Origin of the sequence: Pseudomonas sp. AK181 (assembly GCF_051122975.1) — a bacterium.
GTDB classification, from domain to species: domain Bacteria; phylum Pseudomonadota; class Gammaproteobacteria; order Pseudomonadales; family Pseudomonadaceae; genus Aquipseudomonas; species Aquipseudomonas lactis.
On sequence record NZ_CP146348.1, the window covers coordinates 5659339 to 5717009 of the forward strand.

Sequence of the window (57671 nt, forward strand, 5' to 3'; positions counted from 1 at the left end):
AATGAAGAATCGATCAGCGCGATGTTCCGTTAAGGGTCAAACCAACGGATCACCTCACTGACGAAAAGCGCCCCGCCCCAGCATTCCGCTGGGGCGGGGCTTTTTTGCCCATATCGAGTTCGGCGCTGGTCGCAAACGCCCCTCGATGATGGCTATTTTGGAGATACAACATGAACGAATTTACTCTGAACGCCCAAGCGCGTACTGACCTGGGGAAAGGTGCGAGCCGCCGCCTGCGTCACGCCGCCAACATCCCAGCCGTTGTCTACGGTGGTAACAAGCCTGCTGAATCCGTGACCATCCTGGCCAAGGAAATCGCCAAGCTGTTCGAAAACGAAGCTGCCTACAGCCACGTTATCGAGCTGAACGTCGACGGCGCCAAGCAGAACGTCATCGTTAAAGCGATGCAGCGTCACCCTTCCAAGCAGTTCATCATGCACGCTGACTTCGTTCGCGTTGTAGCTGGCCAGAAACTGACCGCCATCGTGCCTGTGCACTTTGTGGGTGAAGAAGCTCCGGTCAAGAAAGGCGGCGAGATCTCTCACGTCCTGAACGAAATCGAAGTGACCTGCCTGCCGAAAGACCTGCCTGAGTTCATCGAAGTCGACCTGTCGGCTCTGGAAATCGGCGCCATCGTTCACCTGTCCGACCTCAAGGCTCCTAAAGGCGTTGAGTTTGTTGCACTGGCTCACGGTGATGACAAAGCTGTTGCCAACGTTCACGCTCCACGCGTTGCTCCAGAAGAAGCTGAAGAAGGCGCTGCAGAGTAATTCACTCTGTATTGCCGGAGCTTGAGGAAACATCGCGGACCGAAACGTAGCGAGAAAGCGGGATAACGCGGCGTTTACTCTTGAGTAAATGATGTAGTGTCGTCCACTTTCGCCGCACACGGGTACGGCGATGTTATCCACAACTCCAAAGGAAGGGCCCCTGTCGTGACTGCCATTAAACTGATCGTTGGCCTGGGAAATCCAGGCGCCGAATACGAACAGACCCGGCATAACGCGGGGGCCCTTTTTGTTGAGCGTATCGCCCACGCCCAAGGCATCAACCTGGTGGCCGATCGCAAATATTTTGGCCTGACCGGGCGCTTCTCGCACCAGGGTCAGGATGTTCGTCTACTGATTCCCACCACCTACATGAACCGCAGCGGCCAGGCTGTCGCGGCGCTTGCGGGCTTCTTCCGGATCAAACCCGAAGAAATCCTGGTGGCCCATGACGAACTGGACCTGCCACCCGGCGTAGCCAAGCTCAAGCTCGGCGGCGGGCATGGTGGGCACAATGGCCTGCGCGACATCATCGCGCAGTTGGGCAATCAGAATAATTTTTACCGTCTGCGGCTCGGCATTGGCCACCCAGGCGTTGCCAGTATGGTTTCAAATTTCGTCCTGGGTCGTGCGCCACGCGCCGAACAGGAAAAACTCGATGCCAGCATCGATTTTGCCCTCGGCGTGCTGCCGGATATCTTCGCCGGTGAATGGAACCGTGCGATGAAAAACCTGCACAGCCAGAAGGCCTGACTCTTACCGAGGGGAAACACCATGGGATTCAATTGCGGCATCGTCGGCCTGCCCAACGTCGGCAAATCCACCCTGTTCAACGCCCTGACCAAGTCCGGTATTGCGGCGGAGAACTTCCCCTTCTGCACCATCGAACCCAACAGCGGTATTGTGCCGATGCCGGACCCGCGTCTTGACGCACTGTCGGCCATCGTCAATCCCAAGCGCATCCTGCCGACCACCATGGAGTTCGTCGACATCGCGGGCCTCGTCGCCGGCGCCTCGAAAGGTGAAGGCCTGGGCAACAAGTTCCTGGCCAACATCCGCGAAACCGATGCCATCGCCCACGTGGTCCGCTGCTTCGAAGACGAAAACGTGATTCACGTCTCCAACAGCGTCGACCCCAAGCGCGACATCGAGATCATCGACCTGGAACTGATCTTCGCCGACCTCGACAGCTGCGAAAAGCAACTGCAGAAAGTCGCGCGTAACGCCAAGGGCGGCGACAAGGATGCAGTGGTCCAAAAGGGCCTGCTGGAGCAACTGATCGCGCACTTCACCGAAGGCAAGCCAGCGCGCAGCCTGATGAAGAACATGGGCGCAGACGAGAAGGCCGTGATCAAGGGCTTCCACCTGCTGACCACCAAGCCTGTGATGTACATCGCCAACGTTGCCGAAGACGGCTTCGAGAACAACCCGCTGCTCGACGTGGTCAAGGCCATTGCCGACGAAGAAGGCGCCATCGTTGTTCCGGTGTGCAACAAGATCGAAGCGGAAATCGCCGAGCTCGATGACGGCGAAGAAAAGGACATGTTCCTCGAGGCCCTGGGCCTGGAAGAGCCTGGCCTGAACCGCGTGATCCGCGCCGGCTACGAAATGCTCAACCTGCAGACCTACTTCACCGCCGGTGTCGAAGAAGTCCGCGCCTGGACCGTCAAGGTCGGTGCCACTGCGCCACAGGCCGCCGGCGTGATCCACACCGACTTCGAAAAAGGCTTCATCCGCGCCGAAGTGATCGCCTACAACGACTTCATCCAGTTCAAGGGTGAAGCCGGTGCCAAGGAAGCCGGTAAATGGCGCCTGGAAGGCAAGGACTACATTGTCAAAGATGGCGATGTGATGCACTTCCGCTTCAATGTATAAGCGTTAACTGAACACCCTGCCCGATACAAGAAACCGACGCATTGCGTCGGTTTTTTGTTGCCTCCTATTTCTATCTACCACGCAACTAAAGACCCTCTACATAGAAAACTTAATCATCCAGATGCGGCGATCCATTTGAACGATGAATCCCTCAACTCTTAAGTCTTCTCCTACACCAAACACTCAATAACCAACACTCAAGCACTTGAATAATACAGCGCGCTGACATAGTTAATATTTCACACATTCTCCTGCAGCATTTTCATACTCACAGCCACGATGACATTTTTGATTATTTGCGTTCTACTGGCCGTACGCCAACAGCGTTCTATCAACAGTGAAGTGATAGCGATAGTGGAGTACCCGGACTATGTCAGCCTCTTACAAAATAACAAATGAGACATACCTCCCCTCTGTTGAAGCCTTGGACATCGAGCGTACGCTCAAGAGTACTGCGGCGCTCGATATCGACATTCTATTATTAGGAGAGACGGGGACGGGCAAGGATACCTTGGCCCAACGGATCCATCGTTTGTCGGGGCGACGAGGTCATTTTGTTGCCGTGAACTGCGCCGCCATCCCGGAAAGCCTCGCAGAGAGCCAACTGTTCGGCGTCAACAGCGGCGCCTATACCGGAGCAGTGCAATCACGTGCGGGTTTTATCGAAGCCGCTCACCTGGGTACCTTGTATCTGGATGAAATCGACAGTATGCCGCTCTCCATGCAAGCCAAACTGCTACGGGTACTGGAATCAAGGGGTGTGGAACGGCTGGGCTCAACCCGGTTTATCCCGGTAGACATGCGAGTCATCGCCTCTGCGCAGCAATCCCTGCATGAGATGGTCGAGCAGGGAAGGTTCAGGCGCGACCTGTATTTCCGCCTTAACGTCGTAAATATCAATCTGCCTCCGCTGCGCAATCGCCGTGACCGAATCGTCCCGTTGTTCCTGAATATGATTCAAGAGGAAGCCGAGCACTATAAGTGTCTCGCCCCAAACCTGTGCAGCGAGTTGGTCCAACAGTTGCTGTGCCACCCATGGCTGGGGAATGTGCGTGAGCTGCGCTCCACTGCCAAACGTTTCGTGCTGGGTCTGGCGCCGTTATCAAGCTCCCCCTCGAACATTACAAACGAGCCAATCAACCTGAAAGAACGCCTGCAACAAATCGAGAAAGCTCTGATTGAAGAGTCGTTGCGTCGTCATACCTACTGTGTGGACGAGGTGGCTGTAGAGTTGGGGATGGCGAAGAGAACGCTTTACTATCGCATGAAACAACTAGACATACAGTAGCCCACTGCGCAGGCCACAGGCACCGAAGAAATCTCCAGATACACCCTTCAAGTAAAAGCTGGAACCATATTCGCCCCGGAACCACACAAGGATGAGCCTGATATATTTAGTGCCTATTGGAAGCAACAATATTGCAACTACATATCAAGACTCAAACATCATTTCTTAGATATTGGAGTATCACTATGAGTGTTTCTGGCATTAACCCGCAAACCTATCAAGTCCCTGTCCAAAGCTCCGGCGGCGGCGAAAACGAAGACCTTAAAGCAGAAAGGAAAGCAGCGGTTCGCGAATCCCTGAAGGAAAGTATTGAAGCCTTCAAGATTTCTGAGAAGAAAAAGAACATCGACGCGATGCGCTAAATAGCATTACCGCCCTTTGTCCCCAAAGGGCGGTTTCCCCAAGAGGTCTATATGCAGATAAAAGAAGTCGATGTATTACGCGAATATCAAAACGGCCTCACAGCTCGCAGGCCCCCTACCCAACCTACACACCACGGCGAAGACGTGAGTTTTTTCAGCTCGCTATTGGAACCGTCGATGCAACGGGCTACCGCCACGTCATCATCGAATGCCCTGACCGACGCTTTGCAGCATTTGGACAAGGCGAGAAGTGGCATGAGTCGAGGCCTGAAAGACTTCAACAATGAGTTCAAAGAGAACAATCGGCTTAATTATGCCTCCCATCTTTCAGACTCCGTACTGCTGACCCAAACCCTGGTGAAGTGCGTCGGCAAGGGCGCGCAATGCCTAGAAAAAGTCAGCAACCTGCAGTAGGAAAAAATGATTCGTTTTCTATCCATCGGATTAGTTTTCTCGCTGACGCTGATACTGGGCGGCTGCGGCGAAAGTGTCGAACTGCATCGCCAACTCTCCGAGCAGGATGCCAATGAGGTCATCGCGGAACTGGCTGACAAACACATACGCGCACAAAAAGTGCCTGCCAAGGACGGCGTCGTGGTGCGTGTCAATGCAGCCGATATCAGCCGCGCCGTTCGCACACTCGAAGCGGTCGGATTGCCGAAGGTCGCCCGTGCCACACTGGGCGACACCTTCCGCAAGGAGGGCGTCATCTCTACCCCACTGGAAGAGCGTGCCCGGTATATCTATGCACTGTCTCAGGAGTTGGAGGCGACACTGTCAAACATCGATGGCGTCATCGTCGCTCGCGTGCACGTGGTCTTGCCCGAACGCGTGGCTCCCGGTGAGCCCGTCCAACCCGCCTCCGCCTCGGTGTTCATCAAGCATGACCCGCGACTGGAGCCCGACAGCATCCGGGCGCGCGTACGCAGGATGGTATCCAGTAGTATTCCCGGCATGACCACTGCATTGGATAACGCGCAGAAGCTCACGGTGGTTTTTGTGCCGGCAGCGGCTTACCAAGAGCAACAACGCCTGAGCTATTTCGGTCCGTTCCTGGTTCCCGAGGAAGACATCGGTTTTTGGCGGACCACTGTCAGCTTGTTGGTTATCGGCGCGATACTGACGCTCGTCGCTGCGCTGTTCTGGCGCATACGAGGCCAACGATCAAGGCAGGATCCTGTCAGTCCCAGCGCATCTACCGAATGAGTGATCATCTGGCCTGGGCCCAATGGTGGGCCAGTCCGTGGCGGTTTTCGCACCCGGATGCGACCAGCGCCCAGGCCTACCACGCATTACCCGCCCTGTGTCGCAGCCAACCCGCACTGGCGTGTGCAGCGTTGGGCATCGAGCCGTGCCTACCTCCCCCTCCCCGTGCAACGGTGCTTGGTTTGGCCCTGGCTTCACGAGAGCAGTTCGATCTGGCGATAGCGCTACTGGAGCTTACGTGCCATCCCAACGTCGACAGCCCCTTGTACGATGAACACCGCAAGTGGTGTGAGCGCCTTGCCAAGGCCCTGCACCCTGACGCCCTGTTGCAGCCGGAGAATGATCCACTGCAATTGCTGAGAGCGTGGGTTGAGCCTGCTGTCTGGCAACGTCTTCGGCTGCGCTTGCCCCCTGACCGGGTGCAGGCGCTTGAAACCACTCACCTGCCAATCGACGACGCGCATGGCCGGCTCAATACGCTGTGGCAGGCGATTGTCTGGCGTATCGAAGCAACGGGCAGCGAAACAAATCGTCGTTAACTGCAACACGCCAGAGCATTGTCTATGTTGACCCTACGCAAAATCGAATTGCACAACGGCGCTTGCGGGCAGCCAAAAGTATTGATTACCCGGGAGATGCTCGCCGATTGCGTTCAGTCCGCGCAGTTGCTGGGTAGCGCACAGACCCAAGCTGAAGAGTTGCTGCGCCAGGCGGCTGAGCATCGCGAAGAAATGCTCGAGCAGGCCCGCCTCGACTTCTGGTCACGTGCCCACGCGCAACTCAGCGCGTGGGAGCGCCAACGCCAGTCAATGTGTGACAGCCTCGAACACTACGCAACATCCATTGCCAACCGAGCCTTCCACTGCCTGTTAGAAGAAGTGCCTCCCCCAAAGCGTCTTTCGGCATTGGTCAAACAGTTGGTAGCGACGCAAATTCCACCTATCAAGGCAACCTTGGTTTGCCACCCGCACGAGCATGAGCAGATAGCCCAAGCCTTGGCCCGGTTGGGCTCTACCCCCTGGAAGCTTCGCCCCGATGACCAGATCAAACCTCAATCACTGCTACTGGAAACAGATGAAGGCGATTTTCGTATCGACTGGGCCTCGATGCGAGAAATATTGTTTACAGGCGAGTAGGACAGAGCGGTAGAGGCAGGCGATATCTTTAAAAAAATGTCTGCCGATGGAACTGGTGGCAAACAACCCGCCACACAGTTCAGACACATCTGGAGTAAAAATCATGGACTTTCACGGAAACCTGAAAAACCATCTATTGAAGCAAGTTCAGGCTGATATCAAGCGAGTGAATACAGCCTATAAAGATCCGGTTGCGCTCGATGCAGATATCGAATATTTCAGCGACCTCGTGAAACAACAGAAGCTCTCTCTTATCGCGTTCAACGAACACACGCGCTCCAGGCATACGCTGCTCAAAACAGCGCTGGACGGCGTGCAATAAGTTGCAAGCACTCCTTGCCGGTTGGCTGAATGGCCACGAAGGGCAGCTGACTTTGTTTGAGAACGACGACGAAATCATCTTTCAACGCGTTTCGAACAGACTGCTGGTAAAGGTCCAGTTGACCAAAGCGGACGAACACAAAGCCCAGCTGCGCACCTGGATGCGTCTGGGAGGCCCCAGCCTCAGCTATTTTCACGGCGCAGTTGCATTGGCGCCGACCACCGGTGCGCTTTGGCTTATTCAATGTGTGGAGATGGGGCACGGCGAGCAGCTGGCGAAGTGTCTCGAATCCCTTCTCAACCAACGCGACACCTGGCGCGCCATTGTCGCGCGCCAGGCGCGGCCTGTACGCACATTCATACCCACGTCGCTGCGCTCGATATCGCACTAATCAGAGACTTTCCCATGCCTGACAAAAACGACAAGCACAAACGCTTGCGCCCTCACGTACCTGCTTCGACCCACCGCGCCGCCTGGTGTTGGCTCATCATGCTGCCTGGGTGGCTGCTGCCACTGGATAGCGCGCTGGCCGCAATCCCGCCCGAATGGAAAAACACGGCCTACGCTTATGAAGCCCAGCACAAACCGGTGCGCGAAGTACTGGAAGATTTTGCCCAGACATTTGGTACTCAGCTCCAGGTCGAGGGCCTGCTCGAAGGTAACGTCAACGGCAAGATACGCGCTAATACGCCACAGTCATTGCTCGACCGGCTGGGGGTCGAACACCGTTTCCAATGGTACATGTACAACAACACCCTTTATATCAGCACCCTGGACCAGCAAGAATCGGCACGCCTGGAAGTCTCTTCCGAGACCATCGCGGACCTCAAGCAAGCGTTGACCGATATAGGCTTGCTCGACAGTCGTTTTGGCTGGGGCGAGTTGCCGGAAGACGGTGTTGTGCTGGTCTCCGGCCCGAAAGTTTATATCGAACAAATCAAGCGTTTCAGCAGCCAGCGCCGTTCCGCGGATGAAAAACAGAGCGTGTTGAGCTACCCACTGAAATTCGCCAGCGCGGCGGACCGCCAAATGGAATACCGCAACGAAAAAATCACCATCCCCGGTGTAGCCACCATGCTACGAGGGCTTCTGGAACCGCGCTCAACCTCAACCTCGACCTCTTCGGCACAGGCTCAACGCTCCATCACCCAGCCCGCGTTCATTACGCCCGTGGTTCCACGCTTGAGCAACCCGTTGCTGGGGCAAATGCTCGGCTCCACCGCGACAACCGGGCTGAACGGCTCTAACGATACAGGCATGTCAATCACCCCGCGTGCCCCGGTCAGCCCAGCCCGTATCCGCGTCGAAGCCGACTTGCGCAATAACGCCATCCTGATTTATGACGTGCCGGAACGGCAGGCGATGTATCGCGAACTGATCACTCAACTCGACGTGGCACGCAAACTGGTGGAAATCGATGCAATCATCCTCGACATCGAGCGCACGCAACTGCGCGAATTCGGGGTGAAATGGGGCTTTCAGAACAGTCGCTTCAGTGGCACATCCAACCTGATTTCCGGCAACGCTCAACTGACAATTGAAAACCGTGGTCGTTTCGACGCGGAGATACGCGCGCTGGAAGCCAAGGGCCTGGCAACCATGGTGTCCAATCCGTCAGTGCTGACACTCGAAAACCAGCCGGCGGTGATTGATTTCAACCGAACCCAATACCTGACCAGCGGTCGGCAGAACGCTACGATTCTGCCGATCACCGTGGGCACCGGCTTCCAGGTCGTGCCGCGCGTCATCACGAGCCGTGGCGGTCATCAGATCCAGCTGTTGGTAGATATCGAGGACGGTAACTTCGAAGATGCCAACCCTACTCCCGGCAGCTTCGATGTACGCCGAGGCAAAGTCAGCACCCAAGCCATCATGGCCGAAAAACGCTCGCTCGTGATCGGCGGTTTCCACGTCACCGAAAGCATCGACAAGCACAGCAAGGTGCCCCTGTTGGGTGATATTCCTCTATTGGGCAAGGCGTTGTTTTCCTCGACTGAACGACAGAACAATCGGCGCGAACGTCTGTTTATCCTCACGCCACGCGTCATCGGCGACCAGGCCGACCCGTCACGTTACCTGCCCCAGGCAGACCAGGCCCAATTGCAGGCCGCTCTCACGCCCCTGGTCAGGCGCTATGACCCTCACCAACCGGAGATCAAGCGCAGTGACATTATCAGTACCCTGGCGCATCTGGTCACAGGGCAAGTGCCCAAAGCTTTCAAGGTAGCGCCGATGCCCCTGGGGTTGAACACCTTGTGCAGCACCCGCAACTTGCTGGCGCTGAACACCGAGCGCAGCCAATGGTACGCCGGCCCGCAGTACAACGTAGCCGTGGTGGTGCTGCGCAATCAGTTCAACCGCAATGTGCGTATCGACGAAAAGGAATGCAGTACGTCGCAAACCCTGGCCGTGAGTGTATGGCCGCGCGCCTGGCTCAAGCCTGGCGAGGAAGCAGAAGTGTTTATCGCCATGCGTCCGGTGGTCAAGGATGAACACGTCAGCGTGCCCCGTCCCTCCCTGATCACTCCAACCCAAAAGGCCAAGCCATGAAACATCGCTTGCTGTACGTCACCCTGATCGGCGCGGCGCTGCTTGTCGCCGGCTGTACGCCCACCTGCAAGGGCGACTCCTGCTCACGTCCGCAATCGACCCAGGATAAGCTGGTGATCTGGTGGCCTCCACAAATGCGCGTCGAACCCGGCCCTGCCGGAGAGCGTGCGGACTATCAGACAGTGTCGCTGGAACGATGAGCGCCCAAGGAACCCCGGCCGATGAACGCCAGGTATTCCTCGACAGCCTGGTGGGCGGCTCTGCCGCTCACCTGACACTTGGCCCGGGGGTAACGGCCAGCAGCCTGCAAGCCGGAACCCGTCAGGGCCTGGCCCTGCACGTGGCTCGCGAGGCACTGCAAGCTTCACAATTGCAGAACGTGCTGGAGCGGCGTTTCGAGCAAGCCGTGGCATTCGATGGCTGCTTTATCTACATTGACGCACAGGACGCCCTGGTGATCTGGCATGCACTGCCCCCACAGCGCAACCTGCTCAACAGGCTCCTCAGCCGAATGTTGTCGTTGGCCAACCTTGAAACCCTGGATGCGCGTACCCGGCGCTGATCAACGCAGATCAAGCTCCGGCAATTCCAGGGTTTCACGCTTGGCCTCATCATCAAGCTCGCGCAGGGTGCGGTAGATCAATGCCACGGCCTGCAGGGTTTCACGAGGAATGGTCTCCCCCAGCTTGTTCGTATACAGCGTACGGGCCAACCACACGCACTGGATCACCGGTACATCGGCCGCTTTGGCACGTGCGATCAACGCACGGGCGTCATCATCAGTCCCTTTGCTCACCAGCAGGGGCAGCGGCGTTTCACCGGGGCGGTAATACAAGGCCACGGCAAAGTGCGTCGGGTTGACCACCAACATATCGGACTCCTCCAGCTTGGGCAGCTTGACCTTCGGCTCCTCCTGGGCCAATTGCTGCGCCAGGGCGCGGCGCTGCCCCTTCACGTGGGGATCGCCCTCCATGTCCTTGTACTCTTTCACGACCTCGACCTGGGTCATGCGCATGCGCTTGGCAAAGAAGTACTTCTGCATCGCCAGGTCGATAAGCGCCAGCACCAGCAATAACCCAAGACAGGCATGCAGCAGATAGCGGAACAGGGCGATCAATCCCAGGATGTAGCTTTGCAGATCGCTGCTGGCCATATTGATCAACACCCCCAGGGAAGGCCAGATCACCACGTACAGGATCAGGCCCAGCAGTGTTGCCTTGACGATGCTCATCAACAGGTTCATTACCGACTGGACAGAGAACATTTGCTTGAGTTGGCTGAGCGGGTTCAGACGATTGAAGTCGAGCTTCAAGGAGTCCGGTGCGAACAGAATCCCGAACTGCATCCAGCTGCTGACCAGCTTGGTGATAATCGCCACCGCGGCCATCAGCAGGGCGAAGGAGAAAAACACCATCAAGCCTTCGACCATCACTTCTTCCAGCGCCTGAGGGAAAGGCAAGGACAGGCGCGAGATCGGCAGCAGCATCAACTGCTGGAAACGTTGCAGGCTGCTCTCGGCGGTGAACAAGGCAATTTCGCTGATGGCTGTCAGCACCAGTAGCTTACCCACATCCTGGCTTTGGGCGACTTGGCCTTTCTTACGCTGATCGCGCAGCTTCTTGGCTGACGCGGGGTGCTTCTTCTCTCCCGAATCACTCATGACAGCGAGACCTCGAAAAACACGCCCAGGGAGTGCTTGAGGTCTTTAAGCAAGCCCATGCGTCCGACGATCAGGTCCTGCAGCAACGCAAAATACAACAACAGCACTCCGATGCCCGCCAGGCTCTTGAGGGGCGGCGCCAACGTACTCACTTGCAATTGCTGACTGTAGACCCCCAGCAGGGCAATGCCGAACTCCAGCAACAGCAGCACTGCAATAAAGGGCGCGGCGTAGAGCATCATGTGCGTGAAGGTATCGCCCAGCAGGCCGACAAATACATCGAAGCCATCGGCAGCGGGCAGTGGGAACCACACCGTCGGTGGCCAGAGCAGATAGCTGTCCCAGATCACCTGCGTCAACGCCCCAAGGCCCATGCTGGCCATCAGCAAAAAAATCGCCAATTGCTTGAACAAGTGCCCGGCTGGCGTCGCGTCTGGCCCTAGCGAGGGGTTGAGCTGACCACCGGCCAAGGCGCCACGCTGGTTGTCCAGCAACGCCCCAACCGACTCGAACAGCCAGAACGGCATGGACAGCAACACGCCCAGCAATAATCCCAGGGCTAACTCTTTGAAGACCAGCCCACCGAGCATCAGCGCCGAGTATTCCTGGTCCGCCAGCATGACGTGAATGGCAGGTGCAGGCAGCAGTGCCATGACCATCACAATGGTGTGCCGCAGCATGCCGCGTATATGTTGAAAACAGAATGCCGCCACGAGGAAGGCACAGGGGTAGATACGCGCCATGGCGACCAGCAGGCTGGGCAAATACTCAAGATATAGCAGCACAGGCAAGACCTCAGTGCAGGGCCGAGCGACCGATCATGTCAAAGGTCACGTTCATCAACTGGATCAACTCCACACCGATCCAGCGGCCGGTCATGATCAGGGTGATCCCCACTGCCACCAGCTTGATACCAAAGGGTAACGTCTGGTCCTGTACCTGCATCAGCGCCTGCACCAGGGAGGTCATGACCCCCACCACCACCGCCACAATCAGCGGCGGCGCCGTCAGCATCACTACCAGCAACATGCCCTGCTTGAATAATACGATGGGTTCCATAGGTCACTCAGAGGTAGGAAAGGAACAGGCTGTCGAGCAACCGCGACCACCCGGAGACCATCACGAACAAGAGCAATTTGAGCGGCAGGGAAATGGTCATGGGCGAGACCATTTGCATCCCCAGCGCCAACAAGAGATTGGAGACAATCAGGTCAATCACGATGAAAGGGATATAGATCAGGAAGCCGATTTCGAACCCCGCCTGCAACTGTGACAGCACAAAGGCCGGCGCCAGCAGGATCAGGTCCTCACGTTGGACCTCCTGCGCCATCTGTGCCGGCCACATGCGCATGGCATTTTCCAACAGGTGGGTAAGGATATCCGGGTCACTGTTGCGCAGCATGAAGGTGCGCAATGGTTTGATCGCCTCCATTCCCGTCTGCTGAAGTGCGCCCACGCTGGTCAGGTCCAGGGGCGACACCTTGACGATCTCGGCCATCTCATAGCCTACAGGCGCCATGATGAACAGGGTGGCCGCCAGGGCAATACCATTGATGGCCATGCCCGGAGGCACCTGCTGCACACCGATGGCATTGCGGGTGATCATCAGCACAATCACGATCTTCAGGAACGCCGTGCAGACGACCAACAGCATGGGCATCAACGACAATGCCCCCAGAAATATTGCCAGGACGACCGGATCTATTCCCTGGAAACTACTCATCGAGAAAAGATCACGCGAGTCATCTGCAGCCCCAGCCGCCCGTCCACTTCAACCAACTGGCCCTGGCCGAGGGGCCGGTCGCCGTAGTAGAGCCCCGCAGTGCCAGGGGCATAGCCGGCGACTCCCAGCACCGCGCCGGGCGCGAGGTTGCGCAGTTCGCCGAGGGTCAGGTTCAGCGTACCGCACCGTACGTTGAGCGCCATACTCAGCTCGTCGAAGGGTTCATGCCCGAACACATCCATCACCGCTGTTTCATCCTCATGCCCTGAGTAAGGCTGTGTTGCAAAATCCTCGTCCACAAACATATCCTCGATAGAAGTAAGGGTAAGACGCGTCGGCCCGGATCCAGCGTCGATCCAGCCCACCAGACGCTGTTTGCCGACCTGCACATGGCCGGTTCCCGACGCACTGAAAAAGGCTCGTTCAAGCACCAGCACGTCACCGGCACGCAAGCTGCGCAGCTGGTGCATGGATAACCGCAGGCGCCCGAGCGTTACGTCCACCGCCAGCTGAAACTGCGCCGGCATTGGCTCCGCCTTGAGCCGCCACGGCCCCGCCTTGCATAGCGCCAGAAAGCTCTCGACAGACAGCCACAGATAGCCCGTGACGCGAGAGGCGCCGAGCGTCACGCAGAGTCGACAACCAAAGTTCAAGGGCCGGGTGCCGGGCAGCAAACGCAGGTAACCAAACAGCGCTTGCACCTGAGGGCTCAGATGATGCTGAAACAACTTCCAGAACCAGGCGTCGGGATCGTTGCCGGCCTGTGCGAACGTCACCGGGCATTCACCCATCAGGCTTAACTGCGGTCCTGGCTCGCTGAAGGCCAATACTCCACAGGCGGTTTCGAAGCAAAGCGGCTGGATACCCACCGGAGCAGTACCAGGCTCCATTCTCAACTCGCCTCTCGACCCGGCGACCTCGAACGGCATACACAACCCTTGCCCCAACCGCTGCCGGGCAACCGCAATATCGGCTTTGAATGTGGGAAATATCAGAGGTGGCAACATCATGCCTGCGCCGATTTTGCCAGATACACATTGACGGGCTGGCGCAGGCTCGCCGCCAGCCGTTGCTCACATTGTTGGCGTACGCCACTGAGCCAGCGCGCCGTGTTGTCTTGCTCCGCGTCCAGCTCGACATTCCAGCTCCCCTGCTCCCGGCGGATACTGGCGTTGATCCGTCCCAGGCGGCCCAGGTGAAAAACCGCCATCATCGGCCATTGCGAACCGACGAGCATTCGCGGCGCCAACTGCTCGGTCAACGCCTCGATCATGGCGACATCGCCCGAGGCTTTGGTTGCGTTCAGAGACGCTCCATATCCCCCGCCGTCCTGGCCCCCATCGTTAAACAACCGGGCGAACAATCGTCCTTGCTCCCAAGGCACCAGGGCGCCGAATTCAGGCGCACGGTCATCGCGAAACTCACGCGGACGCGGACGTTCAGGCGGACTAACTGAAACCTGTTTCATATCGGCTCCTGCGTCAGTAACTTAGATAGCTCTTGGATTTTTTCCACCTGGCGCAAGCACAAGGTGACGTGTTTCTGCGCGTGGCCGACCTGTGCAGCCTGCTCTTGCTGCCGCTGTTTGAGTTGCAACAACTGGCCTTCTTCACGCCGGGTACCCGCCGATAATTGCCGCTCCTTGGCATTCCAGTTTTTCAGCGCCTTGAACGTCACCACCTGCCCCTGGTGCAGACTCAACAGCTCGGCGCATTGCCGGGCCTCTTCCAGGCGGGTTTGTTCGAGGACTTCTTGCGCCTCCCGGATGTGCGCGACCAGCGCTTGCTGCGCCCGTTTCGCCTCACGCAGCGCACGCTCGGCGCGGTCAGCACGGTGTCGACGCAAACGTCGCAGAGTGTCGATTTCACCCGGTAACACTTCAGAATGGGACATGGGCGGTCAGCTCAGCCAATTGATCCATGGTGGCGGCAAGCGGCGAAGGTTCGCGCAAGTCCTGGCGCAGAAAGCCATCCACCGCCTGCCGACTGTCAACTGCCAGGTCGGTAAGCGCATCGTTGCCGGGCTGATATTCCCCTAGCTTGAGCATCAGCTCGATCTGCTGGTAAGCCGACAGCAAGCGTCGTAACGCCGTACCGGCACGGATATGCACGGGCTCGGCGACATTGCTCAGAATCCGCGAAAGGCTGGCCAGTACATCGACCGCCGGGTAGTGGCCGCGCTCGGCCAGCTTGCGCGACAGGACGATATGACCGTCGAGCAGAGAGCGCACCTCATCCGCCACCGGATCGTTCATGGAGTCCTGTTCGATCAGCACTGTATAGATGGCCGTGATCACGCCTTCACGGGTCAAGCCGGCACGCTCCACCAAGCGTGGCAACAAACTGTAGACCGACGGCGGCAGACCACCGCGCCCCAAGGGTTCACCGGCAGCCAGGCCGATTTCACGCTGGGCCCTGGCAAAACGGGTCAGAGAGTCGATCAGCAACAGCACCCGCTGGCCCTTACGCCGGAAACCTTCGGCCAGCGCGGTTGCCGTGAACGCGGCACGCGCGCGCTCCATGCTTGAGCGGTCGGAGGTTGCGCACACCAACACGGCCTTGGCACGCAACTGCTCGTCCAGTTCGTGATCAAGAAACTCGCGCAACTCCCGGCCCCGCTCCCCGATGAGACCGAATACGATCACATCGCACTCCACGTTACGGGCGATCTCGGCCAACAAGGTGGTCTTGCCACAACCGGCACCGGCAAACAGCCCCACACGCTGCCCCTCCCCCAGAGTCATCAGGCCATCAATCGAGCGCACACCCGTGGCCAGTGCACGGTTGATCCGCGGCCGTTCGGTAGGAAGAGGCGCCTCACATAACACGGTGGTCGCCCCAGGTGTGTCCGCTTCCACGAACGCGCCCACACCATCGCCCGCAATCGGGCGACCAAAACCATCCAGCACCTGTCCCAACAGCTCATCACCGACCCGAACCTGATGCGGAACCCCCAACCGCGCAACGCTGGCCCCTACACGCACACCTTCCAGATTGCCCAGGGCACTGAGCACCGCATCGCGCTGATCGAACCCGATGATCTCGGCGAGCATGTAGTCGCCCGGTGCTTTTTCGACTTGGCATAGGTCGCCAATACGGGCCTGCGGCAATCGGCATTGCAACAGCATGCCGTTCACGCGCTGAATACGACCGAGCATCGTCACCGGTGCGAAGCTGCTCAACGCCTGTGACTGGTTCAGTTGCCAGGCCTCCAGACGCTCCTGCAGCGAACCCTTCACCAGCCCACCTCATAACGTTGCTCGCCGTCGAAAACCACTTTGCTGTTATCGATCAAAACCAGGCGCAGACCATCCACTTCATCACCCACGAATAAGCGGGTTCCTTCTTCCAGCACCACGTGGCCATTCGGACCGCCCACTATCTGCAAGATCTTGAACGGTAACCTGCCATCGCGTACCCGTACGCGACTGATCACCGGCACCACCGTGTCGAATTGCTCGGCAAAACGGTCGAGCATGCGCGCAATCAGTTCCACTTCATCCTGGGAAACAACACCATTGAGGGCAATCTGACCATTGACGATCTGCAAGCTGACACGCTGGAGCAATTCGCGCTCGTTGAGCATCCTCATGAGTTGCTGGCGCACCTCAACGGGTGAGTCCAACCCAGGTTTCTGAATGACCGCCGGCATCAGCGATGCCTGGGCTTCGCGCTCACCGCTGAAGATAATGCCAACCGCAGCGATGATCACGGCGCATAGCAGCACCAGGCTGACCAGGCGTTTTTGCTGCAACGTGGAAATGGAAGACAGCGTCAGCGGCAATGGCGCCGGGGGCAAGGGTTCCGTTGCCGGCTGGGGCGGCTTGAGCACCGATGCCTGGCGCCAAGGATGATCGGCAGGGCTGACACACAAGCTGACGGAGCCAATCACAAACGGCGTGTTGAGTGCCAGATCGCCGATCTGCGCCAACATTTGCCCATCGCTGTTTTTCAGCAACCCCGCTTCAGCCTGCACTGACCAGCGCCCTTCGAGCAATAACAGGCGTGCGTGGTGCTCGGCGACACCTGGGTCATCCAGCAAGAGGTCGGCGCCCGCGTTGGCGCCAAGGCTCCATTGCTCGCCAAACAGAGGCAGCGCGGCCCCTTGATGCGAACCATCCAACACTCGGAGTTCGAACATCAGTACGTCCCCCCGTACTCTGCAAGTAGCGATGTGTTCATGCCAATGTCCCGTGCATCAACTCATCCTGGCCAAGGTCAAAACGCCCCAGCACCTTGACCTTGGAATTGCTCCCCAGCTCGGCGAAAGACAACACCGGTACATGGTTGAACTCCTCAAGCAACAAGGTTCGCAAGGGGCTGCGCAAATCCTGCGCCACCAACAACACGCTTTTAATTTTTGCGCGTGCACTGAAGGCCTGGTTGAGCAGGTTGATCAGCGCAGCGCTATTGTCGCCGTCGAGTGCAAAGAACACCCCGGTCTGGGTCTGACGCAGTGCCTCGCGCAACACGTTTTCGGTCTGCGGTGACAACAGCCAGGCATGCAGCCCATCGGCCTCGCTGTACTGGTGGTAGATCTGCGACTTGAGGGCAATGCGCGCATAGTCAGCCAGTGCTTCGGGCTCACGTTCGTGCTGGCCGTATTCGATCAGCGATTCGACAATCAACCTCACGGCGCGCAACGGAACCCCTTCGCTGGCCAGGCGTTGCAGCACCGCCGAAAAGCGCGAGATTGGCATGATGCGCTGCAGCTCCTGCACCAGTTCGGGTTGATTGTTCTCCAGCCAACTGAGGATCGCCTTGCTCTCCTGAATCCCCAGGAACTGCGGCCCGCTGAGCATCATCGCCTTCTTCATGCGCTCGACGATCAGGCTCGTCGCATTGAAGCGCTCCAACTGCGCGTCATTGAGCAGTGGGTCGTCAGGTGGCAGCCAGAGCCAATCCTGCTCGTTACGCTCGGCCAATCCCGGTATGCCATGCTCAGGCTCAACCGTCAGGGCGCTGCGCTCTACGGCAACGCGCTGGACCACCGACGCCTTGACCATTGGCACTTCATGAACGCAGAAGCGCATTTCATCATCGGCCAGCGAGTCATCGATCTCGACCTCAAACGGCGGCAATGTCAGGCCGATATTGGCAACCAGGGAATTTCGAACCTGGCGGATGCCGTGAATAAGATCGGTCACCTCAGGCGTGCCGCGCAGGGCCGAGGGAAACTGCAATAGATAAGGCCGGGACGGATCAAACCCGCGCAGGTCCTCTTTGCCATTTTCTTCAGGCCGCATGGCTTCGACGGCTTCGGCTTCTGGCTGCGCTTCACGTCGGCGCCGACGGTCGAGGTAATAACCCAAGGCACCGGTCATCATCGCCAGCAGGATAAACACCAGGGTCGGCATGCCAGGCACGATCGCAAACACCAGCATGGCCACCGAGGCGATCATCCAGCTCTTGGGCTCACTGGTCATCTGGCGTGCGATCTCGGCGCCCATGTTCGTGATGCCCTTGCGCCCTTCCGGTGCCACGCGGGTAATGATCATACCGGCGGTCAGAGAGATCAGCAGCGCGGGAATTTGCGCAATCAGGCCATCACCGATGGTCAGCACAGAATACAGCGCCATCGAATCGGCAGCGCTCAAACCGTGCTGAAACATCCCCGTGGAAAACCCACCCAGCAGGTTGACCACCACAATGATCAAGCCAGCGATGGCATCGCCTTTGACGAACTTCATCGCGCCATCCATGGCGCCGAACAGCTGGCTCTCGCGGGACAGCTGTTCACGCTTGTCGCGCGCTTGCGCACCGTCAATCAAACCGGCACGCAAGTCACTGTCGATGGACATCTGCTTGCCCGGCATTGCGTCCAGGCTGAAGCGCGCCGCCACTTCGGCAACCCGCTCAGAGCCCTTGGTGATCACCAGAAAGTTGACCAGGGTGAGGATCAGGAAGATCACCATCCCGACAGCCAGGTTGCCGCCCACTACGAAGTTGCCGAAGGCCTCAACGATATCGCCGGCGTCCTGTTCGAGCAGAATCAAGCGCGTCGTAGCGATCGACAATGCCAGGCGAAACATGGTGGTCAGCAACAAAATCGACGGGAAGGAAGAGAACGCCAAAGGCCCGGGCAAGTACAGCGCCAGCATGATCAACAGGCAGGAAATACAGATATTCAGCGCAATCAGAATGTCCACCAGCCAGGTAGGCAGCGGCACGATGAAGATGAACACAATGGCCATGATCACCACGGCGCCCAAGACCTCGGCGCGCTGCGCTACCTTGAGCAGTATGCCGTTGACGGTGGACAGCACGTTCACGCCAGGATACTCGAATTGGGAAAGCCAGGGCTTATGCCTTCGAGGCGGGCAAGCTCGTCCATCACCAGTAGAAAGTTATGCAGCGCCTCTTGGCGTGACTGGCTATCCGGCCACAAAGCCAGGGGCAATTTCAGAAACAGCGGATAAAGCGCATTGAGCGCCACGAGTGTTGACGTGCCGGCCCCCATATCTTCGGCCAGGCGCATGACTTCATTTGTCACGATGCCGGTACTTGTATAACCCAGCAGGCGTTGCAGCAGGCTTACCGCATGCAGTTCGGTTGCAAGGTTCTGGACCAGCTCACGACAGCTGCACAACACCCCGCTCAATGCACCGCAGCTGCGCAGCCCTACCAGCAAGGTGCGCAACATTGCCGTAGGCACGGAGGACACATGGGCGGCGATGTCGGCCGTCAGGGCGCTGGACATCACATTCAAGCCATGTGCAAAACGGTCGTCACCGTAGACGCCCAGCAGCGCCTGCATCATGGTGGCCAGGGATTGCCGTGTCACCACACTGGCGTAATACAGCGCGCGCAGCGCCTGGCGCTCTTGTGGATCGCCACCCGCCGTCTGCAAGGCCATGGCGATATTCAGGCCCGCCTGGATCTGCCCTTTGAAACGGACCTCCAGCTTGGCAATAGCATCCCGCGCCAGGTCGGCTTCGGAGCTGCGCACGTCGGCCTCGGCCTGCTCGCACACCGCCTTGAGTACCACGAAGGTGCGCGCCGGATCACCGCCAGTGGCCTCCAGCAACTTATCGATGCTGGGTTGCATCAGCAATTGCAGCCTGATTCGACGCGCTACCGCGGCAAAGCTTTCCTGGGCCGGATGCCCCAACTGCTCATAGAGCTGCGCGAGCGCCTGGACAGGAGGCACACGTACGCCAATTTTGCGTTTGTCCAACGTGCGGCTGCTGGATTCAACCTCCTGACTGAAGTGTAGGAAAAGATCATCGATACCTTGGCCTGGCTCAGGCTTGGCGGCCGGGCTAACGGTGGGGAGTTCCACACGCGGGGTCATTGGCACTTCGGGGGTAGATTCGACTTTCATGGGCAGGCCAGTACAGGAAGAGAGTGTCAATGTGTGGTTAGGCCCGTCCAGATGGTTCCATTGAAACTCGCTCTTCCAACAAGGTGAAAAAACCCGCACAAGCCCCTGGTGCCTTTTGCAAATTACTGCACAAAAGCGCCACGAAATTGAAGTATTTATATATATAAATCATTGGGTTATGTGAAGATTCTCCTTTGGCACAGGCAGTGCAAAAGAGGTAAACGCCGAAATTATTTCGACTGCGTCTACCTTAAGGAAAAATCATGAATATCCCTATTGAAGCCTTAGTTCACCTTGGTGGCAGTTCGCCTCAATTCATGCTCCATCTGACAGACGACCAACAGAAAAAACTCCGACGTTTCATTCACAAACGGGTACTCAACCCGGAAGACGCGGATGATCTTTTGCAACTGACATACTTGGAAGCCTGGCGCAATCGCGAGCGTTTCAGTGGTACCGCGACGCTGAGTACCTGGATGTGCGGTATCGCGCAAAACCTGATCCGCAACCACTTTCGACGCCTATATGCCAAGCCTGCACATTGCGAATTCGATGAGTCGCTGTGGCACGGACAGGAAGAAAGCCACAGCCTGGACTGGGAATTCGAGGTCAACCGGAGACTGGAAAATACCCTGAGCGCGATCGATCACTTGCCCACAGAAATGCGTAGGACGTTGTATGCCTCGCTGGAAACCGACGGCAGCTACCAGGACACCGCCGACGTACTGGACATTCCTATCGGCACCGTGCGCTCGCGCCTGTCACGGGCACGCGAACAGCTCAAGCGCGTCACCCACAGCCCACTGCACCCGTAAGTTGAATTAGCCGGTCAAGCGTTGGGCGACAGGGATATCTGCCCAACACTGCCGGACTTGGCCCGCGAGTAAACCTTCAAAGACACCGAGCGTCTTCTACTCCCCCTCATCCACGGTGCATTCGCCACCGCCCGTCGCCAAAATCAGCGCTTTGGCTTAAACAGTTGAAAGCGTAGAAAAATTTTCAACAAAAACGCTTGACGCATTGCCGTTCCAAGCGAATAATGCGCGCCACTTGGCTACATAGCTCAGTTGGTTAGAGCATAGCATTCATAATGCTGGGGTCCGGGGTTCAAGTCCCTGTGTAGCCACCAAGTACCGATTTATAGAGATCCAAGGATGTCTATAAATTACCTCAAGAAGCCCGCCTCGTGCGGGCTTTCTTGTATCTGGACGTCCAAGCTGGTCCACCTACATCCTTCACATCTTGTATGCCTCCATGTATGCTTCAATAAAAATTGAACTGGAGGCATACACGAGTGAAACGCAGCGATATTAAACGCCGTCCTCTCTCCGATACCGCACTAGTCAATCTCGCTCCCGAAGCGGGGGCCTACCGTGAGCTAGACAGCTCGGGGCTGTATTTCAGAGTAAAGCCTAACGGGCAGAAGTCGTGGGAGTTGCGCTATAAGAAGCCCGACGGCAAATGGTCGTGGCTCGGGCTTGGCGGTTACCCAGAAGTCAGCGGCGCCCTTGCTCGGCAAAAAGCTGCTGAATTGAGATCGGATGCAGCAGAAGGCAAAAATCCGATAGCCTCCAAGAAAGCTAGAAAAGCTGCGGAGATAGCAGCAACAAACGAAACCTTTGAAGTCTTGGCTCGTGAATGGCATACGTCTCGCTTGGCTGGCTGGGATGTCGGCACAGCAAAAAGAGTCCTTGGAGCCTTGGAACGCCACGTGTTCCCTCTTGTCGGAAAACGTCCTTATGTCTCCATCATGTCGATGGAATGGATGGAGCTTTTGAGAGGGCTCGAACGTCAGGGAATCCTCGAGCAGATGAGTCGCGTGAGGGCTTACTGCAAAGACATCTACGACCTGGCTCGCGTAACCGGCAGGGCGATGAACAACCCCTTAGAGGGGGTTCATAAATTTCTGTCATCGGGAAAGGCCGAGAACTACGCCCATGTCTCCCTGGAAGAACTTCCCGCACTGCTCAGAGCAATACGATCATACCCACACGCCAGGGATATCCAGCTTGGCCTCCAACTGCTTACTCTCATGGCTGTCCGCCCCAGCGAGCTTCGAGAGGCATACTGGGCTGAGTTCGACTTTGACAAACGGCTTTGGACCATCCCCGTTGAACGCAAAGGCCGTAAAAAAGGGCGTGAACACCTTGTACCACTCTGCAAGCAGGCACTAAGCGCTCTTACTGAACTAAGGAAAATCACGGGAGCGTACCCATTGCTGTTCCCTGGTCGAAGTGATCGAACCAAGCCTCGCAGCGATACCGTTTTTCTGATGGCGCTAAGGCGCCTTGGTTACGAAGGACGACAGACCGGACATGGCTTCCGTCATATTGCAAGCACCGTACTCAACGAGCACGGTTTTCCAGCGGACCACATTGAAGCCCAGCTCAGTCACAAGCCGTCAGGTGTCCGAGGGATCTATAACAAGGCTCAGTACCTGGAGCAACGTACGACAATGATGCAGTGGTACGCCGATTATCTTGACGGGCTTGAACAGGAAATATCAGAGCCGTATAAAACTACGGCCTCTTAGCTTCTTGCCCAGTGAAGAGAGTCCGCAGAGCGTCCTGATAGGCTTAGCTTGAAGTCGACCATTTAGGTTGCGGGATGCCACAGCTTGGTGAGCATTTATCCAAATTGAGCTGACTGTCAGCTTTAATACTTTCACACCGCCTACGAATTAGCGCTGTTGTTAACTCGTAATAGTAGACGGTAGCTGGAGCTGAGCATCGCAGGTAGTGCTTCAGAAACCATCTCACGTGCTTTTCTCTCCAGGACCAGGGCGTCGCGCAACCCCAACGCTCACGAATCGCCTCGTGCATCCTTTCTGCTTGCCTGATGTGCCGCTGCCGCGTGGCATGCGCACCTTTAAGCAGAGGGCTCAAAAACAACTCCATATCGAACTCGGACTTCATCGATGACCTCCGATGTAGGCACTCACAACGTCGATGCGGTTATGCCCCAACTCGTGGCTGATCTGCTGGCGTGCACACTGATCGAGTGCTCGATCCTCTCGATGACAACGACCGCCATTGATGGGCGCGGAGAAGCCGGTCAGTTGCTCATAGCGCTCACAGGCGTAAGCCGCCCGCAGCTCATGAAAACCTTTCAATCCATGCTCATGCAGAATGTCCCGTGCCGGTCGCACAACTACCTGCATAAAGTCTTTGTAGCTTTCGTCGGGCGCCAACAAATTCCGGCTGCCATTGGGTGAGTTCGCGCTGGCCCAATCCAGGGCATCGCGAACTTGATCCGTTACCGTAATCCAGCGCGGTGCCGATGCGCCTGATCGACCGCCTTTGGTGCCATCCTGGATGTTGATCTTGCCCAGTTGCCGACCCTCACGTTGCAGTCGGGGCAGATCGGCCAGGATCGCTTCGCGCAGGCGCATACCAGTCTCACGGGCGAGGAGCACAATGGCACTCACCCTCGATTGCTGACGATCTGACAGAGTCCGCGCGATCAACTCGACCTGCGCACGGTCTTGGCCTTGCGGAGCCTCACTACGCACGCTTGAGCGCTGCAAGCCAAGCGCCTTACTCGGACTCGGGATTTTGACGTACTGATCACCGCGCAGCGCGGCCATCGTTCGGTTCACGCTGGACAGTCGGTTCTGCGCGGTGGCAATGCCGACGTTGCCCTGATCAACCTGCTCCCGCACGTGGACGGCGTACCGCATGAGGATCTCGCGGTCTATCTGGCGCGCGTCGTTGACCCTCGGCCCTTCATCGGATCGACACCAATGCACGAACGCCTGCCAGCGATCACTATGGGCTTTGACGGTAGCAAAATGGCCGTCGCCAAACAGGTCTTTCAGTGCTTGCGGTCCAGCATAGCTAAGCTGGCGACCGAAGCCGAAATTGCGCCCCGCTCGCTTACCGACCCGAGCCATTTTTCTGTTCCTGATCGACTGCCGCGAGATCATGCAAAAGGGCTCGCCAGTGCGCACTTACAATCGCGAACTGAGCCCAATCAGTCGGGCGAAAACACAGCGTGTTGTCAGTGACGTAGAGATGCACGCCCTGCTCTTTCAACAACTGAATGATGGCTGTCGTCGAGGTGATAGTTTTACGGGTGGTGGCGACACCGGCGACAGCGGCGACATCCCTTGCCCTGCTTGGCTTTGAGCGTGGCGACAAAGTGGCGACAGTAGCGGCGACAAATTGCGCTTTCGGCTCCTTTTCGCGCTGAGCCAGATGGTTGCGCAGCGCTTCATCAAGATTGAACATGGCGCACCTCGAAGGTGTGGCCGTCGGTGATGAGCCACTGATGATCAATCAACTCGACCAGCAGCTTGGCGGCATGACGACTGCTCTTGCGGGCAAAGCGGGGACCGTTGCGATTCAATTCACGAATACTGAAACGCTTCCAATCTTTGACCTGTAGCCATCGCAGCAGCCGGTCTGCCTCCTCTTTTACTCGACACACTGGCTCCTGCTCAGTCAGGCGCTGGATCTCGGTGAGGTAGTAGCCGACTAAAGCGGAGGCACGCTGGATATGGTCGACCTCCACGGCGCTGCTCTCCTCCACAACTGCAAGAATGCCGGCGACGCGCAGCAGGTTATCGGCGGCCTTTGATCCGCTGGGCCGTACGCTGGCCAGCTCGCCAAACTCCCCCAGCTGAGCTTCGATAGCATCATGCAAATCAATCCAGCGACGGCGGGCCAACGGACTGAGGGTCAGCGGTGACAGCTGCAGAGCACCGTCAGCGGAAAGTGACCAAGGCTTATGAAACAGGGCCGAAAGGCGGTGGTGATATCGCTTTAGGACGGCGTCTTTCGACAAGTCGACAGCCTGATAGCTACGTTGTCCAGCCAGGCTGGTGGGCCAGGTCATCAGGCAGCGTCCGAGGATGCCTTGCCCCTGGAGCAACGGATCACTTAGTAACTGTATGGCCAAGTACGGTTGCAACATCAGGTGCAGGCTCACGCGTCGGTCATAGGCTCGCAGGCTTTCACCTGCCATGGAGCGCGCGCGATCTATCGGACTGCCATCCCAGAGTGACGACAAGGTTGTTACCGCTTTCAAGCGGTTATCCCGACTCATGGTGCTGCTACCGAGGAATTGTCCACCCTCATCACAGAACAGCCCCATGCTAGGCAGGTCATGACAAAGCCCCTTCACTAGGGCCTCGATAGTCGGGTCCGTGGTGATCAGCCGAGGGGCTGAGGGCTCCGCTTCGAGTGACATTCCGTTCGCGGACTCAGGATCGGCAGGCTTGATACGCTGCGCCTGTCGCTGTGCGGCACGGTACCGGGTAAGTTGTTCGCGATAGCGCTGCCACTGCTCACGCTCCCATTGCCGTGCTGGCAGCAATGCACATCGATCTGCCGCCGTTTTACGATCCCCTGACGCGGCCACCGTGATCAGGTACAGCGACAGCGGATAACTGCGCCCGTCGAGCTGTAAGCCCGCATGACCTTGAGTGGCCAGAGCCGAGGCAGCCAACATCGATTGTGCGGCCAGTGCTTGGGGCACGCCGATGACCTCGGCCATGCGCTCTACCGCAGGCCCAAGAATTCCACCCAGTGCCTGCACCGGATAAGCCTGGGCGACGGGATTCGACTCAATCAGCGGTCGAGGTCGTCGTGGTTGTTCAAGCTTCGGATCTAACTGCTGCATGGGCCCTCTCCTCGTTCATTGCTGGTTGCCCTCACGTAGTCCCGCCACGGATGTTGAGTGTTATCAGGGATCAAGGCCCCTGCGGCCTGTGAGGTGTTCACTGACGCGGAACGCACGGCTCCTTACGACCGGGAGCGAGGGCATAAACCCATGAATCTGGCCTCCTTAGACGCATCCGAAGATGCGGGCGGGTGGAGGCTGTGCCGACTGACGAGTTCGGCACCTAGAGATCCTGGGTGAGAGAAGGCAACAACATCGACATCTGGCGCATGCCTGACTGTCAGTCAGGTGCAGCCTTTCCATAGGTTGCGGCACCAGTGGCTGTGTCGTTGTGGATGGCGACGAATCGGATTTGTCAGGCCGATTGTCACGAGGAGAGTTGCGGCAATGCCTTGTACGACGTGGCTTGCAGCAGTGGTACGAGCGCCCGTCTCTTTCCAGGAGAAAGAGACGGGCGCAGTCTGGCGCAGCGAGGTGTGCAGAGAGGTGAGGTTGCTGCAGCGCAGCGAGGTAGGTCCATCGTCTGCCGCAGTGGACAGATCAGTCGAGTAGGCATCCATCACTCTTGGGGAGTGACCGTGCGAACCGCCGGACGCTAATCGCACTTGGGGAAGAACCATCACGCAAGTGGCGTAGCCTTGAAGGTTCTGGCTACCTGGGCAGGTGCTGTCAACGACAGCGATCCATGCGCCAATTTTTATACCCACTCGAAAAGACGGTCAAGCGTCACGGCCAAAGCGTGCAAAAAGTGGCGACTGTCGCCACTTTTGTCGCCACGCTGCAGGGCATGTCCGACGTGGGTTGTCGCCGGTGTCGCCGGTGTCGCCACTGCTCTAGCCATGACCACGGCAAGATCCGTTCTTACAATGTGGCGGCACTCGAAAAGTGATTACTGATGGGTAACGAAGGCTTGATGCTTATTGAAATTCAAAATGAGATTGTGGAACGAAGTGGCTCGAAAAAAACGGCTGAACCCTCCAACCGGCGCGATCAAAGATCGCTGGATCGGAGGGTTTGGCGGGAAAAGCAAAATCTCAAACGTCAAATACAGCCTCAAGCATCAAGCTAGTTGATTGGGAAGTGGCGGCTTCACGCCCCATGACCAGCGGCTGCTGCAAGCATGCAGTATCAATAAGATATACATCCGAATGAGGCTGCCAGCCAATCGACTATTTTTCTTCAATTCAGTTAAGCTCGGTACCGTAGTTTTTTTCGACGATGCACTTCAACAGGAGAGTCAATGCACAAGGTTTTGCTTGCCGTCAGAGCCATCCAGAAAGGTGATGTGTTCGGCTATTACAGCCATCAACTCACCCTTCCCTTCGCACCGTTCCCAGGCCTTCGTTTTGAGCAAGGAACCAGTTGCACGTTGTGGGAAACGATGACTGGCTCGGAGCTTGCTCCATCTGTTGAGCAGGTCATCTACGACTTGGATGAGGAACAATTCGTCTGCCTATTTGATGTGGACATCCCATTGAAGGCATCTTTTTGGACTGATGATGTAGGTCTGAAGCCCGGATCTGTCAGCGCTATCGGCGAATACTTCCGTAACATGCCCATTCATAGGTAGCTAAGAGCCCAGTACGCCAGCCTTTTCATAAGGAATTATTACGATGAGCGAAACCATGACTGCCGACGAACTCAATCTACTTCTGGACAACATTCGCCTAGAGATTGGTTACCAAGGGGAGGTTACGACCCTCACCTTGAAGCCGCGTCAGGCAGAAGAAATTGATGCTATCAAGAACGGCCTTTACGTTGAGGGGCGTACCTTTCAGTTCAACTCAGCGACCAACAAGCTCACTGTTGACTCGACGAATTGCCCCGTCCACGAGTGATATGTACTAAGGCTGACCCACCGAGCTTTTTCACACATACGCAAGGATGCGAGCAATGCCCGTGCTCAAGAAAAGTCTTTCGAAAAGCCTCATAGCCGTAATCGCCTCAGTTGGTGGCGCCTGCCTTGAAGCCACTACCGACATAATCAAGAAAAACCTCGAGCCCGCGTTGATCAGCGTACGAAACAGCTTTGAGGATCGACTCTCGCCCCTTCCAGAACACGCGTTGATCGGACTAAGTTTGGACTTCTACATGCCTTCGACCCTGGGCAGTGAAACCAGCGCTGAAGGCGTCTCAGCGTCCATCCCAGGAAGAAGCTGTCGCAAGTCTGGTGGACATGACATCGTTCGCGTATTTGACGAGTCAGCAAACGCTCATCGCACGAACGCCGTAATGATCATTCATTGCAGTCCCTCGGGGCGTGTTTCGGTAAGCCTTGCTCCACAAAACGGCCAGATCGTTCCAATTTATGAAGGCCACTTCAAAGACGGTGAGAAAGCTGGCTTCCCGGGAGTACCCGGCAGTTATTACGCCGGCGTTCTGACAATACATCGCCTTGACGCAGTAGAGCCAAAGGGTCCTTGGGTACCGGCCAATAAATGTCAGGTAGACAACAGCTGTAACCCTGAAGATTTTTCGATCAACTAAGGCCCTGTGTACCCGCTACTACCCTAGCCATGCCTAGGCTATCGGAGACCAACTTGTCAGAAACCTCTCTCACTTTCAAATGCCTAGGCCACACCATGCGTGAGGACGGCTTGATTGGGCGCTACCACCTAAAGGTGACCGATATCAGGAGTGGCAGTACCGCGACAATCTCTGTGGAGCCCAGGCACCTTGCCTCCGCCCGAAGCATGAAAAGGATCCTTCTAGCTCGGTGCATGTTCTACAGGGCAACACGCGCATCGCACGACAATATGCTACTCGACATTCTTGATCCGCAATCTGGAGGAACTCAAGATTAGCCTGGCCTGTCTGGCTTTTCGAGCATCATCAGTTTTCTTTTCGCAAGTTCCATCACCGAATCAAAGAACCTATATGGTGTCTAGCCAGAATGACCATGGAACTGAACAGAGCGTTGAGTGTTCGGCAGATGACATCAGTGCGTATATAAAGATGCGAGTTGCAGTAGTCAGCGTCCTGGCTTTATGGCCGCCCAATGTTATCCAGGAGGCCCTAATTAAGCTTCTCCTGTGGGACGAGCAAATTTCTTTAGGAAATAGAAAAACACTTGCAAGGGCTAGGCGAGTCGGTGGAAATCTTCATGTCCGTCAACCCTGACGAATACGATGACGTCAGCTGGAGCACGTTTTGGCCTGCGCCCCAACACTTGCAATCATGTGATAAAGCTATTGCGAAGCAGCGCAATCGCTGCGCCTACTGCTGGCGCCTGCAAGCGGTTTCTGTGGGAAAATCATTCCCCCTCACGCTACCATCGCTCACAAACGAACAAGGCTGTTTATGAGTGTTGGCGCTCTGGAGAATTATGCACATTTCCAAAATGACTTTGGTCAACTACCGAAACTTCAGCAATACAACGCTGAAGTTTCAGCGGGGCGTCAACACCATCATCGGCGAGAATGGCGCAGGTAAGTCCAATATCCTACGCGCAATCCGTCTACTACTGGATGACACCATGGTGCGTGCCGCCTATCGACTGGAGGAATCGGACTTCTGCCGATCGCTCGGCGAATGGCGAGGCCACTGGATCATCATCAGTGTTGAGTTCGAAGAGATCAGCGCTGACGAAGCCGTGCAGGCGCTATTCCTTCATGGCACGGCTGCGCTCGAAGGCGGACCGCTGGCGAAGGCCACCTATAACCTCATCTTCCGTCCGAAAAAGGAGATCCGGCTCAAGCTGGCTGCTCTCGATGTTTTTGATGATGAAGAGCTTACGAGAATACGTAATGCCATCACGATTGACGACTACGAAACTGTGTTCACAGGAAGAAGCGGTGCCGATTTCAGTGACCCCTCCGTCTACCAATCGATCGTGGGCGATTTCGATACGTGTATTTTCAGTGCCGAGACTGAATTTCCTGAGATAGGGGCTAAAGTCCCCGGATTTCTCTCGGTTACGAAAGAAGTGTCACTGACCTTCATCCAGGCCCTTCGGGATGTCGTGGCCGAGTTTCACAACAACCGAACGAACCCGTTGTTTACGCTTCTTAAAAGCAAGAGCGGCGAGATCGATCCAGTGTCGATGCTTCCCATAACCGAGATGGTCAGGAACCTGAATGCCTCTATCGAAGGCCTCGAAGACGTGCAGTCGGTTCGTAACCACATTCGGGAAACCATCAAGGATGCGGCCGGAGAAACCTATTCGCCTGCTTCGCTTTCGATCAAATCTGACCTACCAGACGAAGCAGAAAAATTATTTCAGTCGCTGCGCCTCTTCGTCGGCGAGACCGATGACGGGTATGAGGGTGGTATCCATGAGCTGAGCTTGGGCGGAGCGAACCTTATCTACCTGACGCTGAAACTCCTTGAGTTCAAGTATCAGCGCGAGAAGCTTGCCATTGCCAATTTTCTGCTAATAGAGGAGCCCGAAGCGCACATCCACACCCACATCCAGAAAACTCTGTTCGACCGTATTTCCTACAGCGATGCCCAGATCATCTACACGACGCATTCGGCCCACATCTCCGAAGTGAGCAATGTGAGTAACGTCAACATTCTGGGACGGCAAGGCTCATATTGCGAGGCTTATCAACCCGCTACGGGGCTCGAGCCATCAGAGGTGAGAAGCATCCAGAGATATCTGGATGCCGTTCGTAGCAATTTGCTGTTCGCTAAAAGCGTGCTGCTCGTTGAAGGCGATGCGGAGGAGATACTGATCCCAGTCTTGGTGAAGAAGCTGCTAGGGCTGAGCGTTGATGAGTTGGGTATTAGCGTCATCAACATACGCAGCACGGGGTTCAAAAACGTCGCGGTCCTTTTTCACGACCTCCGAATCCGCAAGCGCTGTGCGATAGTCACTGACCTTGATACCACCTTCTTTGATGTGACGCCGCAGCCAACTGACCTTGAATTTCTGGCAAGCAAGAAGCGCAAGGCGATAGGTTCCCAAAAAGCTGGCGCCGAACGCAAGGTTGGCCTCGATGCCTTTGTCGCTGGAAACCCTTGGATCTCGGTCTACTATGCACCACACACCTTTGAAGTTGACCTCGTGTCAGCGGGCAACGAGGAAGCGTTTGTTCGAGCAGTGAGTAAGATCTATAAAGCGCCGCACACTATCAATGAAGCGGTGGAGGCCCTTCGATCAGGTCAGCCTCATCTGGTAGGTTTTCGTGCACTGTTGATGGCTGAGCATGAAGGGAAAGGCTGGTTTGCAATCATGCTCGCCGAAGAACTGGACCATCAGGTAGCGATCCCTCCCTACATCCTGCAGGCCATTCACTTCGCACATGGGCACATATCCCCTCTGCTGCTCACCAGAATCCTACACTATCGAGTTGCCCGCCAAATCCATGCCGATCCCTCAGGGCAACCACGACTAGCACTCCTCGGGGGGCAGGTTGAGCGCTTCCAACGCGGCGAAATCGATCTGATGTTCCTAAAAGCTGCGGTCGCCCTTGCGTTACCAGGCGATGCCATTAATTCGTTCATGGCGGGCATTGCCTAATGTTTGCCTGGGATCCCCGTGAATTGAACGCGGAGCAGTCAGCCGCAGTGGAAGAACCTTCGAGCGTATTCCTCATCGCATGTCCTGGTAGCGGAAAAACTCGGACTTTGACCTATAAGATCGCTTATGAGCTTTCGCGGAGCATGGACAAGCGGATTGTCGTGGCGATTACTTATACGCACCGCGCTGCAGATGAAATCCAGGAGCGCATAGAAGATCTCGGCGTTGACACGTCAAAGCTGTGGATCGGGACCATTCACTCATTTTGCCTCGAGTGGATCATTAAGCCATATGGCATCTACCTTCCAGAACTTTCCCGCGGCTATCGAGTTTTAGACAAGCACGACCGCGAACTCATGCTTGATCGGCTATGCGCGCCCTACGCAAAGATCACCCACTGGGATTGCGATTACTACTTCAGCGAAACGGGCTATCACCTAGGCTGCAAAGATGTTTGGAAGCATGAGACACTCCATAAAATTCTTGGCGAGTATTTTCGCGAACTCACGGACGCGCGTCAGATCGATTTCGAGCTGATCCTTTGGTATGCGCAGATACTAATGCGCGATCAAAAGCAAATTGCATCGATTCTCGCTTCGGTCTTCTCATATGTTCTGGTAGACGAGTATCAGGACACGAAGCAAATTCAGTATGGTCTTCTTACTGCTATTTTGCGTGCCGGAGCAGGGCGAACGAAGACCTTCATCGTCGGCGATCCGAACCAAGCTATCTACGGCTCGCTCGGTGGCTACGCAATTCCGGTGGCTGATTTTCGTGCTAAAGCTGGCATCCCGATAAGAGAAATGGCACTTACCCGAAATTACCGTTCGAGCAAGAGGATCATTTCCCATTTCTTGAATTTCAACGTTTATCCGACATCAATCGAGAGCGCAGGATCGAATGCGTCGTTTCCGAGCAAGGTTTCGTACAACCAGCACGTAACACTCCCCGATTTGCATGACGAGCTAGTACGACTGATCCAGGCAAGCCTCGCTGCAGGGTATCCACCTGAGGAGATCTGCGTGCTAGCCCCATGGTGGATTTTATTGGCATCGACGACGCGTCAATTAGTACGGATGCTTCCGGATCAACAGTTTGACGGCCCTGGTTTAGTCCCCTTTAGCAACGATATAGACAATTTCTGGTTCAAAGTTTCGAAAATCATCCTGACTGAGTCATCGCCGAAGATGCTTGTTCGCCGCATGCGATGGGCAAGAGATGTGATCAGCGACTTGGTTGATCTTGGCGTTGATACATCGCGTCTGACGCAGCGGCTCCTGTTGAGGGAATGCAACGCAATTTCAATCTCCGAGATGGATGGGATTGCCTACCTTGACCAAGCCTTCACCGCACTGCTTGAACGACTCGGTGTAGCCTTGAATAGTTTCCCCGCATTGGTGGAGCATCGCGATGCGTTCTTTCGCAGCTCACAATCTCGGATCGACAGGCTCCAAAAGGACGGAGCCCCGTACATCAACGACATCTCTTTCTTCAGGAAGGTATTTCGCGAGCGGACAGGTATCACCGTTTCGACGATCCACGGTGTAAAAGGTGCCGAGTACGATGTGGTCATCGCGTTCGGCCTTCTTGAGGGGATGGTGCCTCATTTCACTGAGGCAGCAAGCTTGGATTCCGCTAACAAACTGCTCTACGTCGTAGGTTCCCGTGCCCGCAAACATCTACACCTGATTTCTGAGAGCGGACGTCCCCAAGGTCGCTATGGGAACTATGCGGCTACAGAGGCCCTATTCGCATGTGCCTTTGACTACGACGCAGCCGAGTAGCATCCCGCCTGATTTTTGCCATCTGAAGTACGCCTCGTCCGTGCACATTGTTGGTCGCGGTAGGGACGGCAGTTACCTGCCGCCCCCCGCACAGATCCGTACATGCGGAACTACCGCATACGGCTCCTGCCTCGGGTAGGTTCCTTCCTCGTTTCTGAATCAACGGGTCATTCAGTTCTAAACCAACGCAGACGCCTTTACAGCGCAAAGCATGAAGGCCGGCAGCGTAGTAATTCAATCGCTTTCAGCGTTGATATGCATCGGGCGGGGGGAGGGGCTCGGGAGGGGGCGACATTGCAGGGACTTCTTTCCCTACGCGGCGAGCCATTATTAGGCCATCCCCGTGTAGAATGAGCCGAAACAGCCATTCGTGCAAATCGTTGATGTGCTCGGGGCCGACAACCTTCCATGATGGAATGCGAGATGCAGCAAGCAAATTTTCAGGTTGACTCCCGACTGGCAACGTTGCTCAGCCAAGATTACTCGACGACAGAAAAAGCTCTTAAAGAGTTGGTTGATAACGCATGGGATGCGGATGCAGAAGAGGTGGTTATCGAACTACCTGAGCCATTGACCAATGGCCCTATTGTTATACGCGACGATGGTAACGGGATGACTCGCCGGGAGCTTGAGTCTCATTATTTGAAAATTGCATCTGATCGACGGATGCGGACTAATGTGCGTATTTCGCTCATCGTGACCGGTCATTTCGCTAACAACGTGACCGGTTTCTCCACCCGATTGCGCGGGGTCTAAATTCTAACCGCATCGGTCACGATGCCGCTTCTTCTTCCGTCTTTTTACGTCGCAGCGACTCACCCTTCATCACGATTCGATACGCGCTGTGCACCAGCCGATCCAGCAAGGCGTCGGCCACTGTCGGGTCGTTGATCCAGCCGTGCCAGTGATCAACCGGCAGTTGGCTGGTCAGTACCGTCGACCGCAAGCCGGCGCGGTCGTCGATTACTTCCAGCAGGTCGTGCCGGGCGTTTTCTTCCAGCGGTGCCAGCGCCCAGTCGTCCAGGATCAGCACGTCGACCTTCGCCAGTTGCTGCAACGTGCGGCCGAAGCTGCCGTCGCCATGAGCGATCCGCAGTTGTTCCAGCAGGCGTGGCGTGCGCAGGTATAGCGTGCTGTAGCCTTGGCGGCAGGCCTGGTTGCCCAGAGCGCAGGCGAGCCAGGTTTTGCCGACGCCGGTTGGGCCGGTCAGCAACAGGTTGTGCTGTTGGCGGATCCAGTCACCGCTGGCCAGGGTTGCGAGCTGGCGTTCGTCCAGGCCTCTGCCCGGACGGCGGTCGAGGTCTTCCAGGCAGGCACCGGCGTATTTGAGCTTGGCTTGTTTGCGCAGCCGTTCCAGGCGTTTGTTGTCGCGCCAGGCCAGTTCGCGGTCAAGCAGCAGACCGAGCCGATCATCGAAGCTCAAGCTGTGGCAGGCCGGCAGTGTCCATTGCTCTTCCAGCGCAGTGGCCATGCCGCTGAGGCGCAGGTGGTGCAACTGGTTAAGCGTGTGTTGCGTCATCATTGAACAGCTCCTTTTGGGTGTAATAGTCAGCACCGCGCACGTTCTCGTGACGGGCGGGTTGAGCGGCGGCGGTGGTCTTGGGCAGCGGTTGCTGGTCGAGCCCTTGCTTGAGCAGGTTGCGCACGGTGCGGCTGTTGAGTGCACGCAGTTGCACCGCGCGGCTGGCTGCCGCCTCCAGGCGCTCGTTGCCATAGTGGCGAGCCAGCGAGAGCAGACCCAAGCAGGAGCGGTAGCCCATCTCCGGATGGGGTTTGTGGGTCAGTTGATGTTCGACGATCTGCCGGACGTGCGGGCCGATCCGCTCGCCCCAGTCGAGCAGGCGCTGGGGTGTCCAGTCACGATGGGCCTTGTGCGAGGCCGGCATGTGTTCGCTCTGGGTGCTGTAGGCGCCGCGCCGTTGCAGCAGCAGGTGGCTGGCGACTCGCCGGTGTCCATGCAGGATTTCGACGGTATGGGCGCTCACTCGGGCGTCGACGCTTTGCCGGGCCAAGGCCGAGGGCACGCTGTAAAAGCCGCCATTCACCTCGATGTGGTAGTCGATGTTGACCTTGCAGCGTTTGAAGGTCACCACCTCATAAGGATGCGCCGGCAGCGGTTTCAGCGCCGGCTGGTCGAGCTGCTCGAACCAGTCCCGCCGGCATCCGTCGAGCTTTTTGAACGGGCGTCGGTTCAAGTCCTCCAGCAAGACGGCAATGGCCTGATTGAGGGCATGCAGGCTGAAGAACTGCTGATGCCGTAACCGCGCCATGATCCAGCGCTCGACCACCTGCACCGCCACCTCTGCCTTGGCTTTGTCCTGCGGCTTGCGCGGGCGCGCCGGGAGCATGATGGCGCCGTAGTGCTGGGCGCACTCCAGTGCCGCACGGTTCAGACCCGGCTCGTAACGGTCAGGACGGGCCACCAGGGCACGCGGGTTGTCCGGGACGATCATTTCGGGGACGCCACCGAAGTAGCCGAGGGCCTGGCTCAACGCCGTCAGCCAGTCCACTTGCGTTTCGCCCGGCGTGGCGCACGCGTAGGTGTAGTTCGAGGCACCGAGGGCCGCGACGAAAATGTGCGCCTGGCGGATCTCGCCGGTGGCGGCGTCGATCACCGGCAACGTTGGCCCGGCATAGTCGATGAACAGCTTTTCACCCGCGCGGTGCTGCTGACGCATCGAACGTTTGAGGGTACGGGCGTAGCAGCGGTAATGCTCGACAAACTGGGTGTAGCGGTAGGTCGGCTGGTCGGGATGAGCGGCGGTGTATTCCTCCCACAGCAGTTGTAGCGTCACGCCTTTGCGACGCAGTTCGCGGTGCAGGGTGATCACGTCGGGCAACACGCGGCCGCCGCGTGAGTGCACGACATTGGCGGCCGGCATCAGGGCGGCGCCAAGCGCCGCTTCATCCAGTAGAGCCAGCGCGGGCCACTCGATGCCGGTGTCGCGCGCCGCCTTGATGTACTTGCTGACCACGCCCTTGGACAGTTGCAAGGCGCGGGCGATCTTCTCGTGGGACAGGTCGGCCTCGAACTTGAGGCGCAGGCATTCTTTGATATTACGCATGGCTACTCGCTGCGCCGCCATCCTTCGATTCCCCGAAATGGGACTGAGGGTGGCGGTGCGTCAGGTCATGCGCAACGCAGTGGAGGATATTTCGCTAACAACGTGACCGGTCATTTCGGTAAGAGCGTGACCGGCTGTTTCGGAACAGGCGGAAAATCGGTCACGTTGTTAGCGAAATGAGCGGTCACGCGTTAGCGAAATGGGCGGTCACGATGTACCGAAACGGGCGGTCACGATGGGCCGAAATACGCACTAATGGACGTACCTCAAAAAAACGGCGTCCGATCAAAGGCAAGAAAGGGATCGGAAAATTTGCTGGGTTGATGTCCGCTTCGGTGATGCGTCTCACCACAATGGCCCGTGGCCAACAGATTTCGTTCACGCTTGGTATTGAGGACCTTGAGTCGGCGTCCGATATTGAGCACTTGACGCTACCACTTGAGGTGAGCGAATGCAGCTTCGAAGATCATGGAACCTGCGTGACACTGACGCATCTTCGTCAAGGGCTACGTTACCCAAGTGCTGATCGACTACGCCAAGAACTGATCATGGAGTACGGTCGGCAGAAGGACTTCAAAATTATCATCAATGGTAAACCGCTGGGCATTGATGATCTTGAAGGCGAATTCACTGAGGTGCAAGGTACGTTTCCTGATGCGGGGGATGCAACTCTTCGTTTTGCCATTAGCAAAAAGAAAAGTGGTCTGAGACGCCCCGGCATTACTTTGATGGTGGAAGGAAAGGCAGTCGGTAAGCCTAGTTATTTTGGCTTGGAGAACAGTGATGAGATTCCTGCTCGTCTGCTGAGAAAGCTGTATGGCGAGGTCGAAGCTGACGGGCTGATGGACTATGTAACTGCCGGTTGGGACTCGGTAATCGAAAACAGCGAGGCTTACCTACAGATCGTCACCTTCGTGCAGGCAAATTTGGTTGAGGCTTTCCGCTCTACACACGGTATGGAAATGCGGATGGCGCATGCTCGCTTGCAAAAAGCGGTCGCCGGCCGATTGGAAAAACTGCCCCAGCACAAGCGCGAGTTTGCAGATCGAGCAATCAAGAAGGTTTTGAAAAAGTATTACGACGAACCTGCCCACAAGGTACAGGCTCTCGCATTTGTCGTTCTTGAGGCCGTAGAACGTACCGAATACCGCTCTATCATCGAGCATCTCGCTGAAGCAAATCGCGGCGATATCGTTAACCTTGCTGATGCGCTGGAGAGCTTTGGCCTTGCCGACATGGCCGTTCTGGTCGACCAAGCTAAAGCCAGACTGCAGTTCTTGGATGACTTGGAGCGCCTAGTCCGAAATGAAGGCTGCCTTGAGTCAACGGTACACAAAGCTATAGAAGTAAATCTTTGGATTTTGGGTGCTGCATTCACGATCTTTAGTTCCAATATCACTTTGAAACGGCAGATTGAGGAGCTGCTGAAACAGAAGTACTCCGGAGCGCTAGGCACGACCCGTCCAGACTTGCTGTTGAATGAAAGCCTGCTGGGGGAGTTCTTACTGATCGAGTTTAAGCGTCCCTCGCATCCTTTGAGCTTTGCGGATTACCAGCAAGCAACTCGGTATCGGCATGAGCTTACCGGGTATAGCGCTAAGCCAATAAAAATTCTAGTAATAGGAGGGCGGATTGATGGCTTCCCGACCCGAGAGCTTGAGCCTGGAGTCAGCTGCCTATTGTTTACAGATATTATTTCCACAGCACGCCGACAAATTGAATGGCAGCTTCAACGTGCACCGGGTTTTCCTGGCGCACTGCTGATGTAGGCCGTATTTTGTGGGTTTTGGACAGATTCCTGGCTCTAGCCTTCGGAATCCAGCAGCCCCGGGAGGGCTTGCCATTTTGGCTTGTGACAACACCTTAAGCATGGCCGAACGTTTCAGCCCAGGAAAACGAAGCAATTTACGGCATTGCATACCTGCATGACCGCGTGGTTTTTAAAGCCCAAAATAGAGCGCGGGCGGTACAAACATTGAATCACAACCCAACTGTATGTGCAGAATCCACAGCTGTTTTTCCGTTCATCCAGTCTGGCTATCAGAGCAAATCGGTCAACCGCTGAACTCAATACAGTCGTGCACACTGTGATGGGGGGGCACCCTCGAACACGTGAGTAGGAGGTACCTGCTCTGCGTTAGAGCAAGTAAATCTTCTCGTGCGCGCCACTCTTCCTGATTTTCGTCGTTTCGAACGCATAGTCATGTTCGTCAAAATTACACTCCGAAATAAAGTGAGTGTATTTCAAACTCTTCACGCGGGTCATGGCCTTGCTTTTACGCAGGTCCGTCGTTTTATTCTGAACATTCATTTCAGGTGAGAAGTAATTGATCAAACCGGCTTCGGCGGCGAGCACGAGATTTTCTTCCCCCAGGTTTAGATAGTCGTTAGGCTGTTTGATGGCCATGCCGTCGCGAGACGCCATCGCCTCGAATCGTGGCGTGAAGAAGTACAGATAGATTTCCGCTTCGTCCTCGCATTCTGCCTGGGCTTGCTGCACACGCTTGTGCCCGTCCATTCGGTCAGACAGCTCCATGGCCTTGCCGATGTACATGACTTCGTATTTTTCCGGAAGGTCATCGGTAACACGCAGCAGTTGATGAGCAAAGATGATATGCCTGTTTTTATCCTTGGGCGTCGGGTCCGCAGGTGTCAGGAAATGGTAGGCGATTGCCCGATCCGCGCGCTCCTTCTCCCCGCTTCCCGGCATGACGGCTGCGACCAAGGGCTCTCGCTTCAGCAGGCGCTCATACTCATCCGCGGACTTGACATATTGAATCATTGATTGCAAATGGGCCGGGGTCGGAAAGTATTTTTTATTGATAGCCGGCGCGCCATGCAGCAGTTGAGCAATGTTGACCTTGTGCGGGCGCGACAGCATGCCCTGCGAGGCATACTTAAACACGATCTGGCATTTTTTGCTTAGACAGACACTGGAAAACCGCGCTTTGCGTCGTTTGACAAGAAAATAGATTCGTCCACTTCTGAATCTATCCACTGCCTCTAGAGGTTCCTCGAATTCGCGATATAACTTTTCGGCCGTAATGAAAAACGCATCCACTAGATGAGATTTAAGAATTTTGAACGGTGGTTTTATCATGACTACTCCTTAGGCGATGTCATTCCATAACACCTGGCGCATCATACTGGATCGCCTCTGGCTTTTTTTGACGCTGAGTGACTGCCCCTGGCCGTTCACTGCTGGTCATGGTTGCGAGGGGTTGGGTCAAATCCATTACAATGGCTGGTTAGGTCGACTGCAAATGAGTCGTCAAGTCAGTGCAACTACCCAGGTGTCAGCGGATCTAGAGAAGTGGCCGCCAGCCAGCGGCGTGTTCAGCTAGTCTTCCCACACCAGTGACTCAAGGACGATCCCCATGCCAGATAACTCTGAAGCCAACATAGCCACAGCGGATGCTCTCACGCTGCTCCTGCACAACCAGCACGCCCTAGCAGCGGCCCTTGAAGAAGTGACCAAATGGATTTCAGAGAATGGAGTGGAAAGTGTCGCCGCTAACGCAATGGGGGCCATGGAAACGCTGGACAAAAATGCACGAGCCGTCACCGATGCGATTATGCGCCTACGCCTGTTATAGGCATCATCTAACGCCCGCTGCCCCTTGCAGGTACCGAAATGATTCTGCTGGATCAACCTGTAAGGAAAGTCAGTACTTATCGTGGATGGGAAGCAAGATTTTCAGATCTAATACAGGCGGGGCCAATGGAGTGCTATCTCGTGAGGTATTCCATTTGGTATCTCAATCAAAATACACAACTAATATTAACGATAATAATCAATAGGATAAATTACCGTTTCAGATTACCTTGGAAGATTGATCTGGCTTCTGCTCCACGACACGATGGTGCGTGCTGCCTAAAGGTTAGGACGAACCAGAGTCCAGCGGTTCGCTAGGGAAAATGGAATCGTCGTGCCTTGATGAACGTAAGGTGACCACAAGCTTATCCATAGCGTTCATCGTCAACGACGTCATAGACCAGCTTCGCTCTGCCCGCTTTACAGGTATGTATAGACCGGGGACATAGTGGTAAAGGATGCCCGCATCTTGCTGTCCAAAGGTCTTCGGCGGTAAAGGCAAAGGCTTTGCCATTCAGCAGAATTTTGTCCACCCAGCCCTTGTGCCTTGGCTACCAGGCTCGCCACCCGTGTGGCGCCATGATCGCCGAATAAATTAAGCAATAGCATGGGCGTGGTGCCCTGCCTGCATTAGCGTGATGATGGCTGAAGGTAAGGCGTCAAGGTACTGAGGAGTTTTCTGTCAAGGCAGGCTCATTGCTTCTTGATGATCAGCGGAAAATAAATGCAATGTATAACGAACAGTTAACTATAAGGAATAATCTGTAGGATAAGTCGTCTACCTGCTATTTACAGCGCCATAGTTGACGAATAAGAATAGCCCTCCAAGCAGCAACCACTGTTCAATTCAACCTGAAGATTAATTTTTTCGGAGAATACAGAATGGCCAGCGAAAACTACGCTATCAAAGGTGGCCGACCTTTACCGCCAACTTCCGTTAACCAGGCGCTTAACTTTGATCGTGACTATTCGCGGTTGAGGAATTATTACGAAACCTGGTCAGTCGATTATGACAACGATGTATCTGAAGAAAACTACTGCGGCCCCCGCATGCTCGGTGACCTCTTCGACTCGTTGCTCCCGGCCTCTGAAGCGCGCCGCCCCATGCGAATCATGGATGCTTGCTGCGGAACCGGTCTGGTCGGTAAAGAACTGATGCTGCGGGGATTTTCGCCTGTCGATGGTTGTGATTTATCGCCGGCCATGACTAACTTGGCGCGCGAAACCCGGGCCTATGCAACATTGTATGGTGGGGTGGATCTTACTGAACATAATCCAATGATCGCTGACAACCAGTATGACGCAACCTTTTGCTGCGGTGCATTTATCGAGGGCCATCTACCCACAGAGGCCATCCATGAGCTTATGCGAATCACAAAAAATAGCGGACTGATCCTACTGAGTACGCGCTGTACTTTTTATACAGCAGAACACTTTGACTCCCTACTGCATAAACTAACGGCCTCCAGACAACTTTCTGTATTGCCTTCGTTTATGAACGCCGCTTACTTGAACGACGTGCAAGCCCACTACTTGGCGTTTGCCGTCAACAAATAATCAGGAGTCGAACATGGATGTGCTCAATAGTATTTCCCTTGAGCGTCTTGAATCGACCCAAGCAGATTATGAAATCAGCTGTTTGCGCAAATGTTGCGTCAATGATGGATTCTTCTACCTGGCCGATCATGGCATACAGCCCTCGTTGATAGCGGATGCCTTGGACACCGCCCGCCAATTCTTCGCGCTGCCACTGTCCACCAAGAACCAGTTCTGCCAGGACCGGCAAGTGGTCATCCCCAAGACGTGCCGTGGATATGTCGATACGTTTGGCGAGACCTTGCATCCCCCCACCGGCCCGGATCGAAAGCAGCATTTCGACATGGGCCGGGAAGCGCCGGCCTGCGACTTGCCGTTTACCGGGCCGAACCTGTTGCCCAGCGAGGGTCAGGCCCCCGGCTTTGCCAAGTCCATGCTCGCTCTGCAACAAGAAGTACTGGACCGGGTAGTGCCCGCACTACTGCGCGGCTTGGCCCTATCCCTCGGGCTGGACCGTGATTTTTTCCAGGCGTTTTTTTCCAACCCGGTGCTGATCCAGCGCGCGCTGTATTACCCACCCTCGGGCAGTGGCGCGGGCAAGCACACCGACAACGGCATGTTCACCTTGCTGTTCCAGGACCCGCGAGATGCCTGCGCCCTCAGTGCCTTTTCACAAGGCCGCTGGATCGACGTTCCTTGCCGCGCCAACGAAGTGGTGGTGAATCTCGGCGATATGTTGATGAAGTGGAGCAACGGCCTGTTTACCAGTACGCCGCACCAGGTGATCCACCGTGCAAGCAGCGCCAGGGTGTCACTGCCGTTTTTTGTGTACCCGGACATTGATGCCGTGTTTACCCCGCTAGGCAGTGATCAAACGGTCGCCTGCCGGCAGGTCATGCTCGATAACTTCAATTCCATCTGGGTATCCGGCCAGGGCGCCGGCAGGGCGCGCGAGTTCGCTTGAAGCGGCCCACAGGAGAAGCGATATGCACACCGCAGAGCCAAACAAAATCGCCTTCATCGGCGTTGGAAATATGGGCCGGCCACTGGTGGAGCGTCTGCTGCTCGCCGGATACGAGGTTCAGGTGTATGACATCGACCCGACACGTGCGAGCTCCGTGATCGCTGCAGGTGCTCGCTGGAAGGCCACCCCCGCGCTGTGTGCCAGCGGTTGTGGGGTTGTCGTGACCTGCCTGCCCCTACCCCATCATGTGCTGGAAAACATGACCGGGCCGGAGGGTGCGCTGGCCGGGATGGCGGAAAATTCGGTATGGATCGATACCTCCACCACCGATTACCACAACACCCGGCATATCGCCGGACTGGCCCGACAAAAACACATCCATAGCCTTGAAGCCCCGGTCAGCAATCTGTCGCATATGGGGGTGGATTTCGCCAATGTGTGTTTCTACATCGGTGGCGACAAAATCGGTTATCAATCAAGTCACAGCGTGCTGGAGACCATGGGCCGCAAGGCATTTTATGTAGGTGAGATCGGCACCGGGCAGTCCGTCAAGTTACTGACCAACCTGCTGTTTTACGCCGCCACCGCCGTGTGGGCCGAGTTGCTGGTGCTGGCCCGGGCCAATGAGATCCCGCTGCACTGGTTCTGGGATTTCGTAAAAACCTCCCGCGGTAACTGCTTTGTCAGCAATCAGTTGACCCCGTTTATGCTCGACGCCAGCTACGACCATTCGTGCACCCTGGAGATCACGGTCAAGGACATGAGCCTCACCGAGGCGCTGGCCGATGAGTTGGGGGTGGCGATGCCCTTGGGGCGGATCATCGCTGATCGTTATCGACAGGCCGGAGCGCGGTTCGACACTCAGGACAATCACGTCAAGGTCGCAGCCTTGAGCGAACAGGAAAACAGCATTGCGCTTGCGCTGGCCGACTTCCAGGCACCCTCGCCCTACGGCGCCAATCGTAACTACCGACACAGCGGCGCTTTTACCGAGGATGCCTTCGGCCGGATCACCCCCACACTGCCGGGAACGTTCCACTCCGGCATCCGGTTTACCGACAACCAAAAGATCAAGCTGGCGACGCATCTGGTGGAATTCCTCGCCTGTATCAACCGGGTCATCCTCGGGGAGGCCGCTGAAATTGGCGGCGCCATGGGCCTGTCGCCCTCGCTGGTCACCCAGGTCGTCAACTGGAGCTGCGGCCCTAGTTGGGTGGCCGAACACATGGACAGCTACGAGCCGTGCTTCGACAGCATCGCGGTAGTCGATCAAAAACGCCATGAGCTAAAGCTGAGCGTTATCAACCGGATTTTCCAACAATCGATCCTGGATGTTGCCATCTCGCCCCGCATGGCGGGTCTTTCCGAGGCCGAGGGGGTACTTGTGCCATGAAAATAACGTCCATCAAGGTCTACCAGTTCGACGTCCCGCTCAAGGAAAAATACAGCCTCAGCGGCGGTCGCCTGCACTATGCCGCGCTGGATTCCACCGTGGTCGTGATAGGTACCGACAGCGGTTTGCTGGGGGTGGGTGAAAGCTGCCCATGGGGCGCCACCTACCTGCCGGCCTATGCCAGAGGCGTACGGGCGGGGATCGATGAACTGGCGCCCCATCTGATGGGGGAAAACCCGTTGCACCTGGACCAGATCAACGAGCGGATGGACGTGATGCTGCCCGGGCACCCGTATGTGAAAGCGGCAATTGACCTGGCGTGCTGGGACATTCTCGGCAAGCACTGCAACCTCCCGTTGTATGCCCTGCTGGGGGGTAAGTTCCAGGACTCGATTGCCTTGCAGAGCAGCATTCCCACAGACAACCCCGACCTTATGGCCACACACCTGGCGGCCGCCCGACAGCAGGGTTACCGCACCCATTCTTGCAAGGTCGGCACCGGTGTCGAAGAGGATGTAACGCGGATCAACTACCTGATTGCGCAGCGTTTGCCGGGCGAGGTGATTACGTTCGACGTCAATCGTGCCTGGACGGTGGCCGATGCCGTCGCGGTGATGAACAGCGTGCAGGATCCTACGGTGTGTTTCGAACAGCCCTGTGAGTCCATGGATCAGTGCCGCGCCGTGCGCGAGCTGACTCGTAATCCGATTATCCTTGATGAGTCTATTGTGACCCTGGCAGACCTGGCGTATGCCCAACGCCATAACATCACTCAGGTCATCGGGCTGAAAATCGGTCGGGTCGGTGGCTTGACCAAGGCCCGGCAACTGCGCGACTTCTGCATCCATCACGGAATCCAGATGAACATTGAGGACGTCGGCGGCACCTTGATTTCGGACAGCGCCGTCATGCATCTGGCCACCGCGACGCCAGCGCGTTTTCATCGCGCGAGCTGGAACTGCTGCCGGCACCACGATGTGCAATTGGCCACGGGTGGGTTCGATATTCGCCAGGGCCGCGCGTATGTACTGGACAGCCCGGGGCTGGGGCTCGAACTCGCCCCCCGGCATTTCGAATCACCGGTCGCGCAGTACAGTTGAGCGCCGCGGCCCTTTCCACCACGTTGATCCATGGAGGCTCCATGTCCAGCGCCCCATCATCCTTGCATCTGGCTCGCGGCTTCGACGCGGATCCCTTTGCATCCTTCACCTTACCCAGCGAACACTATGTGGATAGCCGGCTCTTCGAACAGGAAATGGAGCTGATTTTCTGCAAGACCTGGCAGTACGTTTGCCACGTTTCAGCCTTGGCCCAGGCCGGTGACTATTACGTCCGGGACCTGGGTCGCCAGAGTGCCCTGGTGGTCAAAGACAAGGACGGCGACTTCAAGGCATTCCACAATGTTTGCCAGCATCGTGCACACCGGCTCGTGGAGGGGAGTGGCCATGTGCCCGGGCTGTTGACCTGCCCTTACCATGCCTGGACCTATAACACCCAGGGCCAGTTGGTCAGCGCGCGAAAGTCCGAGCATCTCAAGGACTTCTGTACTGAGCAGGTGCAACTCGTGCCCATCCGGCTTGAGGTATTTTGCGGGTTTATTTTTATCAATTTCGACAGCAAATGCGCATCCATGCAAGCCCTGCTTCCCGGCCTGGAAGACTCCATAAGATCCTTTGCTCCGGCGCCGGAAAAATTGTCCCATGCGTATTCCAAGAACTACAGCGTGCAGTCCAACTGGAAAGTTTCGGTGGAAAACTATTCGGAGTGTTATCACTGCCCGATGTGCCATCCGACATTGTCCATGGCCACCCTTGATCTCAAGAGCTACCACTTGGCGATCCATGAGCATTACCACGCCCATGTCAGCCACGACAGTGGAACAAATCAAGGGTATACGATGAAGGAAACCTCACCACAGTCCCGTCAGTTTGGTGCATGGTACTTATGGCCAAACTTTTGCCTGGAGGTGTACCCAGGGGGCTATATGAATGTCCTGCACCACATCCCCATCGCAGTGGATCACACCTTGCAAGTGGTCGAATGGTTTTGCGATGCCGCCACACCCACTCGGGAAGAGCAGGAAGTCATCGATTTTGTAGCGGTTATTCGCGAAGAAGATGTGCCCCTGTGCGCTAGCGTCCAGCGGGGCTTGAGCAGTGATGGCTACCAGCAGGGACGTTTTGTCGTTGACCCGGGCCTGGGTGCTAATAGCGAACATGCCGTGCATGACATCCAGAAAAAAACCCTGGCGGCCCTTGGCCTGCTGACACCCTCTTAGGGTCTTTGAAAACGCCCCCTTGGGGTTTATGTCGAGAGCGAGGCTGCGATAGTGGTGTATCAGATGCCATAAGTACCGGCAGTGCTACCGTCGCCACCTAATAGTAATCTGGCCGTTGAGCCGTGCGCGTCTCCTTGTCGGAGCTGGCTTGCCTGAGGTGGTCGTTAATGATGACGTTGAATATCTGACACCCTGCGGTGTTCCAACTGCCGCTATCGCAAGCGAGCTCCTCAGCGAACGGTCCTGCGCTCTAGCTTTCGCTGTTAATCTGCCCTGCCTTATCAGCGAAGGACCGAACGCAGGCATTGCGCCTCAGTCACCAAAGGATGACTTCAACCAATCCAGCAACTGCCGGGCTGCCGGACGCAGGTTGGCGTCTCGCCATTTGTAGACGCTCAGAGCTTCCGGCAGATGGGTGGATTCGGCAAAGGGCCGTACCAGGTCGCCGCTGGCGAGCATTTTTTCGGTGGTCCGACGCCACCCCAATGCAAAACCGAACCCCTCGACACAAGCCTGCATCATCACTGGATAGCTGTCGAAGAATTTGTCCTTGGAGCCACCCGCCTTGATGCCGAATTCCAGCAACCAATCGTTCCAGGTGCTCCAGTCTTGCGGTACTGCAACGTGGTGCAGCAGCGGCAGGTTGGCCAAGTCCGCCAAGACCAGCGGCGTGCTGCCAAAAGAAGCGAGGTAGCGTGGGCTACATACCGGATAGATGTCATCGCTCAAGGTAAACAGCCGCGTGTGATCGCCAGAAGCCCGGCCTGAGGTCTGGATGGCGATATCAAATTTTTCAGCGGTTGCGGTGATGGGCTGGGTCGATGCGTTAAGGCGCACCTCCAGATCCGGGTACTTCCTATGCAGCGCGGGAATATTGGGCGTCAGCCAATAGAAAGCTTCGCACAACTGTGCCACTAGGACTACTTCGCTGCTTTCCCGGCCTTTTTTCAGATCTTCGGCTTGCGACGCAATACCCAGGAATGCCGTCCGAACGGCATCGCGAAATTCGACACCCGCCGCCGTCAGGAATACCGCCCGATTTCTGCGGGTAAATAACGCAACACCCAGGAATTCTTCGAGAGAACGCACCTGTTTGCTAATTGCGGCCTGGGTCAAGTTCAACTCTTCAGAGGCTTTGGAAAAGCTCTCAAGTCGCGCCGCCGCTTCAAAAGGCACAAGGCTGGACAGTGGGGGCAGTGAGCGTTTGAAATTATCCATAATTTTCAGTCCTTCTGCGTAACCATAAGTCACTTTAAATACAGCCAGTGCGCACTCAGAATCCTTAAAGCCGTTAATCAAGGAAAACTCATGTCTGGAAGCACTACGATAACCGCCACTGATAACCGACAAAGCATTCTTATCGTTGTAGGTTCGGTATTTTTGCTCTCGGTGTCAGACGCCATCATAAAGGCAACCAGTGCCGAGACTTCAATGTGGCAACTGTATGTAATCCGTTCTGTGCTGGCCTCGGGCATTCTGATGGCGCTGGTGGTTCACCTGCGCGGCGCCACGAATTTGTGGCCGCTGTCTCCCCTGTGGGTGGTGATAAGAAGCCTGCTGCTGTCGTTGATGTGGATCGCCTTTTACGGCGCACTGCCCTTCATCAGCCTGACCGTCGCCGCCTTGGCTATCTATACCACACCTCTGTTCATCGCTTTGTTCTCGGCCCTCTCCTTGAAGGAGAACGTGACCACACGCAAATGGCTGGCGATCTGCCTGGGTTTTGTCGGGGTCGTGATTACCCTGGCGCCGAGCACCGAAGACTTCAATACCTATGCGCTACTGCCTGTACTCGCCGCTATTTTATACGCCCTTGCCGTGGTGGTGACCAAGGGCAAATGTGCCGATGAGGACCCCGTACTCTTGGCGTTGGCCATGAATGTCGCGTTGCTGATCATTGGGGTGGTGGGCAGCTTGGTGGTGCTGCAGACCGGCCCGCATTTTCCGGTGGATGACGGTTTACGATTCCTGATTGGAGGCTGGTCGGCCATGGGCCAGGGCGACTGGTGGATCATGATCGTATTGGCGGTCCTGATGGTAGTCGTCAGCATCGGGCTCGCCAAAGCCTACCAAGTTGGTGAGACCTCGGTCATTGGTGCGTTTGACTACACCTACCTGATTTTTGCCATCGCCTGGGGCGCCCTGTTGTTCAACGAAATGCTGAACGGCCGAACCGCTACCGGCCTGGTCCTTATTCTGCTGTCGGGTTTCATTGTGCTGAAAAAACCCGCAGGCGAGCGCTAGACACCTCACGTGTACAGGCCCTGCCCAGGAGCTGTTTATGCTGACGTCATCTCATCTGCCCAACGTAATTCTCTGGGCCGTCTCCCGGAGCCGCTCGACCGCCTTCGAGCGGGCCGTGATGCAACATCCAGACGTGAGGGTGCTGCATGAGCAGCTGTCGGAACCCTTCCTGTTGCAGCACTTTCCCGCCAAGCATGCGCTGATCGAGCGCACCCGGCAGGCCGAACAAGGCCCCGTGGGCATCACCCGCTACAGCCAAGCGATGGACCTGCTGTGCCAACGCCCCGCTTTGCCCCTGCGACTGCAATTTGCTAAAGAGATCGCCTATTTTTTTGACTTCCAGGCCATTGATGGCGCCTGGTTGACGGGTTTCAAGCATGTCTTCCTGGTACGCCAGCCACTGGATGTCATGCAATCGCTTTATCGCGTCAGCCAGGGCGGCGGTACCACTTATTTCGATGCCGCCGAGTCGGGTTTCGATGAGCTGGCGAGCATTCATAATCTAGTACTGGAGCATTGCCCCAGCGACCAAGTGCTGTACCTGGACAGTGACGCCGACTTGATGGGGGAGACCCAAGGCACCCTGATGCGTTTCTGCGATTTTGCCGGTATCGACTATTCCCCACGACTGTTGTCATGGGAGCCGGAACAGATTGCGCAATGGCAGTTTTTCAAGGGTTGGCATGATGAGGCCGAGCGCTCATCCGGGTTCGCCCCGGTGACACACTCGGCCATGGAATTCCCTGAGATAGTGGAACAAACGGCGCGGAACAAGCAGGTGATTTATCGGTTTTTCCAGCTATCCGCCACCTGGCAACGGCTGGCTGATGCAGCGGATCACCTTAAGTGCCTGCATGAACCGATCACGACGCGACTCCAAGTCCTGTTACTGGCCCCATCCGACGAGCATCGCAGTAGCGCCCTGCAACTGGCGGCCCATCTCCCCGAAGACTATGCCCTTTGGCTGTTGGACAGCAGCGGCCAGATGCTGAACGAGGAAACCATGCGTGAACTGGCCATGTTGCAGGACGGGCCTCTGGTGCTGCTGACGACCGACGAAAATATAGCCTATTGCTCTCCCGCGCAGGCGCGTCAGCGGTTCCTGTGCCTGATGGCACCTGACACGCCATCGGCCAGGGCCCTTGACTTGCCCCTGATAGCCATCGATCCGTCCAACCCTGGCGCTCAGGCCCCGCGAATCAGTGCGCAACTGGCAACCCTTGCGCTAAATGCGAGCCTACGTAGCCGCACGCATCAAATCGCCAGCAACCGCCACGCCAGCACTGCCAGCGCGCCGGGCCTATCATGGCAGCAACACTTCTTTCGCTTACTGGACCAAGCCCCTGAGAGGTTGGTCGCGATGACACCGCATAGGCAACTGAATGCCAGGCAACTGCATGCCCATGCCACCACGCTGGCCGAACGCCTGTCGAAAGTTTGCACCCATAGCGGCTGGGTGGCTATCCGCCTGGACAAGGACCTTCCAAGCCTGATCACCATGACCGCCTGCAGCCTGCTGGGCTGGCCCTACCTCGATATTCCTCACTGGTATGGCCTGGAGGCTACCGCCAAGGCCCTGACCAACCTCCAGCCGGTGGTGGTGGTAGGTGACACCACCAGTCTCAACGACTTGCCGCCCGGTTATCGCACCCTGGTGTTCGACGAACTGGACCCCGCGCCCGCTGCCGTAACCCGACGTGCAGCTGTCGTCAATGACCTAGCTTACGGCCTGCTTACCTCCGGCACTACCGGCACGGCGAAGATTGTCACCATCGCCGAACACGGTCGCCTTGATTCCCTGGCGCTTTGGCAACAGCACATCCGCCCGGGCGACCGAGTGGGCCTCAATGCTTGGATGGCTGGATATGTCTACTACCCTATTTTCAGCGGTGCCACCGCCTGCCTGATTCCGGATGCCATGGTGTTGGATCCTCAGGCTCTACGGGCATTCGTCCAGTGGGGCCAGCTCAGCCAATTGATGATCACCCCCAGCCTGGCGGCAGGCCTGATGCAGGATGAGCCGGCGTTCAAACAAGCCTTTGCCGCAGTGCATTGCCTGTGGCTGAGCGGCGAACAACTGCCAGCGACCACGCGCCAGAATCTCGTGCGCTGCCTGCCGCATTGCCGGGTGATCGACCTGTATGGCTCGAATGAAGCCGGAGATGTCGCGTTATCCGCCCCGGACGGACATCTGCAATTTACCGCCGGAACCCAGGCCTACGTGCTAGACCCGGCCCTCGATTGCACGCCGCTGGGTGGCCACGGTGAACTGTACGTCCATACCCCAGGCCTCAGCATGGGCTACCTCAATGACGACGCGGCAAACCGCAGTGCCTTCGTGGAAAATCCAATGGCCACCGACTGCCCGACGCTGGCACACCGGCTGCTGCGCACCGGCGATATGGTGCGGCTGAGCGAGACCGGAGAGGTTTATCTGATAGGGCGTGCGACGACCCATTTGAAGGTGCGCGGTTTCAAGATCTTCAGCGCAGACGTCGAGCGGGTATTGATGACTCACTCCGAGGTACGCAGCGCGCTGGTCACTACCCGTGGCGAGGGCCAGGATATGCAACTGGTGGCCTTTATCAGCGCCCGAGACCCCGACAACCCTCCAGCTGCTGGCGCCCTGCGCCAGTGGGCAGGCCAGCACCTGCCCGCATTCAGCGTGCCACTGGGGTACTTTCTTGCCGCGTCGATTCCGGCGGGAGCGAGCCAGAAGCGTCTGGGTGCCCAAGCCCTGTTGCTGCAGCCTTTAGCACCGCTGTCGGATGACCTACCGCCGCTGACGCCGCTGCAAGTACGAGTGGCAAGGCTGTGGGCGCGCTGCATGAACCTGCAAGGGGTCACCCTGGGGCCCGATAGCGACTTTATCGATATTGGCGGCAGCTTGTTGCTGCTGGATTTGATGACGCGCATCAATCGCGCATTCGAGACGAACCTTACGATTGCCGATATCACCCGCGACTCGACGGTGGCAGGGATCAGCAGGCTGCTGGCCCATCGGCTGCAAGGTACGCCGCTGTTGGAAGTGGCCTTTTCGGTCACGGCAGAAGCCGAGCGTTATTTGGCCCGGTTGACCACGGCTGTGGCGAGCCTGCAGCAGGCGCCGCGACGCCTGGCCCGACGCACAATCATGGTCACCGGAGCGACTGGGTATCTAGGGCGCAGGGTGGTTGCCGAACTGCAACAAACAGCCGGTGTGGAGACGATCTTGTGCCTGGTCCGTGCGGATGATGCGGCCCAGGCTCAACGTCGGGTAGCCAAATTGGGATTGTCGCCCCGCACGGCTCGGGTCGAGGGCATGGCCGGGGATCTGGCGCAACCACAATTCGGCCTAGCGAGCGCGGCCTATCAGCGGCTGTGCCAAGACGTGGACTGCATCATTCATTGCGCCGCCGACGTCAACTGGCTCAAGCGCTATGAACGCCTGGCCCAGACCAACGTCGGCGGTGTGGTCGAGGTGCTCGGCCTGGCAGCCGCAAACGGGGCCGGCGTGGTGTTTGCCTCGACCCTACCGGAGCCGGTGCCATCGACCGGCTATAACCGCGCCAAGCTGGTGGCCGAACACTTGGCCATTGCGTTTTGCGAAAGCCGCGGGCTGTCCCTGAACATTCTGCGCTGTGGCGACATCAGCGCCCCCGCACATCCCGACAGTGGCGCGTCGATAAACCAGGAGGACTATGTCGGGCTACTGATTCGCAGCTGCTTGGCCCTCAATGCCTGGCCAGACGAAGCGAGCTGGTCAATGAACCTGACCCCCGTGGACTATGTCGCGCAGGTATTTACCCACACAGCGATCCACGGCCAGGCCTTGGGTTCACCGCCCGTACAGCACCTGTATAACCCTGCGGCGAACCTCAAATGGACCCAGTTATGCGCCTGGATACAGACGCTTCTGGGACCAACCCAGTATGCACCACTGCCCCTGGAACAATGGCAGGCCAGACTCAAGGAACAGGCCCCTGGCAAGGCCGTGTTGCAGCGCACGCTGTTAATCCTGCCGATGATCATTGATGACTTCAGCTACTTCAACCCTCCACCGCCGCTGCTACTTGATCATTTGGAGTGCCCGGTGATCGACGCTGAATGGACCCAACAGTACCTCACGGCACTGAACCTAACCCAGGAGTGAACCCATGACACGCACTACTAACGGCTGGGCCGCCTATGGGCCGGGCTCTCCACTGGAACCGTTCACCTACCTGCGCCCGGATCCCGGGGCCAACGAAGTGGAGATCCAGGTGACCCATTGCGGAGCCTGCACCAGCGATCTGCATTTGATTGAAGGCGATTGGGGTGAAGCTTCCCAATACCCACAGGTGTGTGGCCATGAAGTTGTGGGGCGCGTGGTGCGCACCGGGTCGGCAGTTACCCACCTTAGCCCCGACCAGCGCGTCGGCGTCGGCTGGTACAAGGGCGCCTGCCTGGCGTGCGAGTGGTGCCTCAAGGGTGAAGAGCAACACTGTGCGGCCGTGCTGCCAACCTGCAGTAACGGGCAAAAAGGCGGGTTTGCCGACTTCCTGACCTGCGACAGCCGCTTCGTGTTCTTGCTCCCCGACAACCTGCCCTCTCATGTGGCCGCGCCGCTGTTCTGCGCCGGGCAGACGGTGTTCACCGCGTTGCTACGGGGCACCCGGCCAGGCATGCGCGTGGGCGTGTTGGGCATCGGTGGGCTCGGCCACCTGGCCATCCAGTTTGCAGCCAAGTTCGGCTGCACGGTCACCGCGTTATCGAGCTCCGATAACAAGAAAGCCCAGGCATTACAGCTGGGTGCGCGCCATTTCTACACCCTGGACTTGGCCACGTTGCAGGCACAGGAAAATACCCTGGACTTCTTGCTAATCACCGCTTCCAACGACCAGGACTGGGAACGGGCCATCGCCCTGCTGCGCCCCCATGGCACCCTGTGTTTTGCCGGGATGCCCGGCCCGGTCACGCTGGACATTCCTGCCATGACCTACAAGACCTTGACCGTCAGTACCGCCAACGTCGGCGGGCGTCACGACATGCTGAAAATGCTGGAATTTGCCAGCGAACACCATGTCTGGCCGATGGTGGAGATTTTCCCGACAGAGCAGATCAACCAGGCCTTGGACGCCCTGCGCAACAACACAGTGCGCTACCGAGCGGTAATTGAATTCTGACTGTCATCCGCCCCCATGGAGATGTCTTTCATGCCCCCGTCACTGGTACTACCGTCACATCCCCTGCGTACCCCGGACCTGGTGCCCCACCCGTTTGAGATCGAACGCCAGGCCCAGTCCACCCTCAAAGGGCATCGCTCATTGCTCTTGTGGTTCACCGGTATGTCGGGGGCCGGCAAGTCGTGCATTGCCAACCGCGTGCAGGCCGGCCTGCACGGTAAGCGGCTGCACACCTGCCTGCTTGACGGCGACCGGCTACGCCAGGGCTTAACCGCCGACCTGGGCTTTGCCGATAACGACCGCAAGGAAAACATTCGGCGCACGGCCGAGGTCGGCAGGCTGATGGTAGATGCTGGGGTCATCACCCTGGTCTGCCTGATCTCGCCCTTCGAACAGGAACGCCGCATGGCCAGGGCGCTGTTCGTCCCCGGCGACTTTATTGAAATATTTGGGTATACGGATTTAATGGTTGATGGGGCACCTTCACCCCATCAATCTGATACCACCCTCAGATGGTTGATAGATCGACTCCGTAGTTGAGTTCCTCTGCGAAGTCCGGCAGTCCGTAACCGATGGTTTTCTTGTAGAAAGGAGAGACCTTCGCAGTCGGTGCCTTCTTCTTGTGCTTCGTGGTGTAGAGCATTCGTGCCCGCATCACCTCGAAGGAGTAACCGCGCCCTTCACGGTTCTTGTCCTTGGCCAGTCGGTTGATGGACTCCGTGTAAGCGTTGGTGACGGGCATGTCCGTCTCGAAGTAGGTCATGGTCTCTTCGCGCCAGTTTCCCACTGCCCTGACCAGATCGCTCCAGACTTCCTTTTGGCCCTTCGGGATGGTGGCTATCCACTCGTCCAGGGCGGCTTCTGCCTGGAGCCGTGTGGTGGCGTCCCAGATGCCGTAGAAGCGCTCCTTGTGCTCGTAGGCGGCCAGCAGTTGCGGGAACGCGCCTGTCCAGGTCTCCATGATGAGGCGCTCCCGGTCTGAGACTTCGTGAGCGCGTTTCAGCAGGATTTTCCGGTCTCCCTTGAGAGTCCGGCTCTGGGACGGTTTCAGCTCCTTTCTGAGGCCCTTGCGCACTCTCTCTAGGGCATCGTTGGCCATGCGCACCACATGGAACTTATCGACCACGATACGGGCCTGGGGCAGCACAGCCTTGACCGCTGCCCGGTAGGGGTTCCACATGTCCATGCTGACGATCTCGACCTTCTGCCGGTCTTTCAGCTTCATCAGGTAGTTGGTCACCACGTCCTGGCGGCGGGTGGCCAGCAGGTCGAGCAGGGTTCGCTCCTCAATGTTGGTCAGAATGCAGCGGTAGCGCTTGTTCAGGTATAGCTCGTCAATGCCCAGGATGCGGGGCGTCTCGAAGCGGTGCCAGCGCCCCAGGAACTCGGCGCGGGCGTTGAAGATGTCGCGCACCGTCTTCTCGTCCAGGCCGGTCTGTGCCGCCACAAAGGTGTAGGGGTGGTTGAAGGATTCCTTCTCCACGTACTCATGCAGCCGCAGTGTCATACGGAATCCGTCCACCATCTCCGGTAGCTGGGGCCTGAATGTTGTCTTGCAGGCCCGGCAGGTGTATCGGCGGCGGACCACCCAGAGAGTGACCCGCTTGCCGTGGATGGGCAGATCACGATAGGGAACGTCACGCTTGCCGAACCGTACGAACTCACCCTGCACGCCGCATTCCTCGCAGGCGATGGGATCGGGCACGTCCACCTGGAAGTGCATTTCGTCGTCGGTTGATTTGCAGCCCAGTACTTGGTATTGCGGCAGGTGAAGGATGTTGTCGGGAAGTTCGGTCATGGTGTTGTATAGGCGTAGGTGTCAGTCAGATCCATCCGACTCGGCATTGGTGTTTGCTTTTTTACCCAACAAGCTGCTGGAAACGAAAAGTAAGGCACCGAGGACAATTGCAATATCAGCCAGGTTGAAGGCCGGCCAATGCCAGTCTCGCCAATAGAAATCAAAGGAATCCACAACATAGCCGCGAAAGACCCGGTCAATCAGGTTGCCCATGGCGCCACCGAGGATAAGACTGTAAGCGATGGCTTCTCCTTTATGACGATTTTCAAGGATCAGCTTGATCAGAAAAATCGAGACCACTACCGCGATTCCGATAAAAAAGTAGCGCTGCCAGCCTCCACCATTCGCAAAAAGACTGAATGCGGCACCGGTGTTCCATAGGTGCACCCAGTTAAAGAACGGGGTCACCGAAACATACTCGCCATAGGCCATTGATTGCTGCACCAGCCACTTTACAGCCTGATCAGACGCTGCCAGCAGGCCCGATATGGACAATAGGGCATACGGCGAGAGCTTTTTGCCAATAATGAGCATTATTTAACCCTTCAACGCCAAAATGCGTCTGGCACCGTTAAGTACAATGCCCCCCGCGATGGTGCCGATAATCAGATCCGGATAATTGGAACCGGTCCACGCGACCAGGGCGCCGGCGGTGATGACCCCCAGGTTGATCACCACGTCGTTGGCCGAGAATATCCAGCTTGCCTTCATGTGCGCCCCGCCTTCCCGATGTTTGGATATGAGCAGCAGACAACTGGTATTGGCAATCAATGCGACGAATGCGATAGCCATCATCACCAGCGATTCAGGCTCACTACCGAATACAAAGCGTCTCACCACCTCTACGAGCACGCCCACAGCCAAGATCAGTTGCAGTACACCAGCAAGATGCGCGGCACGTACCTGCATTTTCACGCTATGTCCAACCGCATAAAGGGCAAGCCCGTACACCGCCGCATCGGCAAAATTGTCCAGGGATTCTCCAATCAGGCCGGTGGACCGGGCGATCAGACCGGCAGTCATTTCCACCACGAACAGAAGTGCATTGATGCCGAGCAACCAGCGCAGGGTCCCGGATTCTTGCTTAGCAGAAGCTGCCGAAAACTCGGCGGCCTTGATGGTCTCCGGATTTGCAGCGACGGTTTCCTGAAGCGAGGCGCCTAGCCCCAAGGTCTTCAGTTTCGAGGTGACGGGCTCGACCTCGCCGTCATGCACGACCTTCAGCCGGCGGTTCGACAAGTCGAAGGACAGCGCCCGAATTTCCTCAAAGCCGTTCAGGGCTAGGCGAATCATTCGTTCTTCTGATGGACAGTCCATCTTCGGCACGGCATAAACACTGACCCATCTCCCTGGCGCCTCGGAGGAGGCCTGTATATCGGTATCCGCTGCGGACGTTGCATCACCGCCACAGGCGCCACCACAGGATTTGCTCATGATACGACTCCACTTGAACAATGTTGTGGTACCATTTAAAACTATAAAGCTACTATAAGGTCAATAGAGTAAAGAATCCGTTGGGGAGGAGGCTGATGCGCATTGGTCAGTTGGCGCAGTTGGTAGGGGTCGAAACACAGACGATCCGCTTCTATGAACAGCAGGGCTTGTTGCCGCCGCCTGATCGGCAGGACAACGGTTACCGTGTCTATACCGAGAAGCATGGTGAGGGGCTGGCCTTCATCCGTCGCTGCAGAATCCTGGGCCTGTCACTGGCTGAGATTCACGAACTACAGAGCTATGAGGACGACCCTCATCAGCCTTGTACCGCCGTCAACGCCTTGCTCGATGATCACATCTCTCATGTGCGGTCGCAGATAACCGCTCTGCAAGCGCTTGAGAAACAACTCGTTTCACTGAGAGCGAGTTGCAACGATGACCGGGAAGTTGAGGCGTGTGGGGTTCTTGCTGGAATTAGCGAAGGAAACATGCACCAGCAGTAGGTGAAGCATCAACCAGATAATCCGATGAGATGCCGGTCTGTCTCACTCTCATGCAAAGGTAAGATCAACCATTTAATCCGCTTACCCAAATATTTATCGATGCGCCTCTGCATGTCCTGGAGCTGCGCGACCCCAAGGGCCTCTACGCCAAGGCACGCAAAGGCCTGATCAAGAATTTCACCGGCATTGACTCGCCCTATGAACGCCCGGAGGCCCCCGAAATTGTCATTGACAGCACAACCTCCTCAATCGAGCAGGCCGCACACACCATCGAGAGTTTCCTCAAACGCCAGCGGGTATGGGGGTAACCGTTACATCAGCAACAGGCAAGCACTACGAAACACTTGTTGTCGTCCAGGCCGGTTTCAACGGTGTGGCGGCGTCCAATAAAACCAAGCATCGGAAGCTCGTACCAATACGCTTAGCACTAACTGGTTAGCGCCGAAGCCGCAAACGACATCCCATCTGCGGAGATAGCTTGTTTGACGACTGTCGCCAACACCAAAGTCATTAAGACTTTCAGACCAAGCCCCTGAACATAGGAAGGCTCCGCATTCCTATGTTCAGGGGCTCACATCAAAATAACGATTAGCGGCTAACCATCTAATCCAACATCACCCGCAAATCCAGTTTTT

Annotated in this window: 56 protein-coding genes, 1 tRNA gene and 2 pseudogenes (1 of these 59 running past the window's edge); 37 read left to right on the forward strand and 22 right to left on the reverse strand. The window is 56.8% G+C overall.

Translation table 11 applies throughout. From position 1 onward, the window contains the following. From V8689_RS25910 to V8689_RS25980, 15 genes are all read left to right on the forward strand, one after another. Positions 1–33, forward strand: the 3' portion of a protein-coding gene (locus V8689_RS25910; RefSeq protein WP_003171603.1) for a ribose-phosphate pyrophosphokinase. Its footprint begins 909 nt before the window's first position; only the last 33 of its 942 coding nucleotides appear in the window; its start codon lies off the left edge, out of view; the stop codon is at positions 31–33. Positions 34–170: 137 nt separating this feature from the next. Further along, positions 171–770, forward strand: coding sequence for a 50S ribosomal protein L25/general stress protein Ctc (locus V8689_RS25915; protein ID WP_003188351.1), 600 nt, complete (start codon positions 171–173; stop codon positions 768–770). A gap of 165 nt (positions 771–935) precedes the next feature. After that, entirely contained in the window at positions 936–1520 is a 585-nt protein-coding gene (gene pth / locus V8689_RS25920) for an aminoacyl-tRNA hydrolase (RefSeq protein WP_003188350.1), read from the forward strand. A 21-nt stretch (positions 1521–1541) separates the two neighbouring features. Next, on the forward strand, positions 1542–2642 hold the full coding sequence (gene ychF, locus V8689_RS25925; RefSeq protein ID WP_032893664.1) for a redox-regulated ATPase YchF: 1101 nt from the start codon (positions 1542–1544) through the stop codon (positions 2640–2642). A 370-nt stretch (positions 2643–3012) separates the two neighbouring features. Continuing rightward, the gene (locus V8689_RS25930) at positions 3013–3930 is read left to right on the forward strand and encodes a sigma 54-interacting transcriptional regulator (protein ID WP_056785384.1); all 918 of its coding nucleotides are present in this window, start codon (positions 3013–3015) and stop codon (positions 3928–3930) included. 185 nt (positions 3931–4115) lie between these two features. Continuing rightward, a complete protein-coding gene (locus V8689_RS25935; protein ID WP_032893666.1) occupies positions 4116–4292 on the forward strand; it encodes a hypothetical protein in 177 nt (58 codons plus the stop codon). Between the two features lie 51 nt (positions 4293–4343). Next, entirely contained in the window at positions 4344–4706 is a 363-nt protein-coding gene (locus V8689_RS25940) for an EscI/YscI/HrpB family type III secretion system inner rod protein (protein WP_223816887.1), read from the forward strand. Positions 4707–4712: 6 nt separating this feature from the next. After that, positions 4713–5498, forward strand: coding sequence for a type III secretion system inner membrane ring lipoprotein SctJ (sctJ, locus tag V8689_RS25945; RefSeq protein ID WP_032893668.1), 786 nt, complete (start codon positions 4713–4715; stop codon positions 5496–5498). Then, a complete protein-coding gene (locus V8689_RS25950) occupies positions 5495–6037 on the forward strand; it encodes a hypothetical protein (RefSeq protein WP_082587717.1) in 543 nt (180 codons plus the stop codon). The genes sctJ and V8689_RS25950 overlap by 4 nt, the downstream gene beginning before the upstream one ends. Before the next feature lie 24 nt (positions 6038–6061). Beyond that, positions 6062–6634, forward strand: a complete 573-nt coding sequence (gene sctL / locus V8689_RS25955; RefSeq protein ID WP_056785390.1) for a type III secretion system stator protein SctL — start codon at positions 6062–6064, stop codon at positions 6632–6634. Positions 6635–6737: 103 nt separating this feature from the next. After that, complete coding sequence (locus V8689_RS25960) at positions 6738–6956, forward strand: hypothetical protein (protein WP_032893671.1); 219 nt, start codon at positions 6738–6740, stop codon at positions 6954–6956. Between the two features lies 1 nt (position 6957). Next, positions 6958–7347: a type III secretion system chaperone gene (locus V8689_RS25965; RefSeq protein WP_056785393.1), complete on the forward strand. Its 390-nt coding sequence runs from the start codon at positions 6958–6960 to the stop codon at positions 7345–7347. Positions 7348–7361: 14 nt separating this feature from the next. Then, positions 7362–9506, forward strand: coding sequence for a type III secretion system outer membrane ring subunit SctC (gene sctC / locus V8689_RS25970; RefSeq protein ID WP_056785395.1), 2145 nt, complete (start codon positions 7362–7364; stop codon positions 9504–9506). Next, on the forward strand, positions 9503–9706 hold the full coding sequence (gene hrpT / locus V8689_RS25975; protein WP_032893674.1) for an HrpT family type III secretion system protein: 204 nt from the start codon (positions 9503–9505) through the stop codon (positions 9704–9706). Before sctC ends, hrpT begins: the two co-directional genes overlap by 4 nt. Continuing rightward, positions 9703–10068: a hypothetical protein gene (locus V8689_RS25980; protein WP_056785398.1), complete on the forward strand. Its 366-nt coding sequence runs from the start codon at positions 9703–9705 to the stop codon at positions 10066–10068. Before hrpT ends, V8689_RS25980 begins: the two co-directional genes overlap by 4 nt. Here V8689_RS25980 and sctU read toward each other — a convergent pair whose 3' ends face one another. The 11 genes from sctU to V8689_RS26035 are packed head-to-tail and all read right to left on the reverse strand — an operon-like array spanning position 10069 to position 20212. Further along, the gene (sctU, locus tag V8689_RS25985) at positions 10069–11166 is read right to left on the reverse strand and encodes a type III secretion system export apparatus subunit SctU (RefSeq protein ID WP_056785403.1); all 1098 of its coding nucleotides are present in this window, start codon (positions 11164–11166) and stop codon (positions 10069–10071) included. After that, positions 11163–11951 (reverse strand): type III secretion system export apparatus subunit SctT, encoded by a 789-nt coding sequence (gene sctT, locus V8689_RS25990; RefSeq protein ID WP_056785406.1) that lies wholly within the window; start codon positions 11949–11951, stop codon positions 11163–11165. Before sctT ends, sctU begins: the two co-directional genes overlap by 4 nt. Before the next feature lie 10 nt (positions 11952–11961). Further along, positions 11962–12225 carry a type III secretion system export apparatus subunit SctS gene (sctS, locus tag V8689_RS25995; RefSeq protein ID WP_003188329.1) on the reverse strand — a complete coding sequence of 88 codons (264 nt, stop codon included), beginning with the start codon at positions 12223–12225 and terminating at the stop codon, positions 11962–11964. Between the two features lie 7 nt (positions 12226–12232). After that, entirely contained in the window at positions 12233–12889 is a 657-nt protein-coding gene (gene sctR / locus V8689_RS26000; protein ID WP_003188328.1) for a type III secretion system export apparatus subunit SctR, read from the reverse strand. Next, positions 12886–13899: a FliM/FliN family flagellar motor switch protein gene (locus V8689_RS26005; protein ID WP_056785408.1), complete on the reverse strand. Its 1014-nt coding sequence runs from the start codon at positions 13897–13899 to the stop codon at positions 12886–12888. Before V8689_RS26005 ends, sctR begins: the two co-directional genes overlap by 4 nt. Then, positions 13896–14357, reverse strand: a complete 462-nt coding sequence (locus V8689_RS26010) for a type III secretion system HrpP C-terminal domain-containing protein (protein ID WP_056785410.1) — start codon at positions 14355–14357, stop codon at positions 13896–13898. Before V8689_RS26010 ends, V8689_RS26005 begins: the two co-directional genes overlap by 4 nt. Then, positions 14354–14782, reverse strand: coding sequence for a type III secretion system stalk subunit SctO (gene sctO, locus V8689_RS26015; RefSeq protein WP_056785412.1), 429 nt, complete (start codon positions 14780–14782; stop codon positions 14354–14356). The genes V8689_RS26010 and sctO overlap by 4 nt, the downstream gene beginning before the upstream one ends. Continuing rightward, entirely contained in the window at positions 14769–16127 is a 1359-nt protein-coding gene (locus tag V8689_RS26020) for a FliI/YscN family ATPase (protein ID WP_056785417.1), read from the reverse strand. Before V8689_RS26020 ends, sctO begins: the two co-directional genes overlap by 14 nt. Further along, entirely contained in the window at positions 16124–17029 is a 906-nt protein-coding gene (locus V8689_RS26025; RefSeq protein ID WP_056785421.1) for an FHA domain-containing protein, read from the reverse strand. Before V8689_RS26025 ends, V8689_RS26020 begins: the two co-directional genes overlap by 4 nt. A gap of 37 nt (positions 17030–17066) precedes the next feature. Further along, positions 17067–19160, reverse strand: a complete 2094-nt coding sequence (sctV, locus tag V8689_RS26030; RefSeq protein ID WP_056785424.1) for a type III secretion system export apparatus subunit SctV — start codon at positions 19158–19160, stop codon at positions 17067–17069. Further along, complete coding sequence (locus tag V8689_RS26035; protein ID WP_056785426.1) at positions 19157–20212, reverse strand: TyeA family type III secretion system gatekeeper subunit; 1056 nt, start codon at positions 20210–20212, stop codon at positions 19157–19159. Before V8689_RS26035 ends, sctV begins: the two co-directional genes overlap by 4 nt. Before the next feature lie 263 nt (positions 20213–20475). Here V8689_RS26035 and V8689_RS26040 point away from each other — a divergent pair, with 263 nt between their 5' ends. The 3 genes from V8689_RS26040 to V8689_RS26050 all read left to right on the forward strand — a co-directional run bounded on the left by V8689_RS26040 (position 20476) and on the right by V8689_RS26050 (position 22745). Then, positions 20476–21027: an RNA polymerase sigma factor gene (locus tag V8689_RS26040; RefSeq protein ID WP_056785428.1), complete on the forward strand. Its 552-nt coding sequence runs from the start codon at positions 20476–20478 to the stop codon at positions 21025–21027. Between the two features lie 237 nt (positions 21028–21264). After that, positions 21265–21341, forward strand: a tRNA-Met gene (locus V8689_RS26045). A gap of 165 nt (positions 21342–21506) precedes the next feature. Beyond that, positions 21507–22745, forward strand: coding sequence for a tyrosine-type recombinase/integrase (locus tag V8689_RS26050; RefSeq protein ID WP_032903968.1), 1239 nt, complete (start codon positions 21507–21509; stop codon positions 22743–22745). Between the two features lie 136 nt (positions 22746–22881). On the opposite strand, the pseudogene V8689_RS26055 reads toward V8689_RS26050, so the two are convergent. From V8689_RS26055 to V8689_RS26070, 4 genes and pseudogenes are all read right to left on the reverse strand, one after another. Further along, positions 22882–23127, reverse strand: a pseudogene (locus V8689_RS26055) (hypothetical protein); the annotation flags it as partial. Further along, positions 23124–24104, reverse strand: coding sequence for an integrase domain-containing protein (locus tag V8689_RS26060; protein WP_033896929.1), 981 nt, complete (start codon positions 24102–24104; stop codon positions 23124–23126). The pseudogene V8689_RS26055 and the gene V8689_RS26060, both read right to left, overlap by 4 nt. Beyond that, positions 24088–24441, reverse strand: coding sequence for a hypothetical protein (locus tag V8689_RS26065; protein WP_033896927.1), 354 nt, complete (start codon positions 24439–24441; stop codon positions 24088–24090). Before V8689_RS26065 ends, V8689_RS26060 begins: the two co-directional genes overlap by 17 nt. After that, a complete protein-coding gene (locus V8689_RS26070; RefSeq protein ID WP_032902229.1) occupies positions 24428–25834 on the reverse strand; it encodes a YfjI family protein in 1407 nt (468 codons plus the stop codon). Before V8689_RS26070 ends, V8689_RS26065 begins: the two co-directional genes overlap by 14 nt. Before the next feature lie 1240 nt (positions 25835–27074). Between V8689_RS26070 and V8689_RS26075 the strand changes: the two genes are divergently transcribed. The 6 genes from V8689_RS26075 (at position 27075) to V8689_RS26100 (ending at position 33838) form a co-directional block, all read left to right on the forward strand. Beyond that, a complete protein-coding gene (locus V8689_RS26075; protein WP_056785431.1) occupies positions 27075–27404 on the forward strand; it encodes a hypothetical protein in 330 nt (109 codons plus the stop codon). Positions 27405–27447: 43 nt separating this feature from the next. Further along, positions 27448–27672 carry a hypothetical protein gene (locus V8689_RS26080; RefSeq protein WP_032902227.1) on the forward strand — a complete coding sequence of 75 codons (225 nt, stop codon included), beginning with the start codon at positions 27448–27450 and terminating at the stop codon, positions 27670–27672. A 55-nt stretch (positions 27673–27727) separates the two neighbouring features. Continuing rightward, entirely contained in the window at positions 27728–28321 is a 594-nt protein-coding gene (locus tag V8689_RS26085) for a hypothetical protein (RefSeq protein ID WP_198717101.1), read from the forward strand. Between the two features lie 838 nt (positions 28322–29159). After that, a complete protein-coding gene (locus V8689_RS26090; protein WP_032902226.1) occupies positions 29160–31298 on the forward strand; it encodes an ATP-dependent nuclease in 2139 nt (712 codons plus the stop codon). Then, positions 31298–33082 carry a UvrD-helicase domain-containing protein gene (locus V8689_RS26095; protein ID WP_032902225.1) on the forward strand — a complete coding sequence of 595 codons (1785 nt, stop codon included), beginning with the start codon at positions 31298–31300 and terminating at the stop codon, positions 33080–33082. Before V8689_RS26090 ends, V8689_RS26095 begins: the two co-directional genes overlap by 1 nt. Before the next feature lie 423 nt (positions 33083–33505). After that, positions 33506–33838: an ATP-binding protein gene (locus V8689_RS26100; RefSeq protein ID WP_056785433.1), complete on the forward strand. Its 333-nt coding sequence runs from the start codon at positions 33506–33508 to the stop codon at positions 33836–33838. A 16-nt stretch (positions 33839–33854) separates the two neighbouring features. On the opposite strand, the gene istB is transcribed toward V8689_RS26100, so the two are convergent. After that, positions 33855–34604, reverse strand: a complete 750-nt coding sequence (gene istB, locus V8689_RS26105) for an IS21-like element helper ATPase IstB (RefSeq protein ID WP_056791631.1) — start codon at positions 34602–34604, stop codon at positions 33855–33857. A 19-nt stretch (positions 34605–34623) separates the two neighbouring features. Continuing rightward, positions 34624–36168 (reverse strand): annotated as a pseudogene (gene istA, locus V8689_RS26110) (IS21 family transposase); the annotation flags it as partial. A 155-nt stretch (positions 36169–36323) separates the two neighbouring features. Between istA and V8689_RS26115 the strand changes: the two are divergent. Beyond that, on the forward strand, positions 36324–37916 hold the full coding sequence (locus V8689_RS26115; protein WP_076965241.1) for an ATP-binding protein: 1593 nt from the start codon (positions 36324–36326) through the stop codon (positions 37914–37916). Between the two features lie 368 nt (positions 37917–38284). Here V8689_RS26115 and V8689_RS26120 read toward each other — a convergent pair whose 3' ends face one another. Continuing rightward, positions 38285–39247 carry a hypothetical protein gene (locus V8689_RS26120; RefSeq protein ID WP_032902223.1) on the reverse strand — a complete coding sequence of 321 codons (963 nt, stop codon included), beginning with the start codon at positions 39245–39247 and terminating at the stop codon, positions 38285–38287. 277 nt (positions 39248–39524) lie between these two features. Here V8689_RS26120 and V8689_RS26125 point away from each other — a divergent pair, with 277 nt between their 5' ends. The 6 genes from V8689_RS26125 to V8689_RS26150 all read left to right on the forward strand — a co-directional run bounded on the left by V8689_RS26125 (position 39525) and on the right by V8689_RS26150 (position 45913). Beyond that, on the forward strand, positions 39525–39743 hold the full coding sequence (locus tag V8689_RS26125) for a hypothetical protein (RefSeq protein ID WP_032902222.1): 219 nt from the start codon (positions 39525–39527) through the stop codon (positions 39741–39743). Between the two features lie 881 nt (positions 39744–40624). Next, entirely contained in the window at positions 40625–41299 is a 675-nt protein-coding gene (locus V8689_RS26130) for a class I SAM-dependent DNA methyltransferase (protein WP_050587213.1), read from the forward strand. Positions 41300–41312: 13 nt separating this feature from the next. Beyond that, a complete protein-coding gene (locus tag V8689_RS26135; protein ID WP_032902221.1) occupies positions 41313–42242 on the forward strand; it encodes an isopenicillin N synthase family dioxygenase in 930 nt (309 codons plus the stop codon). 22 nt (positions 42243–42264) lie between these two features. Next, entirely contained in the window at positions 42265–43635 is a 1371-nt protein-coding gene (locus V8689_RS26140; RefSeq protein WP_081036805.1) for an NAD(P)-dependent oxidoreductase, read from the forward strand. Then, a complete protein-coding gene (locus V8689_RS26145; protein ID WP_032902220.1) occupies positions 43632–44735 on the forward strand; it encodes a mandelate racemase/muconate lactonizing enzyme family protein in 1104 nt (367 codons plus the stop codon). The genes V8689_RS26140 and V8689_RS26145 overlap by 4 nt, the downstream gene beginning before the upstream one ends. Positions 44736–44776: 41 nt before the next feature. Next, entirely contained in the window at positions 44777–45913 is a 1137-nt protein-coding gene (locus V8689_RS26150) for an aromatic ring-hydroxylating oxygenase subunit alpha (RefSeq protein WP_032902219.1), read from the forward strand. 312 nt (positions 45914–46225) lie between these two features. Here V8689_RS26150 and V8689_RS26155 read toward each other — a convergent pair whose 3' ends face one another. Further along, positions 46226–47131: a LysR substrate-binding domain-containing protein gene (locus V8689_RS26155; protein ID WP_032902218.1), complete on the reverse strand. Its 906-nt coding sequence runs from the start codon at positions 47129–47131 to the stop codon at positions 46226–46228. A 171-nt stretch (positions 47132–47302) separates the two neighbouring features. Here V8689_RS26155 and V8689_RS26160 point away from each other — a divergent pair, with 171 nt between their 5' ends. From V8689_RS26160 to V8689_RS26175, 4 genes are read left to right on the forward strand one after another with little or no spacing between them, the layout of a single operon-like run. Beyond that, positions 47303–48157, forward strand: a complete 855-nt coding sequence (locus V8689_RS26160) for a DMT family transporter (RefSeq protein WP_236453633.1) — start codon at positions 47303–47305, stop codon at positions 48155–48157. A gap of 37 nt (positions 48158–48194) precedes the next feature. Beyond that, a complete protein-coding gene (locus tag V8689_RS26165; RefSeq protein WP_032902216.1) occupies positions 48195–52289 on the forward strand; it encodes an SDR family oxidoreductase in 4095 nt (1364 codons plus the stop codon). A 4-nt stretch (positions 52290–52293) separates the two neighbouring features. Continuing rightward, on the forward strand, positions 52294–53301 hold the full coding sequence (locus tag V8689_RS26170; RefSeq protein WP_032902215.1) for an NAD(P)-dependent alcohol dehydrogenase: 1008 nt from the start codon (positions 52294–52296) through the stop codon (positions 53299–53301). Positions 53302–53331: 30 nt separating this feature from the next. Then, a complete protein-coding gene (locus tag V8689_RS26175) occupies positions 53332–53841 on the forward strand; it encodes an adenylyl-sulfate kinase (protein WP_232243903.1) in 510 nt (169 codons plus the stop codon). Here V8689_RS26175 and V8689_RS26180 read toward each other — a convergent pair. Genes V8689_RS26180 through V8689_RS26190 form a run of 3 tightly spaced genes read right to left on the reverse strand, consistent with a single transcriptional unit; the run spans position 53810 to position 56533 of the window. Further along, complete coding sequence (locus tag V8689_RS26180) at positions 53810–55099, reverse strand: ISL3-like element ISPpu12 family transposase (RefSeq protein ID WP_004574636.1); 1290 nt, start codon at positions 55097–55099, stop codon at positions 53810–53812. The genes V8689_RS26175 and V8689_RS26180 overlap by 32 nt on opposite strands. A gap of 21 nt (positions 55100–55120) precedes the next feature. Further along, positions 55121–55633: a signal peptidase II gene (gene lspA, locus V8689_RS26185; protein ID WP_003821921.1), complete on the reverse strand. Its 513-nt coding sequence runs from the start codon at positions 55631–55633 to the stop codon at positions 55121–55123. A 3-nt stretch (positions 55634–55636) separates the two neighbouring features. Next, positions 55637–56533 carry a cation transporter gene (locus tag V8689_RS26190; RefSeq protein WP_004364974.1) on the reverse strand — a complete coding sequence of 299 codons (897 nt, stop codon included), beginning with the start codon at positions 56531–56533 and terminating at the stop codon, positions 55637–55639. 95 nt (positions 56534–56628) lie between these two features. Here V8689_RS26190 and cadR point away from each other — a divergent pair, with 95 nt between their 5' ends. Further along, the gene (gene cadR, locus V8689_RS26195) at positions 56629–57036 is read left to right on the forward strand and encodes a Cd(II)/Pb(II)-responsive transcriptional regulator (RefSeq protein WP_009403731.1); all 408 of its coding nucleotides are present in this window, start codon (positions 56629–56631) and stop codon (positions 57034–57036) included. Between the two features lie 122 nt (positions 57037–57158). Beyond that, positions 57159–57344: an adenylyl-sulfate kinase gene (locus V8689_RS26200; protein WP_232243906.1), complete on the forward strand. Its 186-nt coding sequence runs from the start codon at positions 57159–57161 to the stop codon at positions 57342–57344. The last annotated feature ends 327 nt before the right edge of the window (positions 57345–57671 follow it).

What these genes read in the sequence shown, in the direction of transcription:
- V8689_RS25915 (WP_003188351.1), top strand. Translation starts at nt 171, where the DNA reads ATGAACGAATTTACTCTGAACGCCCAAGCGCGTACTGACCTGGGGAAA.
- ychF (WP_032893664.1), top strand. Translation starts at nt 1,542, where the DNA reads ATGGGATTCAATTGCGGCATCGTCGGCCTGCCCAACGTCGGCAAATCC.
- V8689_RS25930 (WP_056785384.1), top strand. Translation starts at nt 3,013, where the DNA reads ATGTCAGCCTCTTACAAAATAACAAATGAGACATACCTCCCCTCTGTT.
- V8689_RS25935 (WP_032893666.1), top strand. Translation starts at nt 4,116, where the DNA reads ATGAGTGTTTCTGGCATTAACCCGCAAACCTATCAAGTCCCTGTCCAA.
- V8689_RS25940 (WP_223816887.1), top strand. Translation starts at nt 4,344, where the DNA reads ATGCAGATAAAAGAAGTCGATGTATTACGCGAATATCAAAACGGCCTC.
- sctJ (WP_032893668.1), top strand. Translation starts at nt 4,713, where the DNA reads ATGATTCGTTTTCTATCCATCGGATTAGTTTTCTCGCTGACGCTGATA.
- V8689_RS25950 (WP_082587717.1), top strand. Translation starts at nt 5,495, where the DNA reads ATGAGTGATCATCTGGCCTGGGCCCAATGGTGGGCCAGTCCGTGGCGG.
- sctL (WP_056785390.1), top strand. Translation starts at nt 6,062, where the DNA reads ATGTTGACCCTACGCAAAATCGAATTGCACAACGGCGCTTGCGGGCAG.
- V8689_RS25960 (WP_032893671.1), top strand. Translation starts at nt 6,738, where the DNA reads ATGGACTTTCACGGAAACCTGAAAAACCATCTATTGAAGCAAGTTCAG.
- sctC (WP_056785395.1), top strand. Translation starts at nt 7,362, where the DNA reads ATGCCTGACAAAAACGACAAGCACAAACGCTTGCGCCCTCACGTACCT.
- hrpT (WP_032893674.1), top strand. Translation starts at nt 9,503, where the DNA reads ATGAAACATCGCTTGCTGTACGTCACCCTGATCGGCGCGGCGCTGCTT.
- V8689_RS25980 (WP_056785398.1), top strand. Translation starts at nt 9,703, where the DNA reads ATGAGCGCCCAAGGAACCCCGGCCGATGAACGCCAGGTATTCCTCGAC.
- sctU (WP_056785403.1), bottom strand. Translation starts at nt 11,166, where the DNA reads ATGAGTGATTCGGGAGAGAAGAAGCACCCCGCGTCAGCCAAGAAGCTG.
- sctS (WP_003188329.1), bottom strand. Translation starts at nt 12,225, where the DNA reads ATGGAACCCATCGTATTATTCAAGCAGGGCATGTTGCTGGTAGTGATG.
- sctR (WP_003188328.1), bottom strand. Translation starts at nt 12,889, where the DNA reads ATGAGTAGTTTCCAGGGAATAGATCCGGTCGTCCTGGCAATATTTCTG.
- V8689_RS26005 (WP_056785408.1), bottom strand. Translation starts at nt 13,899, where the DNA reads ATGATGTTGCCACCTCTGATATTTCCCACATTCAAAGCCGATATTGCG.
- V8689_RS26010 (WP_056785410.1), bottom strand. Translation starts at nt 14,357, where the DNA reads ATGAAACAGGTTTCAGTTAGTCCGCCTGAACGTCCGCGTCCGCGTGAG.
- sctO (WP_056785412.1), bottom strand. Translation starts at nt 14,782, where the DNA reads ATGTCCCATTCTGAAGTGTTACCGGGTGAAATCGACACTCTGCGACGT.
- V8689_RS26025 (WP_056785421.1), bottom strand. Translation starts at nt 17,029, where the DNA reads ATGTTCGAACTCCGAGTGTTGGATGGTTCGCATCAAGGGGCCGCGCTG.
- V8689_RS26035 (WP_056785426.1), bottom strand. Translation starts at nt 20,212, where the DNA reads ATGAAAGTCGAATCTACCCCCGAAGTGCCAATGACCCCGCGTGTGGAA.
- V8689_RS26040 (WP_056785428.1), top strand. Translation starts at nt 20,476, where the DNA reads ATGAATATCCCTATTGAAGCCTTAGTTCACCTTGGTGGCAGTTCGCCT.
- V8689_RS26060 (WP_033896929.1), bottom strand. Translation starts at nt 24,104, where the DNA reads ATGGCTCGGGTCGGTAAGCGAGCGGGGCGCAATTTCGGCTTCGGTCGC.
- V8689_RS26065 (WP_033896927.1), bottom strand. Translation starts at nt 24,441, where the DNA reads ATGTTCAATCTTGATGAAGCGCTGCGCAACCATCTGGCTCAGCGCGAA.
- V8689_RS26070 (WP_032902229.1), bottom strand. Translation starts at nt 25,834, where the DNA reads ATGCAGCAGTTAGATCCGAAGCTTGAACAACCACGACGACCTCGACCG.
- V8689_RS26075 (WP_056785431.1), top strand. Translation starts at nt 27,075, where the DNA reads ATGCACAAGGTTTTGCTTGCCGTCAGAGCCATCCAGAAAGGTGATGTG.
- V8689_RS26080 (WP_032902227.1), top strand. Translation starts at nt 27,448, where the DNA reads ATGAGCGAAACCATGACTGCCGACGAACTCAATCTACTTCTGGACAAC.
- V8689_RS26085 (WP_198717101.1), top strand. Translation starts at nt 27,728, where the DNA reads ATGCCCGTGCTCAAGAAAAGTCTTTCGAAAAGCCTCATAGCCGTAATC.
- V8689_RS26090 (WP_032902226.1), top strand. Translation starts at nt 29,160, where the DNA reads ATGCACATTTCCAAAATGACTTTGGTCAACTACCGAAACTTCAGCAAT.
- V8689_RS26095 (WP_032902225.1), top strand. Translation starts at nt 31,298, where the DNA reads ATGTTTGCCTGGGATCCCCGTGAATTGAACGCGGAGCAGTCAGCCGCA.
- V8689_RS26100 (WP_056785433.1), top strand. Translation starts at nt 33,506, where the DNA reads ATGCAGCAAGCAAATTTTCAGGTTGACTCCCGACTGGCAACGTTGCTC.
- istB (WP_056791631.1), bottom strand. Translation starts at nt 34,604, where the DNA reads ATGATGACGCAACACACGCTTAACCAGTTGCACCACCTGCGCCTCAGC.
- V8689_RS26115 (WP_076965241.1), top strand. Translation starts at nt 36,324, where the DNA reads ATGAGCGGTCACGCGTTAGCGAAATGGGCGGTCACGATGTACCGAAAC.
- V8689_RS26120 (WP_032902223.1), bottom strand. Translation starts at nt 39,247, where the DNA reads ATGATAAAACCACCGTTCAAAATTCTTAAATCTCATCTAGTGGATGCG.
- V8689_RS26125 (WP_032902222.1), top strand. Translation starts at nt 39,525, where the DNA reads ATGCCAGATAACTCTGAAGCCAACATAGCCACAGCGGATGCTCTCACG.
- V8689_RS26130 (WP_050587213.1), top strand. Translation starts at nt 40,625, where the DNA reads ATGGCCAGCGAAAACTACGCTATCAAAGGTGGCCGACCTTTACCGCCA.
- V8689_RS26135 (WP_032902221.1), top strand. Translation starts at nt 41,313, where the DNA reads ATGGATGTGCTCAATAGTATTTCCCTTGAGCGTCTTGAATCGACCCAA.
- V8689_RS26140 (WP_081036805.1), top strand. Translation starts at nt 42,265, where the DNA reads ATGCACACCGCAGAGCCAAACAAAATCGCCTTCATCGGCGTTGGAAAT.
- V8689_RS26145 (WP_032902220.1), top strand. Translation starts at nt 43,632, where the DNA reads ATGAAAATAACGTCCATCAAGGTCTACCAGTTCGACGTCCCGCTCAAG.
- V8689_RS26150 (WP_032902219.1), top strand. Translation starts at nt 44,777, where the DNA reads ATGTCCAGCGCCCCATCATCCTTGCATCTGGCTCGCGGCTTCGACGCG.
- V8689_RS26155 (WP_032902218.1), bottom strand. Translation starts at nt 47,131, where the DNA reads ATGGATAATTTCAAACGCTCACTGCCCCCACTGTCCAGCCTTGTGCCT.
- V8689_RS26165 (WP_032902216.1), top strand. Translation starts at nt 48,195, where the DNA reads ATGCTGACGTCATCTCATCTGCCCAACGTAATTCTCTGGGCCGTCTCC.
- V8689_RS26170 (WP_032902215.1), top strand. Translation starts at nt 52,294, where the DNA reads ATGACACGCACTACTAACGGCTGGGCCGCCTATGGGCCGGGCTCTCCA.
- V8689_RS26175 (WP_232243903.1), top strand. Translation starts at nt 53,332, where the DNA reads ATGCCCCCGTCACTGGTACTACCGTCACATCCCCTGCGTACCCCGGAC.
- V8689_RS26180 (WP_004574636.1), bottom strand. Translation starts at nt 55,099, where the DNA reads ATGACCGAACTTCCCGACAACATCCTTCACCTGCCGCAATACCAAGTA.
- lspA (WP_003821921.1), bottom strand. Translation starts at nt 55,633, where the DNA reads ATGCTCATTATTGGCAAAAAGCTCTCGCCGTATGCCCTATTGTCCATA.
- V8689_RS26190 (WP_004364974.1), bottom strand. Translation starts at nt 56,533, where the DNA reads ATGAGCAAATCCTGTGGTGGCGCCTGTGGCGGTGATGCAACGTCCGCA.
- cadR (WP_009403731.1), top strand. Translation starts at nt 56,629, where the DNA reads ATGCGCATTGGTCAGTTGGCGCAGTTGGTAGGGGTCGAAACACAGACG.